The following is a 57,671-nucleotide window of genomic DNA, read 5'->3' as shown; positions in this document are numbered from 1 at the left end:
TTCGGAAATGACGTTCAGCATGGCGGTACTGTAGCGCTGCAGCGAAGCCGGATCGGCAACAGGTTTACCTGCCTGCTCCAGATTCACCAGCTTCACGATCACCGCCTGCTGGTAGCCCTGCTGTTTAACTGAGATTTGATAGCGACCACGATACTGCTGGTCTTCATCGAGGCGATTCCATTCGACCCAGTCGGTATTCAGCGTCTGGCTGGCATCGTCGCGTTTAGCGATAGTGTAGTTTTTCGACTGCACGATGCTTGCCACCTGCGCCCACAGCGAACCGCTGCGCCCGTTTTCCACCATCAGCGTTGCGGTATCACCGTTAAACTGCGTGCGCGCGCCGCTGACCAGCGCCAGAGGCTGGGCTGGCGGACGAATATCCAGCGCTTTGCCTGTGTTACCGGTGCTGGTCGCAACCGGAATATTATAATCACCCACCTGAACCGGCAGAATCATACCTGCTGGCGCGTGAAGTTCACTAAGCGGCGTAGCCTGCAAATAGGCCTCGTCGCCGCTCACCTGACGCTTATAGCGCGAGTCAGAACTACAGGCCGCGAGGAGTAGAACCAGCGAAACACCCGCAACCTTCGCCAGGCGCGACTTCTGTACTGAGTAAGCCATCAAATCTCCCTAAACTTTACAGCAAACCGGCATGCTTCAGCGCTGCGGTAACAACCCTCGTACCGTTTTCGGTAATCGGGGTCATCGGCAGGCGTAGCGTATCGGTCGCCACAAGACCCAACGCCTTACAGGCCCACTTGACCGGGATAGGGTTGGGTTCGACAAATAATTTGGTATGCAATGGCATCAGACGCTGGTTAATCGCACGAGCTTCGGCAAATTGACCTGCTAGCGCCAGTCGGCACATCTCGGCCATTTCACGCGCCGCAACGTTTGTCGTTACGGAAATCACGCCATGGCCGCCTAGTTGCATAAAGTCCATTCCGGTCGCGTCATCGCCGCTCAGCAGAATAAAGTCATCTGAAACCAGCTCTTTGATCTGATGAACCCGGCTTAAGTTCCCCGTCGCTTCCTTAATACCGATAATATTTTTGATTTCCGCCAGACGACCAACGGTTTCAGGCAGCATATCGCAACCGGTACGGGAGGGCACATTATACAGAATTTGCGGCAGGTCAGTATGTTCTGCGATAGCTTTAAAGTGTTGGAAGAGTCCTTCCTGAGTCGGACGGTTGTAATAAGGCGTTACCGTCAGGCAGCCAACCACGCCGCTATCGTTAAATCTTTTAGTCAGGCTAATCGCCTCTGCGGTTGCATTAGCACCGGTACCGGCAATGACCGGGATACGCCCGTCGGCCAGTTCCAGCGTCTGCATGACCACGTCACCATGCTCTTCATGGCTCAATGTTGCGGACTCTCCGGTAGTACCTACCGAAACAATCGCCGAGGTTCCGTTGGCGACATGGTAATCAATCAGTTTTTTCAGGCTTGACCGGCAAACGTTGCCGTTTTCATCCATCGGCGTGACAAGCGCTACAATACTTCCCGTAAACATGGGCCATCCTCAGAGCATAAGTGGGACAAGATTCTCAATGTTACGTTTGGTGCCGCAATAAAAGCAAGAGAGCCGATGCCATCAGGGATGTTGTATGCCGGTTTTTTTTATGCTTTCCTAACGTTACCTCACCTTTTTAAAGGAAGAACAGGTTTGACAGCCTCATTACAACACTATCTGGTTATTACCGCGTTGGGTGCTGACCGCCCAGGCATCGTGAATACGATCACTCGTCACGTCAGCAGCTGCGGCTGTAATATCGAAGACAGTCGGCTGGCCATGCTTGGCGATGAGTTTACGTTTATCATGCTGCTTTCCGGTTCGTGGAATGCGATTAACCTGATTGAATCAACTCTGCCGCTGAAAGGCGCCGAGCTGGATCTGCTTATCGTGATGAAGCGTACAACCGCAAGGCCGCCGCAGGCGATGCAGAATAGCGTCTGGGTTCAGGTTGAGGTGCCGGATTCACCGCACATCATTGAGCGATTCACGGCTCTGTGCGATACGTGGAAAATGAACATTGCCGAACTGGTTTCCCGTACTCAGCCGGGAGCGAACGACGATTCAGCACAGCTTTTTATTCAAATCACCGCCCACAGCCCGACTACGCAAAATGCATCAAATATCGAACAAGCGTTCAAAGCCCTATGTACAGAACTGAATGCACAAGGCAGTATTAACATCGTTAATTATTCACAGCATGATGAACAGGATGGAGTTTGAGTGATGAACCCACTGAAAGCCGGTGATATTGCACCGAAATTTAGCTTACCGGACCAGGACGGCGAGGAAGTAAATTTGACCGACTTCCAGGGACAGCGTGTTCTGGTTTATTTTTATCCCAAAGCCATGACCCCGGGCTGCACCGTACAGGCGTGCGGTTTACGCGATAATATGGACGACCTGAAAAAAGCAGGCGTTGAAGTTCTGGGAATCAGTACGGATAAACCAGAAAAACTCTCCCGTTTCGCCGAAAAAGAGCTGCTGAACTTCACTCTGCTGTCTGATGAAGATCATCAGGTGTGCGAGCAGTTCGGTATCTGGGGTGAAAAAACCTTTATGGGGAAAACCTACGACGGTATTCATCGTATTAGCTTCCTCATCGATGCCAATGGCAAAATCGAACATGTTTTTGACGACTTCAAAACCAGCAATCACCACGACGTGGTGCTGAACTGGCTGAAAGAAAACGCCTGATGCACGAGTAAACGCAAGACGCCGGGTCATCGCCCGGCGTCTTTTTTTAGGCCATTCTTTGCGGCTTCGCGCTAATGCTCGTCTTCCACTATCAGGCCATCCGGCCAGGCATGCACCACCGCTTTGATGAGCGTCGCCAGCGGGATCGCGAAGAACACTCCCCAGAATCCCCACAGACCACCGAAAATCACCACCGACAGAATAATGACCAGCGGATGCAGGTTAACGGCTTCCGAGAACAGTACCGGCACCAGCAGGTTGCCGTCCAGCCCCTGAATAATCAGGTAAACCGCAAACAGGCTCCAGAACTCGGTGCCCGCGCCAAACTGGAACAACGCCACGCCCACCACCGGAATAGTGACCACAAAGGCGCCGATATAGGGAATTAATACCGAAAATCCGACCAGTACCGCCAGCAGCAGCGAATAGTTAAGGCCAAAAAGGATAAAGCCAATCCACGTCGCCACGCCGACGACGATCATCTCCAGCACCTTACCGCGGATATAGTTGGTAATTTGCTGGTTCATCTCTTTCCACACCTGCCCGGCCAGGCCGCGGTTGCGCGGCAGCACCCGACGCACGGCGTTAAGCATCTGCTCTTTATCTTTCAGCAGAAAGAAAACCATCAGCGGAACCAACACCAGGTAGACCGCCAGCGTCAGCAGCCCGACCAGGGAGGCCAGCGAATATTTCACCACCGAATCGCCGACGGTTAACATCCGGCTGCGCATGTTCTCCGCCATCGCGTCGATAATCCCGGCATCCATTAAGGCCGGATAACGGCGCGGCACCGTGGCGGCGAAATCGGAAAGCTTATTCAGCATTCCCGGCATATCGCGAATCAGATAAATACCCTGCTGCCAGGCAACAGGCATCACCACGAACGCCATCAGGAGCAGAATACCGACGAACAGAATCAGCACAACCGACGTGGCCCAGGTACGTGAAAAACCGATACGCTCCAGTCTGACGGTAGGCCACTCCAGCAAATAGGCCAGAACAATCGACACTAACAAAGGCGCCAGCAGGCCGCTGAAGAAAAACATAATGCCGAACCCGGCCAGCAAAATGACCAGCAGCGCTATCGCCTCCGGATCGCTGAACCGTCGACGGTACCACTGCATTAACATCTGAAGCATAAAACCCTTCCCTGAAGAGCAAAGCTGTAACAATCTCAGGAATTGTATCGAAATGTCACAAAAAAGACTTCGCTTTTTATGGGTAAAACCACAAACATTAATGACCGGGTGAATATCATATTTGCAACGCCGCGAACGACGGCTAAACTCGCTGAACCTGCTTGCGGTCAGGGAACATTACGCCGCACAATCGGTCAAACTGGCACACCTACATTACAGGACAGAGGTTATGTTCAGGCAGTTGAAGAAAACGCTGGTGGCGACCGTCATAGCGTCGCTGACGCTGGGTTCAATATTACCTGCTTTTGCCGACACCGCAGACACCCTGCCGGACATGGGCACCTCCGCAGGAAGCACGCTCTCCATCGGCCAGGAAATGCAGATGGGAGACTACTATGTACGCCAGCTGCGCGGCAGTGCGCCGTTAATTAATGACCCGCTGCTGGTGCAATATATTAACGGTTTAGGCATGCGCCTGGTCTCGCACGCCAATTCCGTGCGCACCCCGTTCCACTTTTATTTAATCAATAACGATCAGATTAACGCCTTTGCTTTCTTCGGCGGCAACGTGGTGCTGCACTCGGCCCTGTTCCGCTACTCGGATAACGAAAGCGAGCTGGCATCGGTCATGGCGCACGAAATTTCTCACGTTACCCAGCGCCACCTTGCCCGCGCCATGGAAGACCAAAAGCGTAACGCCCCGCTCACCTGGGTCGGTGCGCTGGGTTCAATTCTTCTGGCGATGGCCAGCCCGCAGGCCGGTATGGCCGCGCTGACCGGTACCCTGGCGGGTAGCCAGCAGGGAATGATCAGCTTTACCCGTCAAAACGAAGAAGAGGCCGACCGCATTGGTATTCAGGTCCTTCAGCGCTCTGGGTTCGACCCGCAGGCGATGCCGGCGTTTATGGGGAAGCTGCTCGACGAATCGCGCTACTCCACCCGTCCGCCGGAAATGCTGCTGACGCACCCGCTGCCGGAAAGCCGGCTTGCCGACGCCCGCAACCGCGCGAATCAAATGCGCCCGGTTGTCGTACAGTCCTCAGCTGACTTCTATCTGGCGAAAGCCAGAACGCTCGGTATGTACACTTCCGGCGATAATAAGCTGGGCAATGACCTACTGAGCAGTTGGGAAAAAGGCAATATTCGCGAACAGCACGCCGCCCAGTACGGTCGCGCTCTGCTGGCAATGGGCAACAACAACTACGATCTGGCGCGCAAAACGCTACAGCCGTTGCTGACCGCAGAACCGCAGAACGCCTGGTATCTCGACCTGGCCACCGATATCGACCTCGGGCAAAAAAGAGCGACAGACGCGATTAACCGCCTGAAAAGCGCTCGCGAACTGCGCACCAACCCGGTGCTGCAGCTCAACCTCGCCAACGCCCTGCTGGAAGGAGGACAACCGGCGGAAGCCGCGAATATCCTTAACCGCTACACCTTTAATAATAAAGACGACATCAACGGTTGGGAGCTGCTGGCGCAGGCGGAAGCCAAACTGGGCAATCGCGATCAGGAGCTGGCTGCCAGAGCAGAAGGGATGGCGCTGGTAGGCCGCCTCGATCAGGCGATTACCCTGCTCAGCAGCGCCAGCTCGCAGGTGAAATTAGGCAGCTTACAGCAGGCCCGCTACGATGCGCGTATCGATCAGCTGCGCCAGCTGCAGCAACGCTTTAAACCGTACCAGAAAATGTAAGGAGATCTCATGTCCGATACGGTCAAAATCTATCACAACCCGCGCTGCTCCAAGAGCCGCGACACGTTGAGCCTGCTGAAGGCTAACGGTATCGACCCTGAAGTGGTGCTCTATCTGGAGACGCCGCCGGATGCCGCCACGCTGCGCCAGCTGCTGAAAATGTTAGGAATGGCCAGCGCGCGCGAGTTAATGCGCCAGAAAGAAGATCTCTATAAATCGCTGGATCTCGCTAATCCGCAGCTCAGCGAAGATGCGCTGATCCAGGCAATGATCGATAATCCAAAACTGATTGAGCGCCCTATTGTCGTCAGCCACGGCGAGGCCCGTATCGGCCGCCCGCCGGAGCAGGTACTGGAGATCGTTAACTAGCATCATCCTGCCGCGGTTGGCTTCGGAAGCCGCGGCCCGCTACAGCTTGAGGATCTCTTTGACGAAAGGAATGGTCAGCTTGCGCTGGGCGGTTATAGAAGCGCGATCGAGCTGATCGAGCGTCATAAACAGCGAGCGCATTTCACGATCCAAGCGCTTGAGGAGGAACCGGCAGACGTCTTCCGGCATTTCAAAGCCGCGCAGCCTCGCCCGCAGCTGAAGCGCCTGGAGCTTATCTTCATCCGATAGCGGCTGCAGCTTGTAGATTTGTCCCCAGTCGAGGCGCGAGGCAAGATCCGGCAGGCCCAGCTTGAGCTGGCGCGGCGGTCGATCGCCGGTGATCAGCAGCCGGGTTTTACCGGATTCGAGGATGCGGTTGTAGAGGTCGAAAATCGCCATTTCCCACAGCTCATCGCCCGCCACGCATTCAATATTGTCGATGCAAACCAGCGATAGCTGCTCCATTCCGTCCAGCACTTCAGGAACAAACCACGTCCGTTTATCCAGCGGCACATAGCCCACCGCATCACCGCGCTGGGAAAGTTCCGCGCATGCTGCGTGCAGGAGATGGCTGCGCCCCGCCCCTTCGCGTGACCAGATATAGATGTATCCGCTATGCTCCTGCCGCAGCACATTTTGCAGGGCGGCAAGAAGAGAAGGGTTATCACCCGGCCAGAAACTTGCGAAAGTTTCATCATCGGGAAGATACAGTGGCAAAGAGAGCTGTGCCGGTGCGTTCAGATGGACCTCAACATAGGCTTTCAGAAAAACGCGGAGAGTTTAGCACAGAAATATGCAAGGAGAGAACCGGGCAGGATCGCCGCCCGGTATAAGGATCAATGTTTTGCTTCTTCGCTATCGGCAGCGTCGAGAACGACCTCTTCCGGACGCAAGACGCCGATCAGTTTAAAGATCAGACTCAGGCCGACGCCAACAATCGTCGCCAGCGCCATGCCTTTCAGTTCGGCGGCGCCGATATGCACTTTTGCACCGCTCACGCCGATAATCAGGATGACGGAGGTCAGAATCAGGTTCTGCGCCTTGTTGTAATCGACTTTTGATTCGATCAGCACGCGAATACCCGATGCGCCAATCACTCCGTATAGCAGCAGAGAGACGCCGCCCATTACCGGCAGCGGGATAATCTGGATCGCCGCCGCCAGCTTGCCGACGCAGGAGAGCAGAATCGCGATGATCGCCGCGCCGCCGATAACCCAGGTACTGTAAACGCGGGTAATCGCCATCACGCCAATGTTCTCGCCGTAGGTGGTGTTCGGCGTGGAGCCAAAGAAGCCGGAGATCACCGTGGAGAGACCGTTGGCAAACATTGAACGATGCAGGCCCGGATCGCGGATCAGATCTTTTTTGACGATATTGGCCGTTACCACCAGATGCCCAACGTGCTCGGCGATCACCACCAGCGCGGCTGGAAGAATGGTGAAAATCGCAAACCATTCAAAGCGCGGGGTGTAGAAGGTCGGCAGCGCGAACCAGTGGGCCTCGGCGATGGGCGTCGTGTCGACAACGCCCATTACGAAGGAGAGCGCGTAGCCAACCAGGACGCCGATTAAAATCGGGATAATCGCCAGGAAACCGCGGAACAGCACCGAACCGAAGACCGTCACCGCCAGCGTCACCATCGAAATGATGATGGTTTTGCTGTCCGGCGATTGTCCCTCTGCGGGCAGCAGACCGGCCATATTCGCCGCGACGCCCGCCAGCTCCAGCCCGATAACCGCAACAATCGCGCCCATCGCCGCCGGGGGGAACATCACATCAAGCCAGCCGGTGCCGGCTTTTTTGACAATAAAGGAGACGATGCAAAACAGCACGCCGCACATGATAAAGCCGCCGAGAGCGACTTCGTAGCCCAACGGTAGCAGAAGCAGTACCGGAGAAATAAACGCAAAGCTCGATCCCAGATAAGCCGGGATTTTGCCTTTGCAGATGAAAAGGTATAACAGCGTTCCGATGCCGTTAAACAGCAGTACCGTGGCCGGATTGATGTGAAACAGAACGGGCACCAGTACCGTTGCGCCAAACATGGCGAACAGATGTTGCAAACTAAGCGGGATTGTCTGTAAAAGCGGCGGTCTTTCACTCACCCCGATAGCACGGCGCGTCATGGCATTTTCCTCTGAGAGTCGTTTGTTGATTGCTGTTGGTGTGTTTTATTCAAAAAAAAGCCGACTCTTAAAGTCGGCTTTTTCTACTTCATCGTTTATTTCGTACCAAAAATCTTATCGCCGGCATCGCCGAGCCCCGGAATAATGTATCCGTGCTCGTTCAGGCCCTGGTCGATGGACGCGGTATACAGCTCAACGTCCGGATGCGCTTTCTCCAGCGCGGCGATACCTTCCGGCGCGGCCACCAGAACCAGCACCTTAATGCTGGAGCAGCCGGCTTTTTTTAGCAGGTCGATGGTGGCGATCATCGAGCCGCCGGTTGCCAGCATCGGGTCAACTACCAGCGCCATGCGTTCGTCGATATTGGATACCAGCTTCTGGAAGTAAGGAACCGGCTCAAGGGTCTCTTCGTTACGATAGATGCCTACCACGCTGATGCGCGCGCTTGGCACGTGCTCAAGCACACCTTCCATCATCCCCAGACCCGCGCGCAGAATCGGCACAACGGTAATTTTTTTACCCTTGATCTGCTCAACTTCTACCGGGCCGTTCCAGCCTTCGATGGTCACTTTTTCAGTCGCCAGATCGGCGGTGGCTTCATAAGTCAGTAAGCTGCCAACTTCTGAGGCGAGTTCACGGAAGCGTTTGGTGCTGATGTCGTGCTCACGCATCAGGCCCAGCTTGTGTTTGACGAGTGGGTGTTTCACTTCCACGATCTTCATTCTCTTTCTCCTCTGAGGGGCAGCCACAAAAAAAATCGCCGGATTATACCGCCTTTTTCCTTTTACGCCATAGCCGATATGTTTGACCGGGATCAACCAAAATGCTTTACGCTGCCTGAGCCAGTATAAAACAAAATAAAAAAAACCCCGCGAAAGCGGGGCTGAATGGGGCTTTAGGGCTGTTTATAGCTTTTCGCCGTTGCTGCTGATAACCTGCTGATACCAGGCAAAAGATTTCTTGCGGCTACGCGCCAGGGTGCCCTTACCTTCATTGTCTTTATCTACATAGATAAACCCGTAGCGTTTTTTCATCTCGCCGGTACCTGCGGAGACCAGATCGATACAGCCCCACGGGGTGTAGCCCATCAGGTCGACGCCATCCTCAACAACCGCTTTTTTCATCTCGGCGATATGGGCGGAGAGATAGTCGATACGGTACTGGTCATCTACCGAACCGTCCGCTTCGCGCACGTCAATGGCGCCAAAGCCGTTCTCCACAATAAACAGCGGCAACTGATAATGGTCCCAGAACCAGTTCAGGGAGTAGCGCAGCCCGACCGGATCAATCTGCCAGCCCCAGTCTGACTTCTGCACGTACGGATTGGAAACCAGGCTGGTGGTTTCGTCATAATCCAGCAGCGGATTGTCATCCGTTGCTTTCGTGGCAAACGACATATAGTAGCTAAAGCCAATATAATCGACGCAGCCCTGAGTCAGCGCCGCACGGTCTTCTTCGGTGATATCCAGTTTAAAACCGCGGCGCTCGAAGTAGTTCAGCAGGTGCTGCGGATATTTGCCGCGCACGTGAACGTCGGTAAACCAGTAGCGGCGATGCATGGCGTTCATCGCCATCATCATATCGTTGGGCGCGCAGCTCAGCGGGTAAATAGGACACATGGCGATCATGCAGCCCACCTGCAACGACGGGTTAATTTCGCGGGCGGCCTTAACCGCCAGCGCGCTGGCGACCAGCTCATAGTGCGCTGCCTGATACATCACCGGCTCACGGTCTTCACCCGGCAGATACTTCAGTCCGGAGTTAGTAAACGGGGCAAAATCTTCGTGGAAATTGGCCTGGTTATTGATCTCATTAAAGGTCATCCAGTACTTCACTTTATGCTGGTAGCGGGTAAACACCACCCGGGCAAAGCGGACGAAGAAATCAATCAGCTTACGGTTACGCCAGCCGCCGTACTCCGTCACCAGATGGTACGGCATTTCGAAGTGGGAGAGCGTAATCACCGGCTCAATGCCGTGCTTCAGGCACTCGTCGAACAGGTCATCGTAAAACTGCAGGCCGGCTTCGTTAGGTTCTTGCTCATCGCCCTGCGGGAAGATCCTCGTCCAGGCAATGGAGGTGCGGAAACACTTGAAGCCCATTTCGGCAAACAGCTGAACGTCGTCTTTATAACGATGGTAGAAATCAATCGCCTCGTGGTTGGGATAGTTTTTCCCTGGCAGGACGCCATCAGTGATTTCGCGCGGTACGCCGTGCGCGCCTGCGGTCATCACATCGGCGACGCTCACCCCTTTACCGCCCTCTTTCCAGCCGCCTTCCAGCTGATGCGCCGCTACCGCACCGCCCCACAGAAAACCTTCTTTAAATCCAGACATGTTCTCTCCCTATGCGCAGTCGCCGCTCTGCGACCGGTGTTGCTGATTGAAATGGTAAACCGCGCCTACCAGCCCGGCATCGTTGCCGTGGCTGACGGTGTCGAGATACTCCGCAATGCCAAACCAGGCCAGATGCTCGCGCAGCAGCGCCAGAAATCCCGGTCGTTCCACAATTCCACCGCCGATCAAAATCGTTTGCGGATCGAATAAGTTAACGAGGTTGTAAAGCCCGGTACCCAGGCCGTTAAAGAACTCAGCGACCAGCCGTCGACAGGTCGCGTCGCCCGCATCGTAGCGGTCAAAAATCTCTTCGCCGGTGACGTCATCCAGCGCTTTGCCGAGATGCTCAGCGTAGCGATGGCGCAGCACGCGCAGCGTGCAGTTTTCGTTCATCGAATAGCGCCGCACATCGCGGGTGCCCGGACGCGCGGTTTGCATATAACCGAATTCGCCGGCGCGGAAACGTGCGCCGTGGACCAACTGGTTATTACAGAAAATCGCCCCGCCGATGCCGGTGCCGATGGTCAGGACCAGGAAGTTGCTCATGTCGGCGGCTTTACCCCGCCAGCGCTCGGCCAGCAGCACGCAGTTAGCATCATTTTCAATGGCGACGGGCAATCGCACCTGCTGCTCAAGCCAGGCCTTGATAGCGAAGTTATCGAACTTACGGATGGCGCCGCCCATTTCGATAAAGCCGGTGTGCGGATTAACGTAGCCGGGAGCGCTGATCGCCACTCCTTTACATTCCGGGTGAGCGGCGATCCACGCCAGCATCGCCTGCAGGATCTGGTCGCCATCGCTGTCGATAAGGGTCTGCTTTCCTTTATCCAGCAGCTCGCCTTCGCGCGTCATTACCCCCATTTTTAACGCCGTGCCACCGATATCGAATGCGGCAATTTTCATCCTCAGCTTTCCTCCAGAATCCATCAAATTCTCGGTTTATCTCGCGTAGCAGCAGGAAAGAAACCGGTTTCAGTGGCATGATGATTATTCCTGAGAACGCTGGCAAGCAGAAGAATGTACCCGGTTTCATTTTCGTGAACGGTATCAAATTTGCGCACTTATCGGCCGTTTTACATCGACTGCAAAGCAGGCTCGCAAACGTTTGCTTTCCCTGTTAGAATTGCGCCGTTTTTTATTGCTACCGCAAACGCGTGGAGACTTCGCAGTGACCGATAAAACCTCTCTCAGCTATAAAGATGCCGGCGTGGATATTGATGCAGGCAACGCTCTCGTCGACCGTATTAAGGGCGTGGTGAAGAAAACTCGCCGCCCGGAAGTGATGGGTGGACTGGGCGGATTCGGCGCGCTGTGCGCGCTGCCGCAGAAGTATCGCGAGCCGGTTCTGGTCTCCGGCACCGACGGCGTCGGCACCAAGCTGCGTCTGGCGATGGACCTGAAGCGCCACGACACTATCGGTATCGACCTGGTCGCCATGTGCGTAAACGACCTCGTGGTTCAGGGCGCCGAGCCGCTGTTCTTCCTTGATTACTACGCGACCGGCAAACTGGATGTTGATACTGCGGCGAGCGTAATCAGCGGCATTGCCGAAGGTTGTCTGCAGTCAGGCTGCGCGCTGGTGGGCGGCGAGACGGCGGAAATGCCGGGCATGTATCACGGAGAAGATTATGACGTGGCTGGTTTCTGCGTCGGCGTGGTAGAAAAGTCAGAAATTATCGACGGCAGCAAAGTAGCCGATGGCGATGTGCTGGTGGCGCTGGCCTCCAGCGGACCGCACTCTAACGGCTACTCTCTGGTACGCAAAATTATCGAAGTCAGCGGCGTTGACCCGCAAACCACCGATCTCAACGGCAAACCGCTGGCTGACCACCTGCTGGCCCCGACCCGCATTTATGTGAAGTCCGTGCTCGACCTGATTGCCAACGTAGACGTGCACGCTATCGCCCATCTGACCGGCGGCGGCTTCTGGGAAAATATCCCGCGCGTCCTGCCGGACAACACCCAGGCGGTCATTGATGAATCTTCCTGGCAGTGGCCGGAAGTGTTCAACTGGCTGCAAACCGCGGGTAACGTCAGCAGCCACGAAATGTATCGCACCTTTAACTGCGGCGTCGGCATGGTAATCGCGCTGCCCGCAGACGCGGCGGATAAGGCGATTGCCTTCCTGAACGACAAAGGTGAAAACGCGTGGAAAATAGGGTATATCAAAGCCTCTGATTCCGAACAGCGTGTGGTCATTGAATGAAAAACATCGTGGTGCTGATTTCCGGCAACGGTAGCAACCTGCAGGCGATTATCGACGCCTGCGCCCGGAAAAAAATCAACGGCACCCTGCGTGCAGTCTTCAGCAACAAGGCCGACGCGTTCGGCCTTGAGCGCGCGCGCGCGGCGAATATTCCGGCTCACGCTCTCGCCGCCAGCCAGTTTGCCAACCGGGAAGCCTTCGATCGCGAGCTGATGCACGAGATCGACGCCTATGCGCCGGATCTGGTGGTACTGGCCGGCTATATGCGTATTCTTAGTCCGGCTTTTGTCGCCCACTATCAGGGGCGGATGCTGAATATCCACCCTTCCCTGCTGCCAAAATATCCGGGGCTGCATACCCATCGCCAGGCGCTGGAAAATGGCGATGAGGAGCACGGGACGTCGGTGCATTTCGTGACCGATGAGCTGGACGGCGGTCCGGTGGTATTGCAGGCAAAGGTGCCGGTTTTCGCTGAAGATACCGAAGACGACATTACCGCCCGCGTACAGGCGCAGGAACACGATATCTATCCCCTGGCTATTAGCTGGTTTGTCGACGGCCGCCTGCGCGCGGAGGGCAACGAAGCTTGGCTTGATGAAGTGAAGCTACCGCCGCAAGGCTACGCTGCCGAAGAGTAACCTCCCGCCCTGCGTTTATCCACGTGGGGCTTTTTTTTGATTAAAATCGTTTAACAATCAAATATATTGGAGAAATAATTCTTCTTACTGTCATATTGTTGTGACAGAGTGAATCGCTATGCGGAAAATTTCGTCATAATAGTCTATGTCCTGTGAGTAAAACGGAGTGTGAGCTGTAATGGGCCAGGAAAAGCTATACATCGAAAAAGAACTCAGCTGGTTATCCTTCAACGAGCGCGTACTTCAGGAAGCGGCGGACAAAAGCAATCCGCTGATCGAGCGCATGCGTTTTTTGGGGATTTACTCCAACAACCTCGATGAATTTTACAAGGTGCGCTTTGCCGAACTGAAGCGCCGCATCATCATTAGCGAAGAACAAGGCAGTACCGCACACTCTCGCCATCTGCTGGGAAAAATCCAGGCTCGCGTGCTCAAGGCCGATCAGGAGTTTGACGGTTTATACAATGAGCTGCTGCTGGAGATGGCGCGTAACCAGATTTTCCTGATTAACGAACGCCAGCTCTCCGTCAACCAGCAGTCCTGGCTGCGCAACTACTTCAAGCTGTATCTTCGTCAGCACATTACGCCGATCCTGATTAACCGCGAAACGGATCTGGTGCAGTTTCTGAAGGATGATTACACCTATCTGGCCGTCGAGATTATTCGCGGGGATAGCATCAATTACGCGCTTCTCGAGATTCCATCAGACAAGGTGCCGCGTTTTGTGAATCTGCCGCCGGAAGCGCCGCGCCGTCGCAAGCCAATGATTCTGTTAGACAACATTCTGCGCTATTGTCTGGATGATATCTTCAAGGGCTTTTTCGATTACGATGCGCTGAATGCCTACTCGATGAAAATGACGCGTGATGCCGAATACGATCTGGTGCATGAGATGGAATCGAGCCTGATGGAGCTGATGTCCTCCAGCCTGAAGCAGCGTCTGACCGCCGAGCCGGTGCGCTTCGTTTATCAGCGCGATATGCCGGACGCGATGGTCGAAATGCTGCGCGACAAGCTCTCCATCTCTAACTACGACTCTATGCTGCCGGGCGGTCGTTACCACAATTTTAAAGACTTTATCGGCTTCCCCAACGTCGGCAAAGCCAATCTGGTGAATAAACCGATGCCGCGTCTGCGCCATCTGTGGTTCGATAAATTCCGTAACGGCTTTGATGCAATTCGCGAACGCGACGTGCTGCTTTATTATCCGTACCACACTTTCGAACACGTGCTTGAGCTGCTGCGCCAGGCCTCTTTCGACCCGAGCGTGCTGGCCATCAAAATCAACATCTACCGCGTAGCGAAAGATTCACGAATCATCGACTCGATGATTCACGCCGCCCACAACGGTAAGAAAGTGACCGTGGTCGTGGAGCTACAGGCGCGTTTCGATGAAGAAGCCAATATTCACTGGGCTAAACGCCTGACCGAAGCTGGCGTGCACGTCATTTTCTCCGCCCCGGGTCTCAAAATTCACGCCAAGCTGTTCCTGGTTTCGCGTAAAGAGGGTGATGAAGTCGTGCGCTATGCGCACATCGGTACCGGCAACTTCAACGAAAAAACCGCGCGTCTGTACACCGACTATTCGCTGCTGACCGCCGATGCGCGCATCACCAATGAAGTCCGCCGGGTATTTAACTTTATCGAAAACCCCTATCGTCCGGTCAGCTTCGATTACCTGCTGGTATCGCCGCAAAACTCGCGCCGACTGCTTTATGAGATGATCGATCGCGAGATCGCCAACGCGCAAAATAGTCAGCCATCAGGAATCACCCTGAAGCTGAACAATCTGGTCGATAAAGGCCTGGTAGACCGCCTTTACGCCGCCTCCAGCTCAGGCGTTCCGGTTAATTTGCTTATTCGCGGCATGTGCTCGCTGATCCCTGGCCTCGAAGGAATCAGCGAAAATATTCGCGTCATCAGCATTGTTGACCGTTTCCTTGAGCATGACCGCGTTTATTGCTTTGAAAACGGCGGCGATAAGCAGGTTTGGCTATCGTCCGCGGACTGGATGACGCGCAATATTGACTATCGTATTGAAGTGGCCGCACCGCTGCTGGATCCGCGTCTGAAACAGCGCGTACTCGATATTTTCGATCTCCTCTTCAACGATACGGTCAAAGCACGCTATCTTGATAAAGAACTGAGTAATCGCTACGTGCCGCGCGGCAATCGCCGCAAAGTGCGCGCACAGATGGCGATATACGACTACCTCAAATCACTTGAACAGCCCGATTAACCTATGCCAATAAACGAAAATGCCCCTCGGCCGCAGGAGTTCGCTGCGGTCGACCTCGGTTCGAACAGTTTTCATATGGTGATCGCCCGTGTCGTTGACGGGGCAATGCAGATCATCGGTCGTCTGAAACAGCGCGTACATCTGGCCGACGGCCTGGATGAAAACTCTGTACTGAGCGAAGAGGCTATTGCGCGCGGGCTGAACTGCCTGTCGCTATTCGCCGAGCGCCTGCAGGGTTTTGATCCATCCAGCGTCTGCATCGTCGGCACGCACACGCTGCGCCAGGCGACAAACGCCGCAGAATTCCTCAAGCGCGCGGAGCAGGTCATCCCCTACCCGATTGAAATCATCCCCGGCAATGAAGAAGCGCGTCTGATTTTTATGGGCGTTGAGCATACGCAGCCGGAACGAGGCCGTAAGCTGGTTATCGATATCGGCGGCGGCTCTACCGAGCTGGTTATCGGCGAGGATTTCGAACCTCGCCTGGTGGAAAGCCGCCGTATGGGCTGCGTGAGCTTCTCTCAGGCCTATTTTGCTGGCGGCGTCATCAATAAAGAGAATTTCCAGCGCGCGCGACTTTCAGCCGTGCAGAAGCTGGAAACGCTGGCCTGGCAGTTCCGCATCCAGGGGTGGAACGTGGCCCTGGGCGCGTCCGGCACCATTAAAGCTGCTCACGAAGTGCTGGTGGCGATGGGCGAGAAAGACGGGTTCATCACTCCGGAGCGCCTCGAGATGCTGGTCGAAGAGCTGCTGAAGTATAAAAACTTCGACTCGCTGAGCCTGCCCGGGCTGTCTGAAGATCGAAAAGCCGTTTTTGCGCCCGGTCTGGCTATCCTGTGCGGAGTATTTGACGCGCTGGCGATTAAAGAGCTGCGCTTGTCCGACGGCGCGCTGCGCGAGGGCGTCCTGTACGAGATGGAAGGACGTTTCCGTCATCAGGATATCCGTAGCCGCACCGCGCAAAGCCTGGCGAACCAGTACAACATCGACCGTGAGCAGGCGCGACGCGTCCTGGAGACCACCACGCATATTTATGAGCAATGGCAGGAGCAGAATCCCAAGCTTGCCAATCCGCATCTGGCGGCGCTGCTGAAATGGGCAACCATGCTCCATGAAGTTGGCTTAAACATTAACCACAGCGGCATGCACCGTCATTCGGCTTATATTCTGCAACATAGCGATCTGCCGGGCTTTAATCAGGAACAGCAAATGCTGATGGCCACCCTGGTTCGCTATCACCGTAAAGCGATTAAGCTGGATGATTTGCCGCGTTTTACGCTGTTTAAGAAAAAGCAGTTTCTGCCGTTGATTCAGCTGCTGCGCCTTGGCGTGCTGTTGAATAACCAGCGCCAGGCGACGACCACGCCGCCGACCCTCACGCTGAAAACCGAGGCCAACCACTGGACGCTGACCTTCCCGCACGACTGGTTTAGCCAGAATGCGCTGGTACTGCTCGATCTGGAAAAAGAGCAGGAGTACTGGGAAGGCGTACCTGACTGGTGGCTAAAAATCAGCGAGGAAGAGAAGCCTGACGCGGCCAGCTAGTTTATCTCACGCGGGCCGGAATTCCGGCCCGTTGTCCTGTCAAGCCTCAACCAGCGCCTCAAGCGGCGCTGGTCTGCCAATCTCGTAGCCCTGCATATAGTCAATCCCCAGCGAAATTACCGCCTGGCGAATCTCCGGCGTTTCGACATATTCGGCCACTACCTGCATGTTTCTCATCCGGGCCAGCAGGCAAATGGAAGCAACGGCCTGATAGTCCAGACTGCTGGAGACCAGATTACGAATAAAACTGCCGTCAATTTTCAGCAAATCCGCATTCATCGTTTTCAGCCGCGCGTAGCTGGCATAACCGGTGCCAAAATCATCAATTGCCACCCGGCATCCCAGCTCCTGAAGCTGCGCCAGGGTTTTACGCGCCTGTTCCGGATTTGTCAGTGAATGGTTTTCAGTCAGCTCAAAAATAATCTGCCAGGGCTCAATGTCGTAATGCTCCAGCAGCGCTTGCACCTGTTGATGAAAATGGCTGTTGCTCACTGAAAAAGGTGAGATATTTATCGCCAGACGCATTCCCGGCAGCTTCTTGCGCTGCTTGTCCATAAACATAAGCGTATGTTCGAGTACCCAGCTATCAATACGCGCCGAGAAGCCAAACTCGTGTGCTACCGGTAAAAAGATATCCGGCATGACGATTTCATCATTGTCGTTCAACATCCTGAGCAGGACTTCGTGGTAGCTATCCCCGCGGATGCCGACAATCGGCTGCGCCATCAGGAGGAACCGATCCTGATCAAGCGCCTTCACCAGCTGATTCATTATCGCGACTTTGTCTTTCAGCTCTTGCTGCAGATTGATGGCGCCGCGGCGCTGTAAGTTTTCAGGGCTTCCGGTCGCCAGAGAAAGGTCGGCCGCGCTGTTGAGTTCGCCAAGCAGCAAATGCAGATGCATCACCGGCGAGCGAACGTTGCAATAGCTGAATCCCACGGGCGGCTGCAGCGGCATACCATTCCAGACAAAACGAAATTTTTTGAGGTGCTCATAGAGCTGGGGAATGCGCTGCTGATGGCCTTCACTGTTCAGATGAACCACCAGCTCATGCCCTGCCATCTGGTAGATATCCTCCCCAGGGCGCAGTAACTCGCTGAGCGACTCGGCCAGCAGCTGCTTGTACTGAATACGCAACAGAACACCGTAGTGGCGGCCCAATATTTCCAGTTCAGGAATGCGCAGGAAACACAGCACGGACCAGGAGGATTTATTTAACGCCCGACTCAGCGCCCGGATATTAGGCAAGCGAACGACCGGATCGATGAAGGCCATCCGACGCATGCGCGAGTAAAAAACTCGCTGCTGCGTCGCCAGCATTGCCATATAGGCGATAATAAATGAAAACACCAGATAACTGGAGGAGGTGATCGCCAGCTGATTGTTATAAATCGGGGAATGCGGGAGATATTGATAGTGAAAGTGAATAATAATAATTAAAACAAGTGACCAGACTAATGAAATAAAGCGATAGCCAAAGCGCATCGCCCCCCATAACATCACCGGCATCAGCAAGGATAACGTATAATTTGTACTGAATATGGTGCTCGTACTATTCAGCGGCATCAATAGAAGGAATAATAGAATTACCAGCACTGCTGCCCATATAACAAATTCAAAGCGCTTTATTTTTGGATCGATCTGTAAGCGAATTTGCGATATAAACCCGCGGATATAAAGCGGATTGCGGATAGTTCGAATAACGAAGTAGCACAACGGCACGCCGGTTAAACATCCCGCCATCAGGGCCTGAAAGGTGATAAGCGAACGCAAACTTAAGGGATTGACCCCTATCAACCCGGTAGCGCGTGGATGAATGCCCAGATACTCGGCCAGCTGCGACAGGATAAGAAAGATCAGGGACGGCAACAGCATCTGCCAGAACAATCGCTGAGGCATCAGACTTACGTTGCCATGCGAGATTTGCTGCCTTCGCGGGACAAAAACGCGATAACCGCCCCAGCATAAAACGGTCGGAATAAGAAAATGGAAAATGACGCCGATAGTATCTTCCAGCGACATGCCGCGCGTAATGGAAAGCAACAACCCGAGAACGATCCCCGGTAATGCGGCCCAGCCGAAAAACAGCATCAGGCTCAGTACTAGCGCCAGGGGTAAATAGTAAAGAGAGACTTCATTACCATCCAGCAACGCAACGGTATTAGCCCATCGTGACACGGGAAGCAAACATACAGGTAAGATAAGCGGTAGCGCCCACCATTTATCCCGATATTGCCTGTAAAGTTTAATTAAGTTCATAGATGCTCTACGGATAACCCTAAATCCTGCAGGGTGTATTCAGGCAGGCATCCAACCAACCGTCATAATCGCGCTAGGAATAACAACGCGGAACTGGCTGGTGATTTTAGTTATCGCTGCGAACAGACGATTGATATAAATCAAGAAATCACGTAGCTGATATTAATAATACCGTTTTTTTAACATTCATCCGCCATAAGCAGAAAGCATGTAAATACGAGGATTATCTTATATAACATTAATTAATGTTTTGCCTGCGGGATTTTTACATCCTCATCAATTGACCCTTCCGCTTTCCTGTGCCTTAATACGCACATCGCCCAGCCTTTGGGTATACTTTAAGGAACCTTTTGTGAGTCAGGCACCCAGTATGCGTAAACGACATCGATTTAACCGTCGCATGACCCGTATCGTACTGCTTATCAGCTTTATCTTCTTCTTTGGACGCTTTGTCTACTCCTCCATTGGTGCCTGGTACCATCATCAGGACAAAAAGCAATCGCAGCAATCCACTATCACCGTTGAGCCTTCGGATTCAGCAAAAGCGCCTGAGCAAAAATAAACGCTCAAAAAGACTAATGCCGAAGCACAACCAGCACACCAGCCATCACTAACAATGTGCCCGCTATTTGTGCCAGCGAAATGGGTTCTCCCAGTAACCACCAGCTAAAGAATACGGTTAGCATTGGTCCCAGAAGGCCGATCAGCACGGCGCGTTCCGCACCAATGCGCTGCACGGCCGCCGACTGCCAGAAGATCGGTAATACGGTTGAGAAGAGCGCCATCGCGCCACACCATAGATATACCTGCCACGGCAGGTTAAGCGCGGATAACGGTTGAGCAAGATAAAAATGGGTTTGCGTGGCAAGAGATGAAACCAGCAGGGCAAGAACCGAGAACTTCATCGACCCCATACGCCGGATTGCCACCTCTGACCCGGCATTATAAATGGCATACAGTAAGGCCGCAGCGGCGATCAGACCACCACCGAGCACCAGGCTGTGCATATCACCGCTAATCTGGAGATCGTGGACAAACGCCAGCAGAATTCCCGACCAGGAGAGCGCTAAGGCCAGGAGTACCTTTTTTTCGAAACGCTTACCCAAAAACAGGACGCCAATCAGAATAGTGAGCGCCGGGTAGGTAAATAAGATCAGCCGCTCAAGCCCGGCGGTAATATAGCGCAGGCCCATAAAATCCAGGATCGCCGAACCGTAATACCCCACTATTCCCAGCAGCAGTAGCAGCAGATAATCACGACGCTGCAGTGGTACACCGCTACGCAGCACCCGTAGAGCAACCAGGATAACGAAAGGTAACGACAGGGTCATCCGCAGCATGAGTAAAGTAATGGCATCTACCGTTGCCTGCTCGTAGGCAAGCTTGACGAATATTGCCTTAAACGAGAAACCAAAAGCCGCGCAGACGGAAAATAGCACGCCGATCAGCTGTGAAGATGACGCTTTATTCATCGTGAGGCCTGCTGCAATAAAGCTATCTGTCGCCACATCTCCGGCGAGTTTGAATACATAGGGAAATGCCCGCAATGCGGAATTTCCGCCAACTTTACACCACGGCGGGCAATAGAAGATAAATAGCTTAGCCCGGCATTCTGGTCGCCGTACATAAACATTTTTGGACACGGTAAATTAAGGAATTTCGCCATTAGCTCACCGTGGTCAGAATAATCCACCATCGAAGAGAAAATCCCCGGCACCGCTTCAGCGCGAACCTTTTGCGGCAGGCTGCTGGCATAGAGCGCGCTGGCCCAGGCTGGCGATTGGCGAGTGCGTTCAATAAAGCGCGCGAAGAAACGTTCCGCGTCCGGCTCAGCATATTGCACAATTTGCCGGCTCAAAAAGCAGTCTTCCGGCGCGATATTGCCCTCAATATTCACAAAACTTAGCACTCGCTCGGGGAAAGCGTGCGCCAGCAGAAGCGATGTTAATCCTCCCATTGAATGCCCGACCAGGTGAAAGCGCGTAAACCCCGCGTGGGAAATCACCTTCAGCGCCGTCTCAAGCAGAAAGGGTAACCCCATCTTGCTGTAATCAGCGCATTGGCTCTCACCACAACCCGGTGCATCCCAGGCAATAAACGGCTGCCCCTCAAAGGCTCGATGGCGCACGAAATCAGCGTAATCCTCTTTGCTGGAGCCAAAACCGTGAAGAAAGACGACCGGCTCCCCCGTTCCTTCACGGCTAATGGACGCGATATCAAGCCCGATGCCCTGCACCGTCATTGGCAAGCGCTGCCATGTCAACTCCGGCTGTATTTTCATCATATCCTCATTGCTTATCATTCCTGGGCTGGAATCATAACCAGCTATGTTGATATGTAAATTCTTATAAAATAAACTCTGTGATACTAAATAAGTAACAGAATATCTCTCATGAGCAATATTGATTTTCGTCGTATTAAGCAGCTGTGGATGTTTCTAGCAGTAGCGGAAGAGGAACACTTTGGCCGCGCGGCGCTGCGCCTCGGGATGTCACAACCGCCGCTAACGGAACAAATCAAACTCCTGGAGCACGGGCTGAAACTCCAGCTGTTCGAGCGTTCGCGGCGCGGGACCCGCCTGAGTCCGGCCGGAGCCGCACTCCTGCCCGCGGTACGCCAGTTCGCCGACCAGCTCAGCCAGTTGGGCAGAACCGTCGATGAAATCGCCGCAGGCCACTCGGCGGTATTGAATATCGGGGCGATAACCTCGGCCATGCTGGAGACCTTACCCCCACTGCTTGAGGAGCTTAAGCGCGCTACGCCCGGGCTAACAATATTTATCCGGGAAATCGATAGTGTCGATGCGATCCCCGCACTGGAGAACGGTGAACTGGATCTGGCTTTTGTGCGCCTGGAAGGTGAGACCGAAGGCCACATCACGACTTTGCCGCTGGAAGAGTCACGCCTGGCTGTCGCGCTACCGGTCGATCATCCGCTGGCCTTACAGCATCGCGTCAGCCTGCGCGCGCTGGCAAAGGAGCCGATGGTAATGTCTGCTCGCCAGGTCAGCCCGGCCTGGTTTGATCTCCTCACCTCGCTGTGTCGCACCCACGGCTTTACTCCCCGCATTCTGCATGAGGTCCGCTCGGTAAGTTCACAAATTGCGTTCGTCAGCTGCGGCCAGGGCATCGCGCTGGTTCCCGCCTCCACCCGCAAACTGGCGCCGGCTAATGTGGTGATAAAGGCCCTGGAAGAGAAGCAGATGGTTGTTACCGCGGCGGCGGCGTGGAACAGCGAGCGTCACCACCCGCTGGTTGATTCAGCCATTGCTTTATTGAAAACACGCTACGCCTGACCATTCTCCAACTTCTGCAGTAAACGCAGGATCTCAGCAATACCTTTGCTGATAATTTTATCCTGCCGCATGATTATGCCTAACTGACGATGCAGCAGCGGAGTCAGTGATTGAACATTTAAGCCAATACGATCCTGCGGATGCTCTACCGCCATTCTCGGCACAATGCTGAACCCCAACCCCGCACGTACCATGCGCTTAATCGCCTCAATGCTGCCTAACTGCATGACTGGCGCTATCGCCCGCCCATCGGCAAGAAACCAGCCATCGATCAGATCCCGGGTTCCGCTTCCCGATTCAAAAGCGATTAGCGGTAATGATTGCAGAATCTCTGGCGTCAGCGACCACGGTAACTCATCCTGCCCATCGCTGAAAATACACACAAACTCCTCCTCTAACACCGGCATAACCGCCAGACTGCGTCCATTCGCCGGTAGCGTACAAAGCCCAAGGTCGAGCCGATTCTCTTCAATAGCCCGAACCACCTCAAGCGTATTGCCAACCGTGACCCTCACCGTCAATAAAGGATGCTCATGATGTAGCTTCTGCAGTAACGGAGGTAGCAGATGAATACAGGCGGTTGCTCCGGATCCCTGCGTTACCGAGCCGCTGATTTCACGATTGAATTCACTCACCGATTGCACCGCCGCGCCCACCGCCTGTTCAATCCGATCGCTGTGGGCCAGCAGGGCGATACCGGCCGCCGTCGCTTTAATTCCCCGCCCGGTGCGCTCAAGCAGCCTGGTTTGTAGAAACTGTTCCAGCTGACGTACCTGCAGGCTGACCGCAGGCTGCGACAATCCCAGTACGTCTGCCGCAGCGGAGAAGCTCCCGCGCTGTACGACCAGGCGGAACGTCGCCAGATTTCCCAGATTGAGCGTCATCATCACAAAGTTTCTCTTATAAGGGTCATAAACGGACCGGCCTGCCTGCACAATAGCGCGCAAGGTATGCTGCCGACAACAGCGTAACTGAATGGAAAATCATGAATACACCTGCGAACTCGCACTCCGCGCCGGGCTTTATCACGCTGGCCGCCGGATGCAATCAGCTGATTAACTGGGGAATCTCGTTTTATATGCCCGGCACTTTTGCCAGGGCTATCGGTCTGGAGACCGGCTGGACCGCCACGGAAATCTATTTCGGACTGACCCTCGCCATGCTCATGATGGCGACGCTTTCTCCGTTTATCGCCCGGCTTCTGGCCCGCTTTGGCGGCCAGCGAATAGTGATTACCGGTACGCTGGCGATTTCAGCGGGGTGTCTGCTGATGGCTTACGTCCATAGCCTGACGGGCTGGTTCGCCGCCTGGCTTCTGACCGGCATCGGTATGCGGCTGGCGCTGTACGACGCGCTGTTCGCGGCGCTGGTGAATCTTTACGGGCAGCGTGCCAGGTTGACCATATCGCGCGTGACGCTGGCCGGAGGATTAGCCTCGGCCCTGTTCTGGCCGCTTGGCGCCTGGCTGCTGACGCGGATGGACTGGCGGCACGCGCTGCTAATCTACGCCCTGTTTGGCCTGCTTAGCGCTCTGCTGTTGTGGAAAATGCCGAATACCAAGTTACCGTTGCCGGTAAGGGTGAAAAAAAACCAGCAGCTGTCAAAGCATGATAGACGTCCGGCCCTGCTGTACGCGTCGTTGATTGCGCTGGTTACCTTTGTATCCAACGGCACGTCAACGCATCTTCCCGAGTTCATCGCCAGCGTTGGGCTTCCTGTCGCGGTGGGAATGCTATGGGGAATTGGACAAACCGGCGCGCGCTTTCTCGAAGTGGTATCCGGCTCCGCGCTCACGCCGCTGCGGCTAACGATATTGACGACCTCGCTGATGCCGCTCTGCTTTGCGCTTGGACTGAGCGGCGCTTTTCTGTCGTGGGCGGCCGGCGGATTTGTACTGGGTTACGGCGCGATCAACGGCCTGACCACCGTGTTTAAGGCCACTTTACCGCTGCAGCTCTTTGCCACCGAGGATTATGCCCGGCTAACCGGCATTCTGTTGATTCCCGCGCAACTGCTGGCCGCCATATCGCCGTTTGCCTACGCATGGCTAAATCATCATTTCGGGTTGAGGGGAAGCTTAGCCGTTTCCGCCGTGCTGGCTGTGATGGTGGCAGCTTTGGCGATGGCCATTGCATGGTGTCAGCGGGAGAATACGCCAGCGGCGATTGAAGAACGGGGATAACAGTAGAAGCCCGGCGTATCGGTATTCATCGCCTGAGGTAATTCCGTAATCCTTTGATATTAACATGAAAAATGCCATTAATGACGTCAATCATTAATGGCATTATTTTTATTCAATTACCGCAAAGAACAAATTTTATTCCCACTCAATGGTCGCCGGCGGCTTACCGCTGATGTCATACACCACGCGGGAGATACCGTTGACTTCATTGATGATGCGGTTGGACACGCGGCCGAGGAAATCGTACGGCAGGTGCGCCCAGTGTGCGGTCATAAAGTCGATGGTTTCAACTGCGCGCAGGGAGACCACCCAGTCGTACTTACGGCCATCGCCCATTACGCCGACGGAACGCACCGGCAGGAAAACGGTGAACGCCTGGCTCACTTTGTTGTACAGGTCAGCTTTGTGCAGCTCTTCAATGAAGATGGCATCCGCGCGACGCAGCAGGTCACAGTACTCTTTCTTCACTTCGCCCAGCACGCGCACGCCGAGACCCGGGCCCGGGAACGGGTGACGATACAGCATGTCGTACGGCAGGCCCAGCTCGAGGCCAATCTTACGCACTTCATCTTTGAACAGCTCGCGCAGCGGTTCAACGAGGCCCATCTTCATCTCTTTCGGCAGGCCGCCCACGTTGTGGTGAGATTTGATAACGTGCGCTTTGCCGGTTGCGGAAGCCGCAGACTCGATCACGTCAGGGTAGATAGTCCCCTGCGCCAGCCATTTCACGTCTTCCAGCTTCAGCGCTTCTTCGTCAAACACTTCAACAAACACGCGGCCGATGATTTTACGCTTCGCTTCCGGATCGTTTTCGCCCGCCAGCGCAGCCAGGAAACGCGCCTCGCCTTCGACGTGAACGATGTTCAGACCGAAACGATCGCCGAACATATCCATAACCTGCTGAGCTTCATTAAGACGCAGCAGACCGTTATCCACGAAGACGCAGGTCAGGTTTTTGCCGATAGCGCGATGCAGCAGCATTGCGGTAACAGACGAGTCCACGCCGCCGGAGAGGCCGAGAATGACTTTATCGTCGCCCACTTGCTGACGAATACGTTCGATGGCGTCGTCGATAATTTTGGCCGGGGTCCACAGCGCTTCACACTGGCAAATCTCGCGTACAAAACGCTCCAGCATGCGCAGGCCCTGACGGGTGTGGGTCACTTCCGGGTGGAACTGCACGCCGTAGAAGCGCTTCTCTTCGTTGGCCATAATGGCGAACGGGCAGGTTTCGGTGCTGGCAACGGTAACGAAGTCAGACGGGATGGCGGTGACTTTGTCGCCGTGGCTCATCCAGACGTCCAGCATAGCGTTGCCGTCCGCGCTCAGCGCATCTTCAATGCCGTGGATCAGCGCGCTATCGGTCTGAACTTCAACCTGCGCGTAGCCAAATTCACGCTCATTAGAGGCTTCAACGTGGCCGCCCAGCTGCATCGCCATGGTCTGCATACCGTAGCAGATGCCAAAGACCGGCACGCCAGCTTCGAAGACATACTGCGGGGCGCGCGGGCTGTTATCTTCGGTAGTGCTTTCCGGGCCGCCGGAAAGAATGATGCCGTTAGGATTGAACTCACGAATTTGAGCTTCAGTCACGTCCCATGCCCACAGTTCACAGTAGACACCTAATTCACGAACGCGACGCGCAACCAGCTGGGTGTATTGAGAACCGAAGTCCAGGATAAGAATACGATGTTTATGAATGTTATCCGTCATTGACGATAATTCCGAGGCAAGTGATACAGGTTAAATAAATCGCCCGGCGCGTGGCCGGGCGATGAAAATCAGGAGCCCATGCGGTAGTTCGGGGATTCCTTGGTAATGGTCACGTCGTGAACGTGACTCTCCTGGATACCCGCGCCGCTGATGCGCACGAATTCCGCTTTGGTCCGCAGGGTGTCGATGGTACCACAACCGGTCAGGCCCATACAGGAGCGCAGTCCGCCCATCTGCTGGTGAATAATCTCTTTCAGACGGCCTTTATAGGCGACGCGACCTTCGATACCTTCCGGTACCAGTTTGTCGGCGGCGTTATCGGTCTGGAAGTAGCGATCGGAGGAGCCTTTAGACATCGCGCCAAGGGAACCCATACCGCGGTAAGATTTGTAAGAACGCCCCTGGTAGAGTTCGATTTCGCCCGGGGACTCTTCGGTACCCGCCAGCATCGAGCCAACCATGACGGCTGAAGCACCAGCGGCGATGGCTTTGGCGATATCGCCGGAGAAACGAATACCGCCGTCGGCGATAACCGGAATACCGGTGCCTTCCAGCGCTTCAACCGCGTCAGAAACGGCGGTGATCTGCGGAACGCCCACGCCGGTCACGATACGCGTCGTACAGATGGAGCCAGGACCGATACCCACTTTCACCGCGCTGCAGCCGGCTTCCGCCAGCGCACGTGCGCCCGCGCCGGTCGCCACGTTGCCGCCGATGATTTGCAGGTCAGGATATTTTGCGCGGGTATCGCGAATACGCTGCAATACGCCCTCAGAGTGACCGTGAGAAGAGTCGATCAGCAGAATATCGACGCCCGCGGCAACCAGCGCATCAACGCGCTCTTCGTTACCCGCGCCCGCGCCAACCGCTGCGCCAACGCGCAGGCGACCCTGCTCATCTTTACAGGCGTTCGGTTTACGTTCCGCTTTCTGGAAATCTTTAACGGTGATCATGCCGAGAAGATGGAAGCTGTCATCCACAACAAGGGCTTTCTCAACGCGTTTTTCATGCATTTTGGCAAAGACCACTTCGCGGCTTTCACCTTCGCGAACGGTAACCAGACGCTCTTTCGGCGTCATATATACGCTAACCGGCTGGTTCAGGTCGGTGACGAAACGCACATCGCGGCCGGTAATGATGCCGACCAGCTCATTGTCTTCGGTCACAACCGGATAGCCAGCAAAACCGTTGCGTTCAGTCAGCTCTTTAACTTCGCGCAGAGTCGTAGTCGGCAGAACGGTCTGCGGGTCGGTAACCACGCCGGACTCATGCTTCTTCACGCGCTTAACTTCTTCCGCCTGACGCTCGATAGACATGTTTTTATGAATAAAACCGATGCCGCCTTCCTGTGCCAGGGCAATTGCCAGACGCGCTTCCGTCACGGTATCCATTGCTGCGGAGAGCATAGGAATATTCAGGCGAATGGTTTTCGTCAGCTGGGTGCTGAGATCGGCGGTGTTTGGCAGAACGGTTGAATGAGCGGGAACGAGGAGGACGTCGTCAAACGTCAGAGCTTCTTTAGCGATACGTAGCATGGGCAATATCTCGACCAGGGTGGATAAATATTGCCGTGGCATTATACAGAGCGTAACCGATTGCATCTACCCTTTTTTGCAAATAATACTTGCGATCCCCTCTCAGCAGGTTACTATCGACTGAATAACCTGCTGATTTAGAATTTGATCTTGCTCACATGTTGCCATCTCAATCCCCCTCAATTTACACGGTTAGCCGCCTCAATCAGTCGGTCCGGCTGCTGCTGGAACGTGAAATGGGCCAGGTATGGATCAGCGGCGAGATTTCCAATTTCAGCCAGCCCTCTTCCGGTCACTGGTACTTTACCTTAAAAGACGATAACGCCCAGGTGCGCTGCGCAATGTTTCGCAACAGCAACCGCCGGGTGACCTTCCGTCCGCAGCACGGGCAGCAGGTGCTGGTTCGCGCCAACATCACCCTTTACGAGCCGCGCGGCGATTATCAGATTATCGTGGAGAGCATGCAGCCTGCGGGCGAAGGACTGCTTCAGCAGAAGTATGAACAGCTGAAGGCCGCCCTGGCGGCGGAAGGCTTGTTCGATCAGCAGCATAAAAAAGCGCTTCCCTCCCCTGCGCACTGCGTAGGCGTCATTACCTCTAAAACCGGCGCCGCGCTGCATGATATTTTACAGGTGCTCAAGCGTCGCGACCCTTCCCTGCCGGTGATTATTTATCCGACCGCCGTTCAGGGCGAAGACGCACCGGGACAGATTGTTCGCGCGATTGAACTGGCCAACGCGCGCCGCGAATGCGACGTACTTATCGTCGGACGCGGCGGCGGTTCGCTGGAAGATTTATGGAGTTTTAACGACGAGCGGGTGGCGCGGGCGATATTTAGCAGTCCGATTGCCATCGTCAGCGCCGTGGGCCATGAAACTGACGTCACTATTGCCGATTTCGTCGCCGACCTGCGCGCGCCAACGCCTTCCGCGGCGGCAGAAATGGTCAGCCGTAACCAGCTGGAGCTGCTGCGCCAGCTCCAGTCAGGACAGCAGCGTCTTGAGATGGCGATGGACTACTTCCTTGCCAACCGCCATCGTCGCTTTACCCAGATATTTCACCGCCTGCAGCAGCAGCATCCTCAGCTGCGCCTTGCTCGCCAGCAAACGGAGCTGGAAAGGTTGCGTCAGCGCATGCGTTTCGCTCTTGAGACGCAGATGAAGCGCGCCGATCAGCGCCAGCAGCGCGCTACGCAGCGTCTGAATCAGCAAAATCCGCAGCCGCGTATTCACCGTGCCCAGAGCCGTATTCAACAGCTGGAATATCGCCTGGCGGAAAATATCCGCAGCCGCCTCGGCGAGCAGCGCGAGCGCTTCGGCAATATGGTCACGCATCTGGAGGCCGTCAGCCCGCTGGCGACGCTCGCCCGCGGCTATAGCGTGACTTCCGCCAGCGACGGCAAAGTGCTGAAGCAGACCAAACAGGTACACGAGGGAGACCTTCTCACTACCCGCCTGAACGATGGCTGGGTGGAGAGCGAAGTGAAAAACATCACGCCGGCGAAGAAAACGCGCTCCCGTAAAAAAGCCTGATTATTCTGCCTTTTCAACCGGGGATAACTATACTGCTCTCATGCCCTTTTTAAACGGTTCTATCCGGCTAAGGAGCGTGATATGCCTGTTGCTTATCCTCGTTATGTGATTCCACCCTATATTTTACGCCGCATTGTCGACCATGGCTCGCTTCAGCAGCAGCGCTGCGCGCAGAATACCCTCAGCCATGTTCAGTCCCTGATGGCGCATGTTCCCGGACGCCCCGCGGCGCCCCATGTCACCACGCCGGGCCAGCTTGAGCGCGACATTTACGATGCCGGGCAAACCCAGGAACTACCGGGAACGCAGGTCCGTTTTGAGGGGCAGCCCTCCAACGGTGATGTGGCCGTTGATGAAGCCTATGACTATCTCGGCATCACCCATGAGTTTTTCTGGAAGAGCTACCAGCGCGATTCTCTGGATAACCGCGGGCTAAAGCTCACCGGCAGCGTCCACTATGGCCACGAATATCAAAATGCGTTCTGGAACGGCCAGCAAATGGTATTTGGCGACGGTGATGGCGAGATTTTTAATCGCTTTACTATCGCCATTGACGTCGTCGCGCACGAGCTAAGCCATGGCGTGACGGAGAGCGAAGCCGGTCTTATCTACTTCGAACAATCTGGCGCGCTTAACGAATCACTCTCGGACGTCTTTGGCTCGCTGGTCAAACAATATCAGCGCCAGCAAACGGCGGACAAGGCGGACTGGCTAATAGGTGAGGGACTGCTCGCGAAAGGCATTCACGGCAAAGGTCTGCGCTCTATGTCTCAGCCCGGCTCCGCTTACGATGACCCCATCCTTGGCAAAGATCCGCAGCCCGCTCACATGAAAGATTTTGTGCATACCCAGCAGGATAACGGCGGCGTACATATCAATTCCGGCATTCCTAATCACGCCTTTTATCTCGCCGCCCGCGCGATCGGCGGTTTTGCGTGGCAAAAAGCGGGCCACGCCTGGTATGACGCAGTGTGTGATAACTCTCTGGCAAAAGACGCTGATTTTTCAACCTTTGCCAGGCTCACGGTTCGCCATGGCGAAAAACGTTTTGGCAAAGAGATCGCTGATGCCATTACTCAAGCCTGGGGGCGCGTCGGAGTGGTGCTATGAATCTTGCCGATCTTAGCGATGATGCGATTATTGAGCTGGCTCGCGAGGGGGGCGTCGCCTGGATCCCGGCGCTCAGTGGAATGCGTAAGATTGTGGTTGCGAAGCTCAACGAGCAACAGAAGCAGCGGATCGCTTCAATTCTTCAACAATCGCTACCGCTGGGCAAGCCGCCGGGGCAGCCCGACTCGCCGGGCAGAGGCGACCAGCGTTTTTTTCGCATTCAGATCGTCAGCGAGCAGCACTACCACAGCCTGATTATTCTCATCCCGGAGGAGCGTGCGCCAGAATCACTGGTTGAACTCTGGCGCGACGGTGAAAGCTGCGTCAGCGATAAAAATTAAACCGGCACAAACTCGACGCGTTTTTTTGAAATCAGCCCGTGGCCATTCTGACAAAAATAATCTACCGCGCCGCAGGCTTTTAATACTTCCAGCGGCTTGTGGCAGTCCGGGCAGCGGGCTTCAACAACATACTCTTTCGCGCAATGCGCGCAGTGGGCGCTATTGCCCTGCACAGCAAGCTGCGCATGGCACACGGGGCAATCAAATTCCATGGTGACTCCTGACGACGGGTATGTGGCTTTATTTTATCACGGTTGCACAATCTGTGGCTGCTGCCAGCCATTGAACTCCAGCAGACTATTCGCTCCCGGGCGGATCGCCGCGTTTATTTTACTCACCCTGCATACTGAACCGGGACTGAGCAAAAGCGTCGTACACCTGCTTATCGGTGAACGGCGGGAAGGTGGCCCGTTTAGCGGCATCAATCAGCGCAGCGCAATATTTTTTATTACCTTCACTCGTTGTGATGCTATTCAGTTTCCCCTCATAGCTGAAACTCACATGGATCGTGCATTTTTTCCCCGTCCAGCCGTAGCGATTGGATAATCGGGAATCAATAGACTCTTTTATCGATCTCGCCTGCCTGCCATATTCATCATCATCGCTGAATCGTCCAGAGCTACAGCTCCCAAGCGCTGAAGTTTTATGACAGTCAGCAGGATGAAACGGCGTACAGCTGCTGGTTAATATGACCAAAGCGAACATCACGATTGTTTTTTTCATATCCCTGTTCCCGGCGTTTATTTCGATTGTCCCTACGTTATTTCACGTGCATTCATCTTAGCGAAAAGGGACGCCACCGCTTCGAATACTGCCGGGCTGGTTTGGCGCTGGCACCTCAACGGAACACGGCCCCGGCGTGAAATGAATGGTAATGATGTTATTGCTGGAAGGCTTCCCTTTAACGTATCGCCATTTTCCCATTGCGGCCCTGACTTCATTATCAAACATTCCGGAGGGATCGGAGCTTAATAACTGAACGTTAGTCACCCGCCCATTCTCGTCAACGTCAAATTGCGCTTTAACCTGACCCGGTATCCCTTTTTTTGCGGCTTTCGCTGGATAAGCAGGCTTAACGCGCGGTTCAACAGGTTGTGATTCAGCGGTACAGGCTATGGGAAAAAGAAACAGCATCAGGAGAGTTAAGAAGCTTTTCATTCTGACCTCATTGTCACAAAAATATTTATCCTCCCTGGTTTTTCTCACATTTATAACGCAGCCTCAAGCGAGTTTATTATTCTGCGCATGATCGGTGGCCGATAATAAAAAAGCCCGACGGATGCGGGCTTTCTATTTTTAATGCTGACGGATAGCTTATTTGCCTTTCTTGATGTGTTTAATCAAGCGCTTACGCTTACGCATCTGATTAGGCGTCAGAGTATTACGTTTGTTGGCAAACGGGTTTTCCCCTTCCTTGAACTGAATGCGAATTGGCGTGCCCATCACTTCCAGTGATTTACGGAAGTAGTTCATCAGGTAGCGCTTATACGAATCCGGCAGATCTTTAACCTGATTACCGTGAATAACCACGATCGGCGGGTTATAACCCCCGGCGTGGGCATATTTCAGCTTCACGCGACGACCGCGCACCAGCGGCGGCTGATGGTCTTCGGCAGCCATGGTCATGATGCGGGTCAGCATAGCGGTACCCACGCGACGGGTTGCGCTGTCGTACGCTTCGCGCACGGATTCAAACAGGTTGCCTACGCCGCTACCGTGCAGCGCGGAGATAAAGTGCACGCGGGCAAAGTCGATAAAGCCCAGACGGTAGTCCAGAGTCTCTTTCACCTGCTCTTTAACTTCCTGGCTCAGGCCGTCCCATTTGTTAACGACAATCACCAGCGAGCGACCGCTGTTGAGGATAAAACCCAGCAGAGAGAGATCCTGATCGGAAATCCCCTCCCGCGCATCAATCACCAGCAGCACCACGTTGGCGTCTTCGATCGCCTGCAGGGTTTTAATCACCGAGAATTTCTCGACGACATCGGTGATCTTACCGCGTTTGCGCACGCCGGCGGTGTCAATCAGCACGTATTCACGCTCGTCGCGCTGCATCGGGATGTAGATGCTGTCGCGAGTCGTTCCGGGCATGTCGTAGACCACTACGCGGTCTTCGCCCAGGATACGGTTGGTGAGCGTTGACTTACCCACGTTCGGGCGACCCACTATCGCCAGCTTAATCGGCAGATCCTGTGGGTTAAAATCTTCTTCCGGCTCTTCAACTGCTTCGCCGTTCTGCTCGGCTTCAAACTGTGCCCAGTATGCCGCGTCTTCGTCCACTTCTTCCGGCGGGTTCACCTCATCAACCCACGGCAGCAGGACGTGCTCCAGCAGACTGGTGACGCCGCGACCGTGTGAAGCGGCGATAGGATAAATCTCGCCTAACCCCAGCGACCAAAAATCGGCGATCGCCTGATCGGAATCGATGCCGTCAGTTTTGTTTGCCACCAGGAAGGTCGGCTTTTCGCGGGAGCGCAGATGTTTAGCGATTGCCGAGTCCGCCGGCATCAGGCCCGCCCGCGCATCGACCATAAACAGCACCACGTCCGCTTCTTCAATCGCCAGCAGCGACTGTTCCGCCATCCGCGTTTCTACGCCATCTTCGGTACCGTCGATCCCGCCGGTATCGATACAGATAAATTCGCGGCCTTCCACTTCAGCACGACCGTACTTACGGTCACGAGTCAGCCCCGGGAAATCCGCGACCAACGCATCGCGAGTGCGCGTTAAGCGGTTAAAAAGCGTGGATTTTCCAACGTTAGGGCGCCCGACAAGCGCGACCACAGGTATCATGTTAAATGCCTCATACTAAAATCGATACAACGCCATTTACACGGCGTTTTTAAAAAAGCCAAAACGGCCCCTGTCTGCCAGGGGCCGTTTCTCAAAAATAGACTACCGCTGTTGTTAACGCGTAATCGCGTACAGCGTACCGTCTTTCGCCTGAATCAGCAGTTTGCCGTCAGCAACAACCGGATCGGTCAGGAAGCCTGAGCTGTCTACCTTCTGCTGAGCCACAAAGTGGCCATCTTCCGGGTTGACCCAGTGCATATAGCCTTCGCTATCGCCAACAACCAGGTTGCCATTATACAGCACAGGCGCCGTCAGCAGACGGTGCAGCAGATCGCTTTGCGTCCACAGCGTCACGCCGCCGTCGGTGGTGAGCGCCAGCAGACGGTCGTTTTGATCAACCAGGTAAATACGGTTGCCGTCGACGATGAAATCGTTCACTGAACCCAGCTCGCGTTTCCACATAATCTGGCCGCTGCGCAGATCCAAAGCCGTCAGGTTGCCGTTATAGGCCAGCGCATAAATCACACCGTTCACGATAACCGGCGTCGTATCGACGTCGTTAAGACGGTCGATTTCCGTCGGACCGGTGGCGGTAGAGATACGTTGCTGCCAAATCATCTGCCCCTGCTGCATCAGCACCGCGCTGACGCGACCGTTATCGCCGCCCACAATCGCTGCGCCGTATGCGGTAGCCGGAGCGGATTCGCCGCGCAGAGAGAGCGCTGGCATATCCAGGTTAACGGTCCATTTCACCGCGCCGTCAGCTTCGTTCAGCGCCTGCAGCTGACCGTTAGTGGTGTGAATCAACACCATACCGTCACTGACGACCGGACGGGAAATCGCTTCACCCGCTACGCTCGCTTCCCATGCGACGGTGCCGTCGCTGGTATTCAGCGCGTAAACTTTCGCTTTTTCGCTACCGATATACACATGGCCACCCGAGACGGTCACGCCGCCGGAGAGCAGCGCAGGCGCGCGGGAGAACCAGCCGTCTTTCTCGGCCAGGTTAACCGACCACACCTCTTTGCCGTCGCCTGAATTCAGGGCTTTAACGGTGCCTTTACGATCGGCGGCATACACAACGCCATCAGCAAAAGCCGGGTGCAGGTTAGAGTAGAATTCGCCAATACCGCCGCCAACGGAGGTGCTCCAGGACGTGGACGGCGTAAACTGGTTTTCCACCGTCGGCAGTGGCGACATTTTCACCACATCTTCTTCGCTGTTAAACAGCGAACAACCGCTCAATAAGGTAACGGAAAGCAGCCCTGGCAAAAGTAATTTACGCAATTGCATCGAGTCCCTCTCAGATGGACAAATTATTTATTTTCATACGCATCATTTCGCTGAGCGCCGGCGAAGCATCACTTTTCGCGCCCGCTTCCCAGGCCGCTTTCGCCCCTTGCTTATCGCCTTTGCTCAGCAGGATCTCGCCGCGCAGGTCGGCGACAATCGCGGTCCAGCCTTCGCCTTTCACGGCATCCAGGGTTTTCAGCGCGGCATCAGGCTGCTTAAGCTGTAGCTGTACGCGAGCAAGACGCATATTGATAACCGATTTCAGGTTATCATCAGAAGCAGCGGCAAGCCCCTGCTGAAGCTGCTTTTCAGCGTTCTGCAGATCGTTTTTCTCAACAAACTGCTGCGCCAGCTCAAGAGAAGCAAACGCACCATAGGTGTTTTTGCTGTCGGCGGCAAATTTCTGCGCCGCGTTCAGCGCCTCTGGTTTATCCGCTTTAAGCGCGGAAATCGCATTTTCATAAGCCAGAGACGAGCCTCTGGCGGTATCCAACTGATGGGAGGTCCAGTAGCGCCAGCCAACCAGCGCGCCAACGCCCAAAATCACCCCAACGGCCAGCGCTTTGCCATTTTCAGCAAAGAAGCGCTTCAGCGCGTCGACCTGATCGTTTTCGTTATTGTAAAGTTCCACGCAGTCCTTCTCCTGACTATTGTTTCCCGGGAAATTAACCCAGAAGTGTGCGCAAATGCGCGGCAACGCTATCCTGCGTTACGGTAGTTTGCTCACCTGAGCGTAAATCTTTCACTACCACGTTTCCGTCAGCGATTTCTGCTTCGCCCAGCACCAGCGCAACGCGAGCGCCCCATTTATCAGCGCGAGCAAACTGCTTCTTAAAGTTGCCGCCGCCGTGGTTGGTCATCAGCTTAACGCCGGGTAACGCATCGCGTACCTGTTCAGCCAGACGCATTGCTGCGGACTGGGTGTCAGTTCCGGAGGCTACCAGGTATATATCGACAACAGGATCGGCTTTAAATTCCGGATTCACTGCCTGAACCAGTAAAACAAGACGTTCCAGCCCCATCGCAAAGCCGACGCCAGGCGTTGCGCGACCGCCAAGCTGCTCAACCAGACCGTCATAACGCCCACCGGCACAGACGGTTCCCTGTGAGCCGAGGCTGGTGGTAACCCACTCAAACACGGTGCGGTTGTAATAGTCGAGACCGCGCACCAGACGCTGATTCACGGTATAGCGAATACCGGCATCGTCCAGCAGCGCGCAAAGCCCGGCGAAGTGCGCTTTGGACTCTTCGTCAAGATAATCACCCAGCGTCGGCGCATCGTTCAGCAGCGCCTGAACTTCCGGGTTTTTAGAATCCAGCACGCGCAGCGGGTTGGTGTACATGCGGCGTTTGCAGTCTTCATCGAGCTTATCCTTATACTGCTCAAGATAAGCCACCAGCGCGTCGCGATAGCTGGCGCGAGCTTCCAGTGAACCGATAGAGTTCAGCTCAAGGGCAACGTGGCTGGAGATCCCCAGTTCACGCCACCAGCGGGCGGTCAGCATGATCAGCTCGGCATCGATATCCGGCCCCTGCAGACCGAACGCTTCCGCACCAATCTGGTGGAACTGACGATAGCGGCCTTTTTGCGGACGCTCGTGGCGGAACATTGGCCCGATATACCACAGGCGCTGTTCTTGATTGTACAGGAGACCATGTTCGATGCCGGCGCGTACGCAACCCGCCGTACCTTCCGGACGCAGGGTCAGGCTATCGCCGTTACGGTCCTCAAAGGTATACATCTCTTTTTCAACCACGTCGGTCACTTCGCCGATAGCGCGTTTGAATAACGGGGTCTGCTCTACAATCGGCATACGGATTTCGCTGTAACCGTAGCTACCAAGCACCTGCTTCAGTGAGCCTTCAATGCGCTGCCAGAGAGCGGTTTCGCCCGGCAGATAATCGTTCATGCCGCGAATGGCTTGAATGTTCTTTGCCACGTTTATTCTCTTTATATATACAAAAATGAACCCCGGCGCCTCGCGCCCGCAGGTTCAATCATACACGGGAAGCGTATCGCTTCCCAACACGTTATTTCGCTTCAACCTGCTGAATATCGATACGACGCGCCTCATCCAGCATCGATGCTTTAGCGCGAATACGCGCTTCCAGCTGATCGATCATATCGTCGTTATCCAGTCGGTCTTTACGGACGCCGTCTTCGTACAGGCCGCTTTTCTTGTTGCCGCCGGTCACGCCGAGCGTCGACACCAGCGCCTCGCCTGGGCCATTCACCACGCAGCCAATGATCGAAATGTCCATCGGCGTAATGATGTCTTCCAGGCGCTGCTCCAGGGCGTTAACGGTACCGATAACGTCAAACTCCTGACGTGAACATGTCGGGCAGGCAATGAAGTTGATCCCGCGAGAGCGAATGCGCAGCGACTTGAGAATATCGAAGCCAACTTTGATCTCTTCAACCGGATCCGCCGCCAGAGAAACACGCAAGGTATCGCCGATCCCTTCAGACAGCAGCAGTCCGAGGCCGATCGCGGACTTCACCGCGCCGCTGCGCGCGCCGCCCGCTTCGGTAATCCCGAGATGCAGAGGCTGGTCGATCTGTTTCGCCAGCAGACGATAGGATTCGACCGCGAGGAACACATCGGAAGCTTTTACGCTGACTTTAAACTGATCGAAATTGAGACGATCGAGATGATCGACATGGCGCATTGCCGATTCCAGCAGCGCCTGCGGAGTCGGTTCACCGTATTTCTCCTGGAGATCTTTTTCCAGAGAACCGGCGTTTACCCCGATACGGATGGGAATATTTTTATCGCGAGCGCAGTCCACCACCATGCGGATACGCTCTTCGTTACCGATATTGCCCGGGTTAATACGCAGACAATCAACGCCGTATTCCGCGACCTTCAGCGCAATGCGGTAATCGAAGTGGATATCGGCAACCAGCGGTACGCTCACCTGCTGTTTGATAAGCTTAAAGGCTTCTGCCGCGTCCATCGTTGGCACCGAAACACGAACGATATCCGCGCCAACGCGCTCAAGGGCTTTAATTTGATTTACCGTCGCCGCCACATCGGTGGTGCGCGTGTTTGTCATCGACTGTACGGCGATGGGGGCGCCATCGCCAATCGGCACATTCCCAACGTAAATTCGCTTTGATTTTCTACGTTGAATCGGAGCCTGGTTATGCATGAAAAATCTCCCGCGTTACCCGTCTGTTACTGCGCCGGTGATTGTTCGGCATTAAGGGTCAGACGTGCAACCTGGTTAGTTCTGATAAAACGACTCAAATCGACTGGTTTACCCAGATACTGTATCTGTACCGCCGCCGGCGCACCGATTTTCAGTTTATAAGGTGCCTGGCCGCTCAGATTGAGATTACCGCCTTTACGCTGCAACCCGCTGAACAGCTTTTTACCCGTCGCATCGCTCACTTCCAGCCAGCAGTCGGCGGTGAAATTCAGCACCAGATCCTGAGCCGAGGCCGGCGCAGCGGTCACGTTTGCCTGGTCGGTCGGTAGCGGCGAAGTTGGACTGGCGGGCGCTGGGGTAGCCGCCGTGTCAACGTTCGCCTGAGAAGGCGCAACAACGGCGTTGTTATCGACCGGGGCCGCAGTCGCAGCCGGAGCCGAGGTTGCTGGCGCAGAAGAGGTCTCTGCCGGCGCGCTGTTAGCAGCGGTATCGGCGGAAGAATTCGCCGAACCATTGTCCAGAGGAATGCTTTGGCTGTTGTTATCGCCAGCGTTCAGCTCGGCGGAGGACTGATCGGCCATGGTGGAGATCTCGTCCTGCTGCGCTTTGTGGTCCTGCCACCACCACGCGCCGCTGAGGCCAATCACCACGAACAACACCAGCCAGGTAAAACTCATTAGCCAGCCGTCGCGTTTTTTGCGACGTTTACCCAGCGAGAAGCTCTGCATTGGCGCCACTTTTGCCGCACGAATGGGAGCCTGCTTCGCCATCATCGGCAGCAGTTCTTCTTCAGGGATGTGCACGAGGCGGGCATAAGAGCGGATATAGCCGCGCAGGAAGGTTGAAGCCAGATCGGCGGGTGCCTTATCGTCTTCAATATCACGAACCGTGGAAACCTTCAGGCATAAGCGCTCAGCCACCGCTTGCTGGCTGAGCCCGAGTTGTTCGCGGGCGTTACGCAAACGCGCGCCCGTAGTGTTTGCTTCTTGATGGTCTTGAGTGGCTTCAGTATTCATTCGCTACAACTACTGGTACGTGAAATTTAAAATTCAGCGCCGGTGACCCCGCGCCGCGAGACATCTGCTCAACGTCAGACAAACAGTATAAGTCCGTATGACGTACTATCACAGAGACTTATCAATATTGAATGCTAAGCGGTTGTTGTACCGCTACATACTGCCTCAAAGTCGACAAAAACGCACCGTAATTATTAACCAGAACAGCGTATTTCGCCCGGCTATACAACATAAATATGCAGCGCACCGCCCAGGCTGTGCGCTGCATCATTTATCAGACTGCCTTCACGTCGATCGCTTCGCCCTGCATACGTTTACGCAGCGTACGTTTGGTTCGGTCGATAACGTCGCCGGCCAGCTGGCCGCAGGCTGCGTCGATATCGTCACCGCGAGTTTTACGCACGATAGTGGTGAAACCATACTCCATCAATACCTTGGAGAAACGGTCGATGCGACTGTTAGAGCTGCGGCCATACGGCGCTCCCGGGAAGGGGTTCCACGGGATGAGGTTGATCTTGCACGGCGTATCTTTTAACAGCGCCGCCAGCTCGTGGGCATGCTCGGTACCGTCGTTGACGTGATCCAGCATGACGTATTCGATCGTCACGCGGCCCTGGTTGGCATTGGACTTCGAAATATAACCACGTACCGAGTTCAGGAAGGTCTCGATATTATATTTCTTGTTGATCGGCACGATTTCGTCACGAATGGTATCGTTCGGCGCGTGCAGAGAGATAGCCAGCGCGACGTCAATCATATCGCCAAGCTTATCAAGCGCAGGCACCACGCCGGAAGTGGAGAGCGTGACGCGACGTTTTGAGAGCCCAAAGCCGAAGTCGTCGAGCATGATTTCCATAGCCGGAACCACGTTGGTCAGGTTCAGCAGCGGCTCGCCCATGCCCATCATTACCACGTTGGTAATCGGACGCACGCCGGTGGTCTTCACCGCACCGACGATTTTCGCCGCGCGCCAGACCTGGCCGATAATTTCCGAAACCCGCAGGTTACGGTTAAAGCCCTGCTGCGCCGTGGAGCAGAATTTACACTCCAGCGCACAGCCCACCTGAGAAGAAACGCACAGGGTGGCGCGATCGTCTTCCGGGATATACACGGTTTCGACGCGCTGATCGCCAACGGCAATCGCCCATTTGATGGTGCCGTCGCTGGAGCGCTGTTCTTCCACGACTTCCGGGGCGCGGATTTCCGCGACTTCCTTTAATTTGCCGCGCAGAACTTTGTTGATGTCGGTCATCTCGTCAAAGTTATCGCAGCAGTAGTGATACATCCATTTCATCACCTGATCGGCGCGGAAAGGCTTTTCGCCCATGTTTTTGAAAAACTCGCGCATCTGCTGACGATTCAGATCCAGCAGGTTGATTTTGGCATCTTTGTTCGGCACCGTCAGTGCGGCGCTATCAGGTGTGACTATTTGTTCAGACATAATTGATTCCGGCCTCGTTATTACACGTTATGGCCCCTGGAGGGTTAAAAAGAAACGCCCCGGGAGCGACTGCTCAGCCGGGGCGCTGTATTCTACAAATTCTGGCCCATCAATACTACGTCTGCACGCAGCAATGATGAAAAAATCTGTAACTGCCAGGCAGCTCCTCGTGACCGGGGTGAACGCGCGCAGCCAACACCGCGACGGTCGAAAAGGCGACGAGGATGGTATCTTCAAAGTATTTTACGTCACGGCGAGGCGGCGAGTTCGCAAATCCCCGGGAGCATAGATAACGATGTGACCGGGGTGCGCGAATGAAGCCAACAAAGCGGTGGCGTGAAAGACGCGGGAGATTAGCGGGTGCGCGGGCAAACCTCGCCTTCAGCAAAGAAAAACGCGATTTCGCGCGCAGCGGATTCAACGGAATCGGAACCGTGGGTGCCGTTCTCGGTGAAGCTGTCAGCGTAGTCTGCGCGCAGCGTACCCGCCAGCGCGTTCGCCGGGTTGGTTGCGCCCAGCAGGTCACGATGACGCTGAACCGCATTTTCGCCTTCCAGCACGGAAACGACGATCGGACCGGAAGTCATGAACTCAACCAGACCGTCAAAGAACGGGCGACCTTCGTGCTCAGCATAGAAGCCGCGAGCCTGCTCAACGGTCAGATGCAGCATTTTAGTGCCAACGATTTTGAACCCTGCAGCTTCAAAGCGAGAAAAGATGCCGCCAATAACGTTTTTTGCCACCGCGTTTGGTTTGATGATGGAAAAAGTACGTTCAATAGCCATGATAACCTCTTTATATATGTTGTTCTGTTTTGCAGATGAGCAGATGAGACCGATAAATACGGCGCGAATTATAATCATCATCTAAGGCGATTGCCTATGTGTTTAGGTAACATTTTTTTAAAAAAAAGCGACCTTAAACAACAAATCCAGCCCATTACGGCAAGTTCTGTTTATTGCACCGTGAAGTTCGCGGCAACAATTTGCCCCGCCTCATCCATCACCACCAGTTGATAACGGTCAGGGCGATCGATGTTAAGGGTCGCGCTGGAGCCTTCAGCCGGCATAGGCTCACCGTTAAGAAACCACCAGCGCCGCCCTTCCCCTCCGGTCGTTTGCAGCGGCAGCATCACCTTTTGCTCGCCGGGCAGTCGTTTAACGACTGCGCCCTCGCGTATGCCCGAGAGCACCAGCGGTGCGGCATCAGCGCTTTGGACCGGCGGACACGCCGCCGAAACTGCAGGCAGCCTGACCCGACGTCGTTCGCCTGCGGGTAGCCAGGGTTCGAGCGGCAGCGGCCAGACGTCGAAGCTTTTCTCTACCGCGCCGGGGCAATCTGCCGCCACCCGCTGTCCTTTTTCGTTCAGCCAGACCGGAAAGCGGATCCCTCGCATACCTTCCTGTCCAGGGAGCAGCAAGGTCGGCGGCTGACTCTCATCAAGTAGCCAGGTGGCCAGCCGTCGGCGGCAGTTCGCATCCCCCGCAGGTAAATACTGCCCGCCGGGCCAGCAAACCGTCCCGGCGCTGACCGATGAGGGACGCGGGTCGCTCGGCAATCCGCCGTGGCTCATTGCCGGCCGCGCCAGCAGCATATTATTGACCTGATTCAGCAGCGGCACCGCGCTGGTGAAGCCAAACTGTCCGACAACCGGCGTGCCGTCAGGTCTTCCGGTCCAGATACCTATCAGATAGCGGGCGTTCACGCCGATTGCCCAGGCATCGCGATAGCCGTAGCTGGTTCCGGTTTTCCACGCCAGCGGCACCACCTGTACCAGCGACGCATCGGGAACCGGCTGCGCTTCGCCGGCCAGAATGCGCCGCACAATCCAGGCGGCCCCCGGCGACAGCAGCGGTCGTTCAACCAGCGGTGAATCAGGAGTGATGCGCAGTTGCCCCGCCTTACCGTGACGGGCGAACGCGCTGTACGCCGCCACGATATCCGCCAGACGCGCGCCGGCGCCGCCGAGGATCAGCGATAGATTCGGCTCCGCGCCGGCGGGCAGCATCAGCGGCAATCCGGCATTGCGCAGCCTGGCGGCAAAACGCTTCGGCCCGTAGGCCTCCAGCACCTGCACAGCCGGAAGGTTCAACGAGCGAACCAGCGCTTCGCTGGCGCTTACCGGCCCGTGAAAACCGCTGTCAAAGTTGCCCGGCCGGTAGTCGCTAAACCGGCGCGGGACATCCTGTAATAGCGAAGCCGGATGGATCAGTCCCTCATCCAGCGCCATGCCGTAGACAAACGGTTTCAGTACCGAACCCGGGGAGCGGATCGCCGATACCATATCAATGTGGCCAAAGCGGCTATCATCACTGATATCCGCCGATCCTACCCAGCCGCGCACCTTCATATTGGTATGGTCGACCACCACCATCGCTAAAGAGCTGCGCGGCGGCAGGCGCGATTTCCAGTTCAGCGCCAGATCCTCCAGCTGCCGCTGCAGCCCGGCATCCAGCGTCGTTACTACCTTCTCAGACCGGCTGCTCGCCAGCGCGCGGCGGGAGAAAAGCGGCGCCAGCTGCGGCATCTGCCGCGGAAACAGCCAGGCGGGCTCTTCGATAGCTTCTCGCACCGGCTGCGGCGGCCACACGCCCTGATTTTCCATTCTCAGCAGCACTTTATCGCGCGCCGCCTGCGCACGTTCCGGCCAGCGGTCCGGGCGCAGCCTGCTTGGCGCCTGCGGCAGAACGGCCAGCAGCGCCGCTTCGCCGTAGCTTAGCTGTGCGGGCGGTTTACCGAGATAAGCCCAGCTGGCCGCGCCAATCCCCTGCAGCGTGCCGCCGAACGGCGCCCGATTGAGATAGAGCGTGAGGATCTCGCTTTTTGACAGATGCCACTCCAGCTGCAGCGCCCGCCATAGCTGACGCAGCTTGCCGCCGAAGGTGCGGGGATGAGGATCGAGCAGGCGCGCCACCTGCATGGTCAGGGTGCTCCCTCCGGAGATCACTCTCCCGGAAGTGAGATCCTGCCAGGCGGCGCGAGCGATCGCAAACGGGTTAACGCCGGGATGCTCCCAGAACCAGCGATCTTCATAGTGGATCAGCGCCTGCAAATAGCGCGGCGAAACATCAGCCAGCGTTACCGGATAGCGCCAGACGCCCTGCGCATCGGCAAAGCGCCACAGCGGCGTCCCGTCTTCCGCCACCACTACTCTGGCAGGGGTAACCTCACGCAGCGGCAGCGGCCACAGCCGGTCTGCCGCCAGCAGCAATAGCCACAGCAAAAAAATAAACGCCGCCAGCCAGCGCCAGCGGCGTTTGATACGCCTCAGCACCCGCATTTATGGCGCAACGGTTAGCGGTCCGCTGGCTGCGCCAGTTGCCCGCCACTGCGGCACGTACATCGACTCAACCTGCGGCTGCGGTACCTGATAGGTGCCCGGCGTCACCGCGCGCGCCAGATAAACCAGCGTCACCGGCTGGCCTTCATTGATAGCTACCGCGGCCACAAAGCGATCGTCGCGAAACTCAATATGCTGGATATCGGCCTGCTGCATCTGGTTAAGCAGATTTTGCACCACCTCGCCGTTCTCCTGCAGACTGGCGCTGCTGTTGGCCAGATTCTGGTTTTCCAGCTCCAGCCCCGCCGGGAGTAAATCCACCACCAGCGCGTCCGGGACGTTACGCTTAGCCGTCACCTCCAGCTTCACCAAAACCAGTTCGCCGCTGCGCAGCGAAGAGAGCGATTTCTGCTGACCCTGGGTATCGAAAACGTGCCGTTCAATGCCCAGCACGTTGCCCCCCGGCTGCGGCGCGTTCTGCGGATAGCCGCTGCTGTCGAGACGGAGCCACAGCGGCTGCTGACCGGTATTGGTCACCTGCAAGGCCGCCAGCTGATCGCCGGTCAGGTTACGGGTTTGCGCTTTCTCACCGGAGAGCGGTTCGGCCTGCACGGAGGTTTGCGCCTGCCAGCTACCGGGAAGATCCTGCAACGTGCGTCCGGCCAGGAACAGGGCATTACTCTCCTGCGTCGAGAGCCAGCGCTGGCCGTAGGCTTCTTCCGCCAGATGGCTGAGCAGCGTATTTTGCGCTTCCGGCAGCAGTTTGTTCTCCTCCAGCAGCGCCAGCTTCAGCGCATCGTCGCGCAGCTCGCTGCCGTAATCGCCGAGCCAGCGGTTCTCCTCCTGCCGCGGCGTGCTCAGCGCCAGCTTCAGGGCTTCGTCGCCGCGCGGCGCATCGCCCATCATTTTCAGGGCCACGCCCAGCTGCAGCAGCGGCAGACCGGAACGCGCCTGGTCGTGACGGCTCCAGATTTCGCGCAGCGCGCCGAGCGGCGCTTTCTGCTGCCGTGCCAGCACCAGCGCGGCGTAGGCCTGAGCGGCAAAACGGCTGGCCTGGGCATCATCGCTGTAGCGGACGGCGATCAGCCCCGGCTCCTGTAAATAACGCAGCAGGCGCTGGTTGCCGTTATTGACGGCATTGGTTGGTACGCTATAGCCCTGCTCGCCCGCCCGGACGAGGAAGTCCATCGTGTAGGCGGTTAGCCAGTACTCTTCCGGCCCCTCTCTGTCCCACAGGGCGAAACCGCCGTCATCGCGCTGCATCTGCAGCAGGCGAGAAATGCCGATATCCACCGCCGCGCGTCGTTTTTCATCGCTATCGCCGCCGATCCCCAGGGCTTTAAGCTGGGCGGCGTTGGTATACAGCGACGGGAATAGCCCGCTGGTGGTCTGCTCCAGGCAGCCGTAAGGATAGGCCTTCAGGTCGCGAATATAGCGCGCCAGGTTCAGCGGCGGCTTGCCGCTAAACACCAGCTGCCCCTGCAACGTGGCCGGCGAGAAACCCTCGCTTTGCGCCGCCGGAGCCTGCCAGCTTTCCCCCGGCTGGAGGACAGCGCCGGAATTCACGGTTTGCGCCGGGAAGGCGGGACGCACGCCCAGCTTCCACTGCTTCTGCATTGGCGTGAAAGTTTCACCCGGCAGGTTCAGGCCGCTGATGGTGGCATTTACCTCACCATCGCCAAAGCCTTGTAGGGCGCGAACGGGTACAAACAGGGTGCTGCGCGCGCCGGGCGCCAGATGCACCGGCGGTATTTCTCCCTCTGCAAGCTGCAGCAGACCGCTGGCTGCCAGCGCAACGTTGAGCGTCTGCGGCTTATCGGTCAGGTTGCTGAGATCCAGCGCCAGGCGAGTGGTATCTCCGCTGGCGAGGAAACGCGGCATATTCAGCTCCGCAATCACCGGCGCCGCCACGATCGTTTTTTCTTCGCTGCTGCCAAAATCATCAGCCGTCCACGCCTGCGCCATGATCCGCAGTTCGCCGTTAAAGTCGCCGATTGGCAGGGTCACCGTCCCTTCGCCTTTCTCATCCAGCACAACCGGCTGTGCCTGCTGGGCGATAATCGTCACGTGATTAACCGGCGGCTTACCGCCGCGTTTCAGTTCATCGCCGTCGCCGCCGAAGCGCAGGCTGGCGAGCCTCCCCTGTCCTTCAATGACCTGACCATAGATATCATAAATATCGGCGCCGTAGCGTTTCTGGCCAAAGAACGCGTTCCAGGGATCCGGCGTGGCGTAGTCGGTAATATTGAGTACGCCGCTATCGACGGCAGAGAGCAGAACGTTAACCTGTTTCGGCGTCTCGCCTTCTTTGAGGCTGGCCTTAATCTTCACTTTCAACGGCTGGTCAGGACGCATTTTATCCGGTGCTTCCAGCGCCAGATTCAGGCGACGGTTATCATCGCCAAGCGGCAGGTGCAGCAGCCCCACGGCCCGTTTTGGCGTTGCGGACTGGGATTTATCCCCCGGGCGAATCACCAGGGTGCTGAGGTACAGGTCGTGACGATTCCAGGCTTTATCCACCGGGATAGATAACTCCATCCCTTCCGCCGGGACGTCAATCTCCTGCCACCACAGCGGCCCTTCGCTTGATTCCACCAGCGCGTAGCCTTTACCGGCAGCCGGAGCGGCAATATGCAGCTTGATCGTATCGCCGGGTTTATAGGCCGGTTTATCCAGCTTCATGGTAACGCGGTCCGGACGCGCCGCCCCCTGGCCTTCGCTGTTATCCTGCCAGCTGTACCCTGCCCAGAAGCGTACGCTGCTGACGACATCATCCGGCCCTTTGACTTCCAGGCGATAGGCGCCCCACTCGACCGGGAAACTGACTTTCGCCGTTTGCCCGGCAGAGAGATCGAGCGATTCCTCACCTTCCTGAAGATCTTTTTGATCGAACTGTGACTGCCAGCCTTCGCTCTCGGACCAGTTCCAGTAGTAGTCGCGACGTTCGCGAATTAATCGCACCTGCAGCCCGGAGACCGCTTTCTTTTCGCCTTTGGCATCGGCGTAGACAATTTCAAATGCGGCGTTGCTGTTTTCATCCACTACCGGCTGCTTGATCGTGCTGTCGGTACGATAGTCATAAACCTCTTTCAGGGCGAATTCCGGACGGATGCCAAGCAGCGTTTCGGCCGGCCAGATCGGCTGCCTGACGGTGCGCGTAACCGGTCTGCCGCCGGACTCCAGCAGGCTGGCCTGCAGGATCACCTGCAGCGGCGAGCGGCTCTCCTGCCACTGGCTGGCGGCGGTGACTTCCGCATGTCCCTGGTCATCCAGGGTGGTCTGCACTTCATCCAGGCTGCGGGAAAGATTCTCCTCGGCAATGTCGCCAAACTGGAAGCCCGGCAGCGCAGGTACCGCGTCGCGCAGCGGACGCAGGAACAGTTTACCCTGCAGCGAGTTGCCGCTGGCCGGCGCGCCGTACAAATACGCCCCGCTTACGGCAAAGCTGACATCCGCAGCCGGCGAAACGGGGGCATTTTGCGGCGTGAGATTCAGCGCCATGCGCTCAGGCATAAAATCTTCAACGTGAAAATCCCACTCGCGCGGCTGGTTATCGCCGGTACTGGCGCGAATGTGCCACATCCCGGTCGCCGCGCCGCTATCGAGCGGATAAGTAAATTGATACAGGCCATTGATCGGTTTGCTGACCGTCGAGCGGATTATCTGGCCATCCGGCTGCACCACTTCCAGCTTTACCGGCTGTTCGGGAAGCGGCCTGCCGTCGCTATCGCGCAGTAACGCGTTGAGGATCACCGTTTCGCCCGGGCGGTAGAGATCGCGCGGACCAAACATAAACAGCTGCTTGCTGAAGCCCGGCGCGCCGGCAATAGAAAACTCAGCCAGATCCAGCGCCGGAAGTTTAAGATCCAGCAGAGTGGTTTGCCCGTCCTTACGCGCCAGCAGCAGCGCCGCGTCTTTATCCGTTTGTAACGTCACGTGCCCCTGAGCGTCGCTCTTCGCCTGCGCCAGGGTTTGCCCTTTGGCGTTCAGCAGCTGCACATCGATACCGGACTGCGCCGCGCCGTTTTCCAGACTCTGGGTAAAGACATCCAGCCGATGGTGATAACGGTGCGCGGATACGCCAATATCGCTGAGGGTGAACAGCGTCGCAGCGTTGCTATAGCTGTAGCGGCCCGCCTGATTCATCACCGCGATATAGACGCCCGGCTCCTGCAGTGGCTTGATATCCGCCAGCGGCAACAGCAGTTTTTCGCGCGTATTGCGCGCGGGGTTGAGGTCAAAACGGCCGGTGTAGACCAGATCGGCCATCTTCAGCAGCTCGTCCGACTCCCAGTTGCTCAAGGAATTACGGTATTCCCATTGGCTGACGAAGGCCGAAAGTGATTCAGGTTTAATCCGGAAAAAATTGACGTCGATGTTATCGACATTCAGCGCCATCACCGGCAGTCCGGCCACGACTTTCCCCGGCAGCAGCGAGCCGCGGCTGGCAAAGCCGATGCTCGGGGCGATGTCGCGGGTAGTAATGGTTTTTTCAAAGCTGCTGTCAAAAGTCGCTTTATTCAGCGCCGCCAGGGTGGGATCCACCGAAACGATCAGCTCGCGTTTTGGCTCAAGATGGCGAAGACGCAGCTCTTTAAGGTTGGACGCCAGCTCCCATGCCCCGTCAACTTTGCCGCTTTTTTTGTCGACCAGATGCACGCTGCGGGAGAAATCCTGATCCGGCTGTAGAGGAATAGAAAAAGTCAGCACCAGCGTCGCCTCGCCGTCGAGCTGAACTTCAGAGGCATCCAGCAGCGTTAACGCTTTGCCTTTGCTTTTCTCAGCCAGCGCCGCCAGCTGGGCGCTGTCCGGCTTCGCGGGCGCGTTATCCGCCGCTGCGGATGCCGCCGGCGCGGCCGCCTGCGGTTTGCCGCTGTCGTCGCAGCCGGTTATCGATAGCGCGGTAAGTAGCGCCAGAGACAGCGCCGCCAAACGAAATGGTTTCATCCTTCTAACCCCTCGGCCCGCAGGCCAGATACATTCAGTGAACACATTATTATGCGTTAACGGCAGAATTACCAATAGCCCGCCAGCCCGCAATATTGGTAGATAACCGGGGCGGCGACCCCGCGAACCACGGATAGCTGGAGTGAATTAATTTAGCGGATATATCGCGCTACGATTTTTCTTACCTCGACCTTTAATATCCTCAACCATTGGCACTTTTTATTCTGAAATTCCCCTCTCTCCGGCCATATAAATTGACAAGGCGCGAGCTTTCTATTTATTGTTCGGGATATCAATGCCTTTAAAATATAAATCATTACCCTGGCGATGATAGTGACTGTCCGTTCCACAGTCTTCCAGAAAGCACAACATCAACCCATCTCATATTCCTTATATGGGATAAATAATATGGAAGTTATTTATGTCTCAAATGGTCGCACTGTCGATTATTATTTTAATTCTTTATATCGGCGACGTTGTTTCTACCCGCACAAAAGCCTGGATTCCCTCGGTATTTGTCTGCGCCGTTCTGTTTTTAGTCGGCTACTGGACATTTTTTCCGGCAGATATCATTAGCCGGGCCGGGATCGGTACGCCAGTTGCCATAATGCTCATGTATTTGTTAATCACTAATATGGGCACCCTGCTGTCGCTGAAAGAGCTGGCGCAGCAGTGGAAGACCGTGGTCATCTCTCTCGCCGGTATTGCCGGGATCGCGGTGGCCGTCTTTGCGGTGAGCATGATGCTATTCGATCTTAACACCGCGCTGGTCACCATTCCTCCGCTGGTCGGGGGTATCGTGTCATCGCTGATTATGTCGCAGGGCGCCAGTAACGCCGGCCTGGTAGACCTGTCGGTTTTTGCCATTTTGATTTACGTGATGCAGGGGTTCGCCGGATATCCGCTGACCGCGATTATGCTGCAACGAGAAGGCAAAACGCTGCTTGCCCGCTACCGCAGCGGCGAACAGCGCCCTGATGACATTGCCGAAGAGCACGCGATGCTCGCCGTCGGCGAGGAGAAAATGCCGCGCCTGTTCAGTAAAATCCCCGTCAGCTACAACAGCAATTACTTTAAATTCCTGCGTCTGGCGCTGGTCGGCTGTCTGGCCTGGATCGTCGCTGACCTCGCAAAGCCAATCGTGAATATCAGCCCCTTCGTACTGTGTCTGTTTTTTGGCGTCGTATTTACCTCGTTAGGCTTCCTTGAAAAACATACCCTGCATAAGGCTAACGGCTTTGGCTTCGCCATTATGGCGTTGATGCTCTTTATCTTTGATACGTTGAACAAAGCCACGCCGGAGATGCTGCTGCGTCTGCTATTCCCGATGGTAGTGTTAATCGCCACGGCGGTGATAGGTATGTTTGTTGTCTCCTGGCTGGTCGGAAAACTGCTTGGCGTCAGCGGTCCGATGGCATTCGCCATCTCTTTGACCGCGCTGTACGGTTTTCCCGCCGACTACATTATTACCAACGAGGCCATCAACGCCCTCACCCACGATGAAAAAGAGCGCCAGATGCTCACCCACCATATGCTGGGCCCGATGCTGGTTGGCGGATTCGTCTCCGTCACCATGGTTTCGGTGGTGTTAGCCGGAATTCTGGTCGGCTATCTGACGCCGGTGCTCGGTTGAGCGCGTTGAATTTTTAGCAAATTATGGAGCCATTGATGATTAACCCTGATATCACCGCGATTATCGCCAGACAAGAGCAGGCGATGATCGCTTTTCGCCGCGACCTGCACGCCCATCCGGAACTTCCCTGGGAGGAGAAGCGCACGACGGATCGCGTCGCCGCCGAACTGGAGGCTATCGGTATCCCTTATCGCCGCACTCATCCCACCGGAATCATCGCCGACATCATCGGCGGCAAGCCGGGTAAAACCGTAGCTCTGCGCGCCGATATGGATGCGCTGCCGGTACGGGAGCTGAACGATCCGCTCGACTATAAATCACAAACGCCCGGGAAAATGCACGCCTGCGGCCACGACGCCCATACCGCCATGCTGCTGACCGCCGCCCATGCATTATATGATGTTCGCGAACAGCTGACGGGCAACGTACGGCTCATCTTTCAGCCTGCGGAAGAGATTGCCGAAGGGGCAAAGGCGATGATACAGCAGGGAGCGATTGATAACGTGGATAACGTTTTCGGAATGCATATCTGGTCGGGCACGCCGTCCGGCAAAATCTCCTGTAACGTCGGTTCATCCTTTGCCTCAGCCGATTTACTGAAAGTGACCTTCCGCGGCCGCGGCGGCCATGGTTCGATGCCGGAGGCCTGCGTCGATGCGGCGGTCGTCGCTTCCGCTTTCGTGATGAATCTACAGGCTATTGTGGCGCGAGAAACTTCCCCGCTGGAATCTGCGGTAGTGACTATCGGCAAAATGGATGTCGGCACGCGCTTTAACGTCATCGCTGAAAACGCCGTTCTTGACGGTACCGTACGCTGCTTTAGTCTTGAAGCGCGCCAGCGGCTGGAGACGGCGATTAGCCGCTATGCCGAGCATACCGCCGCAGTGTATGGGGCGACCGCTCAGGTTGACTACTGCTACGGTACGCTACCGGTGATCAACGAAGAGCGCAGCGCGCTGCTGGCGCAGTCGGTTATCCGCGACGCATTCGGCGATAGCGTCCTTTTCAACGAAAAGCCGACTACCGGCGGAGAAGATTTCAGTTTTTATATGGAAAATATCCCCGGCGCCTTTGCGCTGCTTGGCTCAGGAAATAAAGAGAAAGGCAGCGACTACGCGCACCATCACGGCTGCTTTAATATTGACGAGCAGGTGATGAAAAGCGGCGCTGAACTGTACGCGCAGTACGCCTGGTGCTATCTGCAGCAAAACGCGTTTTAAGCCCCCCCCTCCCCCGACGCTGCTCGGGGGAGCATCACATTCCCACCGCCTCTTCTTGAAAATGCCTTGTCGATATCGCAAAAAACAACAACAATCACTCTATTGTTGATGACACGGAGGCACTCATGTCTACCTCGTTTTTTGTCGCTGCCGACTGGCTGGCAGAGCATATTGATGACCCGGAAATCCAGATTATCGACGCGCGGATGGCGCCGCCGGGACAGGAAGAGCGCGATCTTAACGCTGAGTATCAGGCCGGTCATATTCCCGGCGCCGTCTTTTTTGATATCGAGGCCCTCTCCGATCACACCAGCCCGCTGCCGCACATGATGCCGCGCGCGGAGGCGTTTGCCGTCGCCATGCGCGAACTAGGCGTCAGCAGCGATAAGCACCTGGTGGTATACGATGAAGGTAATCTCTTCTCTGCGCCGCGCGCCTGGTGGATGCTGCGCACGTTCGGCGTTGAAAAGGTGTCGATTGTTGCGGGTGGGCTGGAAGGCTGGCGCCGCGATGGGCTACCGCTGGAGCAAGGCCTTCCCGAACTGCCGGAAGGGGATTTTGACGGACGCGTCGATCCGCTGGCGATCAAGCGGCTGACCGATGTGCTGCTGGTCAGCCATGAAGGATCGGCGCAGATCGTCGATGCGCGTCCGGCAGGACGCTTTAATGGCCAGGTGGCAGAGCCGCGACCGGGCCTGCGCTGCGGGCATATTCCCGGCGCGCTAAACGTGCCGTGGACTGAACTGGTGATTAACGGCGAACTTAAAACCACTGATGAACTCAACGAGATTTTTGCGCGCCAGGGCGTCGATTTTGAACGGCCGATTATTGCCAGCTGCGGCTCCGGCGTAACGGCGGCGGTCGTCGTGCTGGCGCTCACTACTCTCGGCGTTAACGGCGTTAGCCTGTACGACGGCTCATGGAGCGAATGGGGCGCGCGGACGGATTTACCGATTGAGCCGGCCCAATAGGCAGTAGATAGCACAACGGGGGCCCGGGCCCCCGTTGTGTTAAATAATTCGATTTTGCTTAAAGTCGCGCAGGAAGCTGCCCCAGCGCTTTTCATAAAACGGCGTAATGTGGGCGATCATAAAGTGGCTAATTCCCTTTTCACCCTCCACCACCTGACAGATGTCAATCGGCTCATCGCCGGGAAGCGTATCGGTCGCCACGCTGCCGGTCGCCTGAATAACCTCCTCAATATCGCCTTCCGCTTCAATGCCAATCAGCAGGTTGGCTGGCGCATCGGCGCTGTCTTTGATAGAGCATAAAAACGCACGCTTCACCGTTTTCAGCGTCTTAAACAGCGCGGTCAGCGAGTCCACCATCTGCGCGGGCGGCTCGGCAACCTCAGACAGCAGCAGCGACTCTCCGCCTTCCAGCACGGTCTGGGTGCTGAGCGGGCTGCCCTCTTCGCCCAGCAGATGGCTGATCTCACGCGGCGCAAACTCTTTGCCGGTGGCGAGTTTGGCATTGAGATAGAGCGTCTCGCCGAGGGTCATGGCAAATAGCGTGCGCACCGGCATCACCACGAAAGACTGTTCGTCCTCAACGGCCTGCTGCAGCGCCGCCAGCGAGGTGAAGAAAGGAATGACCGATGTACCATCATCTTTTTCCCAGTGCTGCAGATCCAGTACGCTGTCTTCAACGACCTGCTCGCCCTGCGCGGCGGCTCCCGGTACCCAAACGGTGGCTTCCAGCAAACTGCGGAAAAAAGCCGGACGATGGCCTGGTTCAATAGCCGCCTTCTCCAGCAGGATTTCTAGCTCATTTTTAGTTTCGGACATAGTAGTTCCACAACGATGTTCCCTCCGCCCCGACGCTCTCCTCAGCGGGAGAAAACCGAACGTTGTCTCATCCTCAGGGAGAGAGTCAGGGTGAGGGGAAAGAGTTATTCCGCGGTCAACAGATTCGCAATAGTGCGCACGCCGAGGCCGGTCGCGCCCGCCGACCACTGCTCAACCGCAGATTTGCGGTAGGTCGCCGAGCAGTCGATGTGCAGCCAGCCTTCATGGTAATTCTCCACGAAGTGGGACAGGAAGCCCGCCGCGGTGCTGGCGCCGGCCGGATAGGCCGCGCTGCCGGTATTGTTCAGTTCAGCAAAGTTGGACGGCAGCTGGCCGCGGTGGAACTCAGCCAGCGGAAGACGCCAGAAAGCTTCGTTTTCAGCCTGCGCGCTCGCCAGCAGGCGATTCGCCAGCTTGTCGTCAAAGCTGAACAGGGCGTGATAGTCATTGCCCAGCGCGGTTTTCGCCGCGCCGGTCAGCGTGGCGGCATCGATGATCAGCTCCGGCTTTTGCGCCGAAGCATCGATCAAGCCGTCCGCCAGCACCAGGCGACCTTCCGCATCGGTGTTCATGATTTCCACGGTTTTGCCGTTGCGATAGTGAATAATATCGCCCAGTTTGAAGGCGTTACCGCTAATCAGGTTATCGGCACAGCACAGATACAGCTTCACGCGCTTGTTCAGGCCGCGAGTAATGGCGAACGCCAGCGCGCCGGTTACCGTCGCCGCGCCGCCCATATCGGACTTCATTGAGTCCATAAATGCGCTCTGCTTGATGCTGTATCCGCCTGAGTCAAAGGTAATGCCTTTGCCGACCAGACAGGCGTATACCGGAGCTTCTTTATCGCCAGTCGGGTTATAGTCCAGCGCCAGCAGGACCGGCGGACGCTCGGATCCGCGGCCGACGGTGTGGAGGCCCAGGTAGTTCTGCTCGCGCAGATCTTCGCCCTTAGTGATGCGATAAGAGACGTTATCGCAGGCCACGCTGCACAGCAGGTCTACCGCACGCTGCGCCAGCTGTTCCGGCCCCAGCTCTTCCGCCGGGGCGTTGATGGTGTCGCGCACCCAGTCAATAATGGTCAGGCGGTTATCCAGTTCGCTTTTCTGCGCATCGTCGAGAGCTGGCCACTCAATTTTGCGACTGCCTTTCGGGCCTTTATAACCCGCCCAGAACGCCCATGCGCGGTCGGTATCCCAGCCCTCGCCGTCAAGCGCGACATGTTTAATACCCATGCCGTCAATTTTACGCGCCGCGCGCTGAATCAAACCCAGGTCGTCTTTGCCGTTCAGGTGCAGGGCGATGCCGTCGTTATTCATGCTGTAAGACGCTTTTTCTCCCCAGCGCGCATCGGCTGGCTGAGCGGTAAGCGTAATTTTCATAGCTTCGGTCATTATCATTATCCTTCTTAGCAAACGGGCCGCCGTATGGCAGCCCGTAAAGTTCTTTCGCTCGTTGATTCACTCGGCTTAAAACCACCGGGTAAATCATGACGCGAAAATTATTCGGCTTCGTCTAACCAGACTAGCAGAATCGCCTCAAGAATTTTTTCATTGGATGCGTTTGGATCGTCATCAAACTCTTCCAGGTCGCAAATCCACTGATGCAGATCGGTGAAGCGAACGGTTTTCGGGTCGAGATCCGGGAAAGCGTCGTACAGCGCTTCGCCGATTTCACGACTATCGGTCCATTTCAGTCCCATATTAATGCTCGCGTGCGTGGTTGATGGTGTAACGCGGAATTTCGATGACCAAATCTTCGTCAGTCACCCGCGCCTGGCAGCTCAGACGGCTGTCGGGTTCAAGCCCCCAGGCCTTATCCAGCATGTCGTCTTCATCTTCGGTACTTTCAGCCAGCGAGTCAAAGCCTTCGCGCACGATGCAGTGGCAGGTGGTGCAGGCACAGGATTTTTCGCAGGCGTGTTCAATCTCAATGCCGCTACGCAGAGCAGCATCTAGAATGGTCTCACCGGTCTCAGCTTCCACAACTACGCCATCCGGACACAGGTCCTGGTGGGGCAGAAAAACAATTTTTGGCATTTTAAACCTCGTCCACGGATTGGCCTTTCAGCGCGATACGGACCGATTGATCCATACGACGTGCGGCAAATTCCTGGGTTTGTGTGTCGATATTTTTAATCGCTTCTTTGATTGCATCGGCATCATCGCCTGCCGCTGCGGCGCGTACTTGCTCCGCGGCGTCATCGATAGCCTGACGCTCTGCGGCGCTTAACAGCGCGGCGTCGGCGGCCAGCGCGCTGACCAGACTTTCCAGCACGCGTGCGGCTTCAACTTTTTGCTCGGCCAGCATACGCGCCTGGACGTCCTGTTCGGCGTAGCTCATCGAATCTTTAATCATGCTGGCGATCTCGCCATCGGTCAGACCGTAGGACGGCTTCACCTGAATTGAGGCCTCGACGCCGGTCGATTTCTCCATCGCCGTCACGCTCAGTAGACCGTCGGCATCCACCTGGAAGGTCACGCGAATATGCGCTCCGCCCGCCGGTAATGCCGGAATGCCGCGCAGCGCAAAGCGCGCCAGGGAACGGCAGTCCTGCACCAGCTCGCGCTCGCCCTGCATAACATGGATAGACATCGCCGTCTGGCCATCTTTGAAGGTGGTGAACTCCTGCGCGCGCGCGACAGGTATGGTGGTGTTACGCGGAATAACCTTTTCCACCAGGCCACCCATGGTTTCCAGCCCCAGGGAGAGTGGGATGACATCAAGCAGCAGCAGTTCGCTATCCGGCTTATTGCCTACCAGAATGTCCGCCTGAATCGCCGCGCCGATGGCGACGACTTTATCCGGATCGATAGAGGTCAGCGGCGTACGGCCAAAGAATTCGCCGACGCGTTCACGCACCAGCGGCACGCGGGTCGAGCCGCCCACCATCACCACTTCCAGCACCTCTTGCGCCTCAACGCCTGCATCTTTCAACGCGCGACGGCAGGCCAACAATGTACGTTTTACCAGCGGCGCGATCAGTTCATTAAACTGGCTGCGGGTCACTTCACCCTGCCAGCCGCCGACGTTCACCCGCGCCGTATCGGCATCGCTGAGGGCGATTTTCGCCGCGATGGCCGCGTCGAGCAGCTCGCGCTGCAGGCGGTTATCGCTGCGATCGTTCAGGCCAGCCTGCTCGCGCAGATAATCGGCCAACAGATGATCGAAATCGTCACCGCCGAGCGCGGAATCGCCGCCGGTCGCCAGGACTTCAAATACGCCGCGACTCAAGCGCAGCACGGAGATATCAAAAGTGCCGCCGCCGAGATCGTAAACCGCGATAGTTCCTTCCTGACCGGAGTCCAGACCGTAGGCAATCGCCGCCGCAGTGGGTTCGTTCAGAAGACGCAGGACGTGCAGGCCCGCCAGACGCGCGGCATCTTTGGTACCCTGACGCTGAGCATCATCGAAGTAGGCCGGCACGGTGATCACTACGCCATCAAGCTCGCCCGCCAGCGCCTCGGTGGCGCGTGCGGCCAGCGCCTTCAGAATATCGGCAGAAACGCGAACCGGATTGAGCAGTCCGCCCGTTGTCTGAATCATCGGCAGGCCGTTTTCGCTGGCCTGCAGGTGATAAGGCAGATGCGGGTAGCGGGCCTCGATATCGGCCAGAGAGCGCCCCATCATGCGTTTGACGGAGCTAATGGTGTTGACCGGATCCTGAGCGGCGTTTTGTCGCGCATCGTAGCCCACCGTCAAACCCGAAGCCTGATAGTTCACCACCGATGGCAGCAAATAGCGCCCCTGATGGTCGGGCAGGGTTTCGGCCTGGCCGCTACGCACGGTAGCAACCAGTGAATTGGTGGTGCCCAGGTCGATACCCGCCGCCAGACGTCGCTGGTGCGGCGCGGCGCTCAGGCCAGGCTCACTAATTTGTAATAAGGCCATAATTGCTTCCGAAAATTAAAAATCGAGCAGTTTTTCTTCGAGTTGTTCCGCACTGCTTCGCAGTTTATCGAGAAAACGCAGCTTGCGCACGGTATCCGCCGCCGCCTCCCACGTCTCGTTATTCAGTTGTTCAACCATCAGCTTATGCCGGGTATCAAATTGCGCTTTGACCCGCTTGATAAAACTTTCCAGCCGCGCTTCATCTTTCGCCTTGCCTATCTCATCAAGCTCTTCGCGCAGTTCCAGCTG

Annotated in this window: 50 protein-coding genes (2 of these 50 only partly in view); 17 read left to right on the top strand and 33 right to left on the bottom strand. The window is 56.1% G+C overall.

The genetic code is table 11. The annotated features are described in order from the left end of the window. Both bamC and dapA read right to left on the bottom strand, forming a co-directional pair. Positions 1-621 carry the 5' portion of an outer membrane protein assembly factor BamC gene (gene bamC / locus ABLV12_RS19245; protein ID WP_004104418.1) on the bottom strand. Its footprint begins 414 nt before the window's first position, so the window shows 621 of its 1,035 coding nt (coding positions 1-621); its start codon is at positions 619-621; the stop codon falls past the left edge of the window. 16 nt (positions 622-637) lie between these two features. Then, a complete protein-coding gene (dapA, locus tag ABLV12_RS19240; protein WP_160886124.1) occupies positions 638-1,516 on the bottom strand; it encodes a 4-hydroxy-tetrahydrodipicolinate synthase in 879 nt (292 codons plus the stop codon). A 153-nt stretch (positions 1,517-1,669) separates the two neighbouring features. Here dapA and ABLV12_RS19235 point away from each other — a divergent pair, with 153 nt between their 5' ends. Together ABLV12_RS19235 and bcp are read left to right on the top strand one after the other, a co-directional pair. After that, positions 1,670-2,239 (top strand): glycine cleavage system transcriptional repressor, encoded by a 570-nt coding sequence (locus tag ABLV12_RS19235; RefSeq protein ID WP_004104421.1) that lies wholly within the window; start codon positions 1,670-1,672, stop codon positions 2,237-2,239. A 3-nt stretch (positions 2,240-2,242) separates the two neighbouring features. Next, the gene (gene bcp, locus ABLV12_RS19230; RefSeq protein ID WP_004104423.1) at positions 2,243-2,713 is read left to right on the top strand and encodes a thioredoxin-dependent thiol peroxidase; all 471 of its coding nucleotides are present in this window, start codon (positions 2,243-2,245) and stop codon (positions 2,711-2,713) included. 71 nt (positions 2,714-2,784) lie between these two features. On the opposite strand, the gene ABLV12_RS19225 is transcribed toward bcp, so the two are convergent. Beyond that, positions 2,785-3,852, bottom strand: coding sequence for an AI-2E family transporter (locus tag ABLV12_RS19225; RefSeq protein ID WP_004104424.1), 1,068 nt, complete (start codon positions 3,850-3,852; stop codon positions 2,785-2,787). A gap of 229 nt (positions 3,853-4,081) precedes the next feature. Here ABLV12_RS19225 and bepA point away from each other — a divergent pair, with 229 nt between their 5' ends. Further along, a complete protein-coding gene (gene bepA / locus ABLV12_RS19220) occupies positions 4,082-5,545 on the top strand; it encodes a beta-barrel assembly-enhancing protease (protein WP_016809534.1) in 1,464 nt (487 codons plus the stop codon). A gap of 9 nt (positions 5,546-5,554) precedes the next feature. Further along, positions 5,555-5,914, top strand: a complete 360-nt coding sequence (gene arsC, locus ABLV12_RS19215; RefSeq protein ID WP_004104426.1) for an arsenate reductase (glutaredoxin) — start codon at positions 5,555-5,557, stop codon at positions 5,912-5,914. Positions 5,915-5,953: 39 nt separating this feature from the next. Here arsC and ABLV12_RS19210 read toward each other — a convergent pair whose 3' ends face one another. The 5 genes from ABLV12_RS19210 to bglK all read right to left on the bottom strand — a co-directional run bounded on the left by ABLV12_RS19210 (position 5,954) and on the right by bglK (position 11,279). After that, positions 5,954-6,655, bottom strand: coding sequence for a DnaA inactivator Hda (locus tag ABLV12_RS19210; protein WP_213799324.1), 702 nt, complete (start codon positions 6,653-6,655; stop codon positions 5,954-5,956). 95 nt (positions 6,656-6,750) lie between these two features. Further along, the gene (gene uraA / locus ABLV12_RS19205) at positions 6,751-8,040 is read right to left on the bottom strand and encodes a uracil permease (RefSeq protein ID WP_004104428.1); all 1,290 of its coding nucleotides are present in this window, start codon (positions 8,038-8,040) and stop codon (positions 6,751-6,753) included. A gap of 95 nt (positions 8,041-8,135) precedes the next feature. Further along, positions 8,136-8,762 carry a uracil phosphoribosyltransferase gene (gene upp, locus ABLV12_RS19200; protein WP_004104429.1) on the bottom strand — a complete coding sequence of 209 codons (627 nt, stop codon included), beginning with the start codon at positions 8,760-8,762 and terminating at the stop codon, positions 8,136-8,138. A 183-nt stretch (positions 8,763-8,945) separates the two neighbouring features. After that, complete coding sequence (locus tag ABLV12_RS19195; RefSeq protein ID WP_024274547.1) at positions 8,946-10,376, bottom strand: 6-phospho-beta-glucosidase; 1,431 nt, start codon at positions 10,374-10,376, stop codon at positions 8,946-8,948. Positions 10,377-10,385: 9 nt separating this feature from the next. Beyond that, entirely contained in the window at positions 10,386-11,279 is an 894-nt protein-coding gene (bglK, locus tag ABLV12_RS19190) for a beta-glucoside kinase BglK (RefSeq protein ID WP_004104432.1), read from the bottom strand. 265 nt (positions 11,280-11,544) lie between these two features. Between bglK and purM the strand changes: the two genes are divergently transcribed. The 4 genes from purM to ppx all read left to right on the top strand — a co-directional run bounded on the left by purM (position 11,545) and on the right by ppx (position 17,004). Further along, the gene (purM, locus tag ABLV12_RS19185; protein ID WP_004104433.1) at positions 11,545-12,582 is read left to right on the top strand and encodes a phosphoribosylformylglycinamidine cyclo-ligase; all 1,038 of its coding nucleotides are present in this window, start codon (positions 11,545-11,547) and stop codon (positions 12,580-12,582) included. Beyond that, positions 12,579-13,220: a phosphoribosylglycinamide formyltransferase gene (gene purN / locus ABLV12_RS19180; RefSeq protein ID WP_004114390.1), complete on the top strand. Its 642-nt coding sequence runs from the start codon at positions 12,579-12,581 to the stop codon at positions 13,218-13,220. The genes purM and purN overlap by 4 nt, the downstream gene beginning before the upstream one ends. Before the next feature lie 178 nt (positions 13,221-13,398). Beyond that, the gene (gene ppk1, locus ABLV12_RS19175; RefSeq protein WP_004104435.1) at positions 13,399-15,459 is read left to right on the top strand and encodes a polyphosphate kinase 1; all 2,061 of its coding nucleotides are present in this window, start codon (positions 13,399-13,401) and stop codon (positions 15,457-15,459) included. Positions 15,460-15,462: 3 nt separating this feature from the next. Continuing rightward, entirely contained in the window at positions 15,463-17,004 is a 1,542-nt protein-coding gene (gene ppx, locus ABLV12_RS19170; RefSeq protein WP_004114392.1) for an exopolyphosphatase, read from the top strand. A 39-nt stretch (positions 17,005-17,043) separates the two neighbouring features. Here the strand turns inward: ppx and ABLV12_RS19165 are convergent, their stop codons facing one another. Then, complete coding sequence (locus ABLV12_RS19165; RefSeq protein ID WP_064398142.1) at positions 17,044-19,263, bottom strand: EAL domain-containing protein; 2,220 nt, start codon at positions 19,261-19,263, stop codon at positions 17,044-17,046. 370 nt (positions 19,264-19,633) lie between these two features. On the opposite strand from ABLV12_RS19165, the gene ABLV12_RS19160 reads away from it, so the two are divergent. Beyond that, on the top strand, positions 19,634-19,825 hold the full coding sequence (locus ABLV12_RS19160; protein ID WP_004104447.1) for a YfgG family protein: 192 nt from the start codon (positions 19,634-19,636) through the stop codon (positions 19,823-19,825). Between the two features lie 13 nt (positions 19,826-19,838). Here the strand turns inward: ABLV12_RS19160 and ABLV12_RS19155 are convergent, their stop codons facing one another. Together ABLV12_RS19155 and ABLV12_RS19150 are read right to left on the bottom strand one after the other, a co-directional pair. Continuing rightward, positions 19,839-20,735, bottom strand: a complete 897-nt coding sequence (locus ABLV12_RS19155) for a DMT family transporter (protein WP_004104448.1) — start codon at positions 20,733-20,735, stop codon at positions 19,839-19,841. Next, complete coding sequence (locus ABLV12_RS19150) at positions 20,732-21,547, bottom strand: alpha/beta hydrolase (protein ID WP_224226339.1); 816 nt, start codon at positions 21,545-21,547, stop codon at positions 20,732-20,734. Before ABLV12_RS19150 ends, ABLV12_RS19155 begins: the two co-directional genes overlap by 4 nt. 108 nt (positions 21,548-21,655) lie before the next feature. On the opposite strand from ABLV12_RS19150, the gene ABLV12_RS19145 reads away from it, so the two are divergent. Beyond that, the gene (locus ABLV12_RS19145) at positions 21,656-22,558 is read left to right on the top strand and encodes a LysR substrate-binding domain-containing protein (protein WP_004104450.1); all 903 of its coding nucleotides are present in this window, start codon (positions 21,656-21,658) and stop codon (positions 22,556-22,558) included. Here the strand turns inward: ABLV12_RS19145 and ABLV12_RS19140 are convergent. Next, complete coding sequence (locus ABLV12_RS19140; RefSeq protein WP_348867232.1) at positions 22,549-23,445, bottom strand: LysR family transcriptional regulator; 897 nt, start codon at positions 23,443-23,445, stop codon at positions 22,549-22,551. The two genes, ABLV12_RS19145 and ABLV12_RS19140, sit on opposite strands and share 10 nt — an antisense overlap. A 98-nt stretch (positions 23,446-23,543) precedes the next feature. On the opposite strand from ABLV12_RS19140, the gene ABLV12_RS19135 reads away from it, so the two are divergent. Then, complete coding sequence (locus tag ABLV12_RS19135) at positions 23,544-24,740, top strand: MFS transporter (RefSeq protein WP_160886128.1); 1,197 nt, start codon at positions 23,544-23,546, stop codon at positions 24,738-24,740. Positions 24,741-24,875: 135 nt separating this feature from the next. Here the strand turns inward: ABLV12_RS19135 and guaA are convergent, their stop codons facing one another. Both guaA and guaB read right to left on the bottom strand, forming a co-directional pair. Next, a complete protein-coding gene (guaA, locus tag ABLV12_RS19130; RefSeq protein WP_004104468.1) occupies positions 24,876-26,453 on the bottom strand; it encodes a glutamine-hydrolyzing GMP synthase in 1,578 nt (525 codons plus the stop codon). A 68-nt stretch (positions 26,454-26,521) separates the two neighbouring features. Then, entirely contained in the window at positions 26,522-27,988 is a 1,467-nt protein-coding gene (guaB, locus tag ABLV12_RS19125) for an IMP dehydrogenase (RefSeq protein ID WP_004104469.1), read from the bottom strand. Between the two features lie 158 nt (positions 27,989-28,146). Here guaB and xseA point away from each other — a divergent pair, with 158 nt between their 5' ends. The 3 genes from xseA (at position 28,147) to ABLV12_RS19110 (ending at position 30,971) form a co-directional block, all read left to right on the top strand. Beyond that, entirely contained in the window at positions 28,147-29,520 is a 1,374-nt protein-coding gene (gene xseA, locus ABLV12_RS19120) for an exodeoxyribonuclease VII large subunit (protein WP_064398136.1), read from the top strand. Positions 29,521-29,601: 81 nt separating this feature from the next. Next, complete coding sequence (locus ABLV12_RS19115) at positions 29,602-30,630, top strand: M4 family metallopeptidase (RefSeq protein ID WP_004104471.1); 1,029 nt, start codon at positions 29,602-29,604, stop codon at positions 30,628-30,630. Then, the gene (locus ABLV12_RS19110; RefSeq protein WP_064398134.1) at positions 30,627-30,971 is read left to right on the top strand and encodes a protealysin inhibitor emfourin; all 345 of its coding nucleotides are present in this window, start codon (positions 30,627-30,629) and stop codon (positions 30,969-30,971) included. Before ABLV12_RS19115 ends, ABLV12_RS19110 begins: the two co-directional genes overlap by 4 nt. On the opposite strand, the gene ABLV12_RS19105 is transcribed toward ABLV12_RS19110, so the two are convergent. From ABLV12_RS19105 to ABLV12_RS19045, 13 genes are all read right to left on the bottom strand, one after another. After that, complete coding sequence (locus tag ABLV12_RS19105) at positions 30,968-31,183, bottom strand: zinc ribbon domain-containing protein (protein WP_004104473.1); 216 nt, start codon at positions 31,181-31,183, stop codon at positions 30,968-30,970. The two genes, ABLV12_RS19110 and ABLV12_RS19105, sit on opposite strands and share 4 nt — an antisense overlap. 118 nt (positions 31,184-31,301) lie before the next feature. Then, on the bottom strand, positions 31,302-31,694 hold the full coding sequence (locus tag ABLV12_RS19100) for a cell envelope integrity TolA C-terminal domain-containing protein (protein WP_004104474.1): 393 nt from the start codon (positions 31,692-31,694) through the stop codon (positions 31,302-31,304). 57 nt (positions 31,695-31,751) lie between these two features. Beyond that, a complete protein-coding gene (locus ABLV12_RS19095; RefSeq protein ID WP_004104475.1) occupies positions 31,752-32,129 on the bottom strand; it encodes a TonB family protein in 378 nt (125 codons plus the stop codon). A gap of 156 nt (positions 32,130-32,285) precedes the next feature. Then, entirely contained in the window at positions 32,286-33,764 is a 1,479-nt protein-coding gene (der, locus tag ABLV12_RS19090) for a ribosome biogenesis GTPase Der (RefSeq protein WP_064398132.1), read from the bottom strand. 114 nt (positions 33,765-33,878) lie between these two features. Beyond that, positions 33,879-35,057, bottom strand: coding sequence for an outer membrane protein assembly factor BamB (gene bamB / locus ABLV12_RS19085; RefSeq protein ID WP_004104478.1), 1,179 nt, complete (start codon positions 35,055-35,057; stop codon positions 33,879-33,881). A 10-nt stretch (positions 35,058-35,067) separates the two neighbouring features. Further along, positions 35,068-35,688, bottom strand: coding sequence for a YfgM family protein (locus ABLV12_RS19080; protein ID WP_004104480.1), 621 nt, complete (start codon positions 35,686-35,688; stop codon positions 35,068-35,070). Between the two features lie 34 nt (positions 35,689-35,722). Further along, complete coding sequence (hisS, locus tag ABLV12_RS19075; RefSeq protein ID WP_004104483.1) at positions 35,723-36,997, bottom strand: histidine--tRNA ligase; 1,275 nt, start codon at positions 36,995-36,997, stop codon at positions 35,723-35,725. 91 nt (positions 36,998-37,088) lie between these two features. After that, the gene (gene ispG / locus ABLV12_RS19070) at positions 37,089-38,210 is read right to left on the bottom strand and encodes a flavodoxin-dependent (E)-4-hydroxy-3-methylbut-2-enyl-diphosphate synthase (protein WP_004104485.1); all 1,122 of its coding nucleotides are present in this window, start codon (positions 38,208-38,210) and stop codon (positions 37,089-37,091) included. A 26-nt stretch (positions 38,211-38,236) separates the two neighbouring features. Further along, positions 38,237-39,226 (bottom strand): cytoskeleton protein RodZ, encoded by a 990-nt coding sequence (gene rodZ, locus ABLV12_RS19065; protein ID WP_004114411.1) that lies wholly within the window; start codon positions 39,224-39,226, stop codon positions 38,237-38,239. A gap of 274 nt (positions 39,227-39,500) precedes the next feature. Continuing rightward, positions 39,501-40,667 carry a bifunctional tRNA (adenosine(37)-C2)-methyltransferase TrmG/ribosomal RNA large subunit methyltransferase RlmN gene (locus ABLV12_RS19060; protein WP_004104488.1) on the bottom strand — a complete coding sequence of 389 codons (1,167 nt, stop codon included), beginning with the start codon at positions 40,665-40,667 and terminating at the stop codon, positions 39,501-39,503. Between the two features lie 353 nt (positions 40,668-41,020). Continuing rightward, a complete protein-coding gene (gene ndk, locus ABLV12_RS19055; protein WP_004114414.1) occupies positions 41,021-41,452 on the bottom strand; it encodes a nucleoside-diphosphate kinase in 432 nt (143 codons plus the stop codon). Positions 41,453-41,622: 170 nt separating this feature from the next. Then, on the bottom strand, positions 41,623-43,947 hold the full coding sequence (gene pbpC / locus ABLV12_RS19050; protein WP_335270042.1) for a peptidoglycan glycosyltransferase PbpC: 2,325 nt from the start codon (positions 43,945-43,947) through the stop codon (positions 41,623-41,625). Further along, complete coding sequence (locus ABLV12_RS19045; RefSeq protein WP_348867231.1) at positions 43,948-48,894, bottom strand: alpha-2-macroglobulin; 4,947 nt, start codon at positions 48,892-48,894, stop codon at positions 43,948-43,950. Positions 48,895-49,315: 421 nt separating this feature from the next. Between ABLV12_RS19045 and ABLV12_RS19040 the strand changes: the two genes are divergently transcribed. From ABLV12_RS19040 to sseA, 3 genes are all read left to right on the top strand, one after another. After that, the gene (locus ABLV12_RS19040; protein WP_004104497.1) at positions 49,316-50,527 is read left to right on the top strand and encodes a hypothetical protein; all 1,212 of its coding nucleotides are present in this window, start codon (positions 49,316-49,318) and stop codon (positions 50,525-50,527) included. 35 nt (positions 50,528-50,562) lie between these two features. Then, positions 50,563-51,747, top strand: a complete 1,185-nt coding sequence (locus ABLV12_RS19035; protein ID WP_064398127.1) for a M20 family metallopeptidase — start codon at positions 50,563-50,565, stop codon at positions 51,745-51,747. 125 nt (positions 51,748-51,872) lie between these two features. Further along, a complete protein-coding gene (gene sseA / locus ABLV12_RS19030) occupies positions 51,873-52,718 on the top strand; it encodes a 3-mercaptopyruvate sulfurtransferase (protein WP_004104499.1) in 846 nt (281 codons plus the stop codon). Between the two features lie 39 nt (positions 52,719-52,757). Here the strand turns inward: sseA and sseB are convergent, their stop codons facing one another. The 6 genes from sseB to hscB all read right to left on the bottom strand — a co-directional run. Further along, positions 52,758-53,534: an enhanced serine sensitivity protein SseB gene (gene sseB / locus ABLV12_RS19025; RefSeq protein ID WP_023329918.1), complete on the bottom strand. Its 777-nt coding sequence runs from the start codon at positions 53,532-53,534 to the stop codon at positions 52,758-52,760. A gap of 104 nt (positions 53,535-53,638) precedes the next feature. Then, the gene (gene pepB / locus ABLV12_RS19020) at positions 53,639-54,925 is read right to left on the bottom strand and encodes an aminopeptidase PepB (protein WP_126489427.1); all 1,287 of its coding nucleotides are present in this window, start codon (positions 54,923-54,925) and stop codon (positions 53,639-53,641) included. Positions 54,926-55,032: 107 nt separating this feature from the next. Beyond that, positions 55,033-55,233, bottom strand: coding sequence for a Fe-S cluster assembly protein IscX (gene iscX / locus ABLV12_RS19015; RefSeq protein WP_004104502.1), 201 nt, complete (start codon positions 55,231-55,233; stop codon positions 55,033-55,035). 1 nt (position 55,234) lies between these two features. Next, positions 55,235-55,570, bottom strand: a complete 336-nt coding sequence (gene fdx / locus ABLV12_RS19010) for an ISC system 2Fe-2S type ferredoxin (protein WP_004104503.1) — start codon at positions 55,568-55,570, stop codon at positions 55,235-55,237. Position 55,571: 1 nt separating this feature from the next. Continuing rightward, positions 55,572-57,422 carry a Fe-S protein assembly chaperone HscA gene (gene hscA / locus ABLV12_RS19005; RefSeq protein WP_004114424.1) on the bottom strand — a complete coding sequence of 617 codons (1,851 nt, stop codon included), beginning with the start codon at positions 57,420-57,422 and terminating at the stop codon, positions 55,572-55,574. Positions 57,423-57,437: 15 nt separating this feature from the next. Next, positions 57,438-57,671, bottom strand: partial view of a co-chaperone HscB gene (gene hscB / locus ABLV12_RS19000; protein WP_160886140.1) — the final stretch only. The gene runs 282 nt beyond the window's last position; 234 of the gene's 516 nt are visible here — the last part of the coding sequence; the start codon falls outside the window, past its right edge; it ends in the stop codon at positions 57,438-57,440.

The sequence above is a fragment of the Klebsiella sp. CN_Kp100 genome, from assembly GCF_040065315.1.
In the GTDB taxonomy this organism is placed as follows: Bacteria; Pseudomonadota; Gammaproteobacteria; order Enterobacterales; family Enterobacteriaceae; genus Klebsiella; species Klebsiella oxytoca.
This window is presented reverse-complemented; position numbering and strand designations above follow the sequence as displayed.

What these genes read in the sequence shown, in the direction of transcription:
- dapA (WP_160886124.1), bottom strand. Translation starts at nt 1,516, where the DNA reads ATGTTTACGGGAAGTATTGTAGCGCTTGTCACGCCGATGGATGAAAAC.
- bcp (WP_004104423.1), top strand. Translation starts at nt 2,243, where the DNA reads ATGAACCCACTGAAAGCCGGTGATATTGCACCGAAATTTAGCTTACCG.
- ABLV12_RS19225 (WP_004104424.1), bottom strand. Translation starts at nt 3,852, where the DNA reads ATGCTTCAGATGTTAATGCAGTGGTACCGTCGACGGTTCAGCGATCCG.
- bepA (WP_016809534.1), top strand. Translation starts at nt 4,082, where the DNA reads ATGTTCAGGCAGTTGAAGAAAACGCTGGTGGCGACCGTCATAGCGTCG.
- arsC (WP_004104426.1), top strand. Translation starts at nt 5,555, where the DNA reads ATGTCCGATACGGTCAAAATCTATCACAACCCGCGCTGCTCCAAGAGC.
- uraA (WP_004104428.1), bottom strand. Translation starts at nt 8,040, where the DNA reads ATGACGCGCCGTGCTATCGGGGTGAGTGAAAGACCGCCGCTTTTACAG.
- upp (WP_004104429.1), bottom strand. Translation starts at nt 8,762, where the DNA reads ATGAAGATCGTGGAAGTGAAACACCCACTCGTCAAACACAAGCTGGGC.
- ABLV12_RS19195 (WP_024274547.1), bottom strand. Translation starts at nt 10,376, where the DNA reads ATGTCTGGATTTAAAGAAGGTTTTCTGTGGGGCGGTGCGGTAGCGGCG.
- bglK (WP_004104432.1), bottom strand. Translation starts at nt 11,279, where the DNA reads ATGAAAATTGCCGCATTCGATATCGGTGGCACGGCGTTAAAAATGGGG.
- purN (WP_004114390.1), top strand. Translation starts at nt 12,579, where the DNA reads ATGAAAAACATCGTGGTGCTGATTTCCGGCAACGGTAGCAACCTGCAG.
- ppk1 (WP_004104435.1), top strand. Translation starts at nt 13,399, where the DNA reads ATGGGCCAGGAAAAGCTATACATCGAAAAAGAACTCAGCTGGTTATCC.
- ppx (WP_004114392.1), top strand. Translation starts at nt 15,463, where the DNA reads ATGCCAATAAACGAAAATGCCCCTCGGCCGCAGGAGTTCGCTGCGGTC.
- ABLV12_RS19165 (WP_064398142.1), bottom strand. Translation starts at nt 19,263, where the DNA reads ATGAACTTAATTAAACTTTACAGGCAATATCGGGATAAATGGTGGGCG.
- ABLV12_RS19160 (WP_004104447.1), top strand. Translation starts at nt 19,634, where the DNA reads ATGCGTAAACGACATCGATTTAACCGTCGCATGACCCGTATCGTACTG.
- ABLV12_RS19155 (WP_004104448.1), bottom strand. Translation starts at nt 20,735, where the DNA reads ATGAATAAAGCGTCATCTTCACAGCTGATCGGCGTGCTATTTTCCGTC.
- ABLV12_RS19150 (WP_224226339.1), bottom strand. Translation starts at nt 21,547, where the DNA reads ATGATGAAAATACAGCCGGAGTTGACATGGCAGCGCTTGCCAATGACG.
- ABLV12_RS19145 (WP_004104450.1), top strand. Translation starts at nt 21,656, where the DNA reads ATGAGCAATATTGATTTTCGTCGTATTAAGCAGCTGTGGATGTTTCTA.
- ABLV12_RS19140 (WP_348867232.1), bottom strand. Translation starts at nt 23,445, where the DNA reads ATGATGACGCTCAATCTGGGAAATCTGGCGACGTTCCGCCTGGTCGTA.
- ABLV12_RS19135 (WP_160886128.1), top strand. Translation starts at nt 23,544, where the DNA reads ATGAATACACCTGCGAACTCGCACTCCGCGCCGGGCTTTATCACGCTG.
- guaA (WP_004104468.1), bottom strand. Translation starts at nt 26,453, where the DNA reads ATGACGGATAACATTCATAAACATCGTATTCTTATCCTGGACTTCGGT.
- guaB (WP_004104469.1), bottom strand. Translation starts at nt 27,988, where the DNA reads ATGCTACGTATCGCTAAAGAAGCTCTGACGTTTGACGACGTCCTCCTC.
- xseA (WP_064398136.1), top strand. Translation starts at nt 28,147, where the DNA reads ATGTTGCCATCTCAATCCCCCTCAATTTACACGGTTAGCCGCCTCAAT.
- ABLV12_RS19115 (WP_004104471.1), top strand. Translation starts at nt 29,602, where the DNA reads ATGCCTGTTGCTTATCCTCGTTATGTGATTCCACCCTATATTTTACGC.
- ABLV12_RS19110 (WP_064398134.1), top strand. Translation starts at nt 30,627, where the DNA reads ATGAATCTTGCCGATCTTAGCGATGATGCGATTATTGAGCTGGCTCGC.
- ABLV12_RS19105 (WP_004104473.1), bottom strand. Translation starts at nt 31,183, where the DNA reads ATGGAATTTGATTGCCCCGTGTGCCATGCGCAGCTTGCTGTGCAGGGC.
- ABLV12_RS19100 (WP_004104474.1), bottom strand. Translation starts at nt 31,694, where the DNA reads ATGAAAAAAACAATCGTGATGTTCGCTTTGGTCATATTAACCAGCAGC.
- ABLV12_RS19095 (WP_004104475.1), bottom strand. Translation starts at nt 32,129, where the DNA reads ATGAAAAGCTTCTTAACTCTCCTGATGCTGTTTCTTTTTCCCATAGCC.
- der (WP_064398132.1), bottom strand. Translation starts at nt 33,764, where the DNA reads ATGATACCTGTGGTCGCGCTTGTCGGGCGCCCTAACGTTGGAAAATCC.
- bamB (WP_004104478.1), bottom strand. Translation starts at nt 35,057, where the DNA reads ATGCAATTGCGTAAATTACTTTTGCCAGGGCTGCTTTCCGTTACCTTA.
- ispG (WP_004104485.1), bottom strand. Translation starts at nt 38,210, where the DNA reads ATGCATAACCAGGCTCCGATTCAACGTAGAAAATCAAAGCGAATTTAC.
- rodZ (WP_004114411.1), bottom strand. Translation starts at nt 39,226, where the DNA reads ATGAATACTGAAGCCACTCAAGACCATCAAGAAGCAAACACTACGGGC.
- ABLV12_RS19060 (WP_004104488.1), bottom strand. Translation starts at nt 40,667, where the DNA reads ATGTCTGAACAAATAGTCACACCTGATAGCGCCGCACTGACGGTGCCG.
- ndk (WP_004114414.1), bottom strand. Translation starts at nt 41,452, where the DNA reads ATGGCTATTGAACGTACTTTTTCCATCATCAAACCAAACGCGGTGGCA.
- pbpC (WP_335270042.1), bottom strand. Translation starts at nt 43,947, where the DNA reads ATGCGGGTGCTGAGGCGTATCAAACGCCGCTGGCGCTGGCTGGCGGCG.
- ABLV12_RS19045 (WP_348867231.1), bottom strand. Translation starts at nt 48,894, where the DNA reads ATGAAACCATTTCGTTTGGCGGCGCTGTCTCTGGCGCTACTTACCGCG.
- ABLV12_RS19040 (WP_004104497.1), top strand. Translation starts at nt 49,316, where the DNA reads ATGTCTCAAATGGTCGCACTGTCGATTATTATTTTAATTCTTTATATC.
- ABLV12_RS19035 (WP_064398127.1), top strand. Translation starts at nt 50,563, where the DNA reads ATGATTAACCCTGATATCACCGCGATTATCGCCAGACAAGAGCAGGCG.
- sseA (WP_004104499.1), top strand. Translation starts at nt 51,873, where the DNA reads ATGTCTACCTCGTTTTTTGTCGCTGCCGACTGGCTGGCAGAGCATATT.
- sseB (WP_023329918.1), bottom strand. Translation starts at nt 53,534, where the DNA reads ATGTCCGAAACTAAAAATGAGCTAGAAATCCTGCTGGAGAAGGCGGCT.
- pepB (WP_126489427.1), bottom strand. Translation starts at nt 54,925, where the DNA reads ATGACCGAAGCTATGAAAATTACGCTTACCGCTCAGCCAGCCGATGCG.
- iscX (WP_004104502.1), bottom strand. Translation starts at nt 55,233, where the DNA reads ATGGGACTGAAATGGACCGATAGTCGTGAAATCGGCGAAGCGCTGTAC.
- fdx (WP_004104503.1), bottom strand. Translation starts at nt 55,570, where the DNA reads ATGCCAAAAATTGTTTTTCTGCCCCACCAGGACCTGTGTCCGGATGGC.
- hscA (WP_004114424.1), bottom strand. Translation starts at nt 57,422, where the DNA reads ATGGCCTTATTACAAATTAGTGAGCCTGGCCTGAGCGCCGCGCCGCAC.